General features: G+C 63.7%; 52 protein-coding genes and 2 pseudogenes (2 of these 54 running past the window's edge). 34 read left to right on the top strand and 20 right to left on the bottom strand.

Going from position 1 to position 56377, the window contains the following annotated elements:
* Positions 1–148 carry the 5' portion of a hypothetical protein gene (locus FAZ98_RS18755; protein ID WP_233272736.1) on the bottom strand. It extends 365 nt beyond the left edge of the window, so the window shows 148 of its 513 coding nt (coding positions 1–148); the start codon lies at positions 146–148; the stop codon falls past the left edge of the window.
* 200 nt (positions 149–348) lie between these two features.
* Between FAZ98_RS18755 and FAZ98_RS18750 the strand changes: the two genes are divergently transcribed.
* From FAZ98_RS18750 to FAZ98_RS18725, 6 genes are all read left to right on the top strand, one after another.
* The gene (locus FAZ98_RS18750) at positions 349–1629 is read left to right on the top strand and encodes an MFS transporter (protein ID WP_158952788.1); all 1281 of its coding nucleotides are present in this window, start codon (positions 349–351) and stop codon (positions 1627–1629) included.
* 315 nt (positions 1630–1944) lie between these two features.
* The gene (locus tag FAZ98_RS18745; protein WP_158952787.1) at positions 1945–2415 is read left to right on the top strand and encodes a zinc-finger-containing protein; all 471 of its coding nucleotides are present in this window, start codon (positions 1945–1947) and stop codon (positions 2413–2415) included.
* A 150-nt stretch (positions 2416–2565) separates the two neighbouring features.
* Positions 2566–3024: a hypothetical protein gene (locus tag FAZ98_RS18740; RefSeq protein ID WP_158952786.1), complete on the top strand. Its 459-nt coding sequence runs from the start codon at positions 2566–2568 to the stop codon at positions 3022–3024.
* Positions 3025–3893: 869 nt separating this feature from the next.
* The gene (locus FAZ98_RS18735) at positions 3894–4070 is read left to right on the top strand and encodes a hypothetical protein (protein WP_158952785.1); all 177 of its coding nucleotides are present in this window, start codon (positions 3894–3896) and stop codon (positions 4068–4070) included.
* A gap of 205 nt (positions 4071–4275) precedes the next feature.
* Positions 4276–6024, top strand: a complete 1749-nt coding sequence (locus FAZ98_RS18730) for an ABC transporter permease (protein ID WP_158952784.1) — start codon at positions 4276–4278, stop codon at positions 6022–6024.
* Between the two features lie 16 nt (positions 6025–6040).
* Positions 6041–7375 (top strand): ABC transporter ATP-binding protein, encoded by a 1335-nt coding sequence (locus tag FAZ98_RS18725; protein WP_158952783.1) that lies wholly within the window; start codon positions 6041–6043, stop codon positions 7373–7375.
* A gap of 411 nt (positions 7376–7786) precedes the next feature.
* Here the strand turns inward: FAZ98_RS18725 and FAZ98_RS18720 are convergent, their stop codons facing one another.
* A complete protein-coding gene (locus FAZ98_RS18720; RefSeq protein WP_158952782.1) occupies positions 7787–10696 on the bottom strand; it encodes a mechanosensitive ion channel family protein in 2910 nt (969 codons plus the stop codon).
* A gap of 673 nt (positions 10697–11369) precedes the next feature.
* Between FAZ98_RS18720 and FAZ98_RS18715 the strand changes: the two genes are divergently transcribed.
* Complete coding sequence (locus FAZ98_RS18715; RefSeq protein ID WP_158952781.1) at positions 11370–12653, top strand: MFS transporter; 1284 nt, start codon at positions 11370–11372, stop codon at positions 12651–12653.
* Here the strand turns inward: FAZ98_RS18715 and FAZ98_RS18710 are convergent.
* Positions 12650–13651 carry a 2-dehydropantoate 2-reductase gene (locus FAZ98_RS18710; RefSeq protein ID WP_158952780.1) on the bottom strand — a complete coding sequence of 334 codons (1002 nt, stop codon included), beginning with the start codon at positions 13649–13651 and terminating at the stop codon, positions 12650–12652. The genes FAZ98_RS18715 and FAZ98_RS18710 overlap by 4 nt on opposite strands.
* Before the next feature lie 4 nt (positions 13652–13655).
* Positions 13656–14420, bottom strand: a complete 765-nt coding sequence (locus tag FAZ98_RS18705; protein WP_158952779.1) for a class II aldolase/adducin family protein — start codon at positions 14418–14420, stop codon at positions 13656–13658.
* 182 nt (positions 14421–14602) lie between these two features.
* Between FAZ98_RS18705 and FAZ98_RS18700 the strand changes: the two genes are divergently transcribed.
* Positions 14603–15046, top strand: coding sequence for a MarR family winged helix-turn-helix transcriptional regulator (locus FAZ98_RS18700; RefSeq protein WP_233272735.1), 444 nt, complete (start codon positions 14603–14605; stop codon positions 15044–15046).
* Positions 15047–15082: 36 nt separating this feature from the next.
* Here the strand turns inward: FAZ98_RS18700 and hpaH are convergent, their stop codons facing one another.
* The 5 genes from hpaH to FAZ98_RS18675 are packed head-to-tail and all read right to left on the bottom strand — an operon-like array spanning position 15083 to position 19791.
* Positions 15083–15886 (bottom strand): 2-oxo-hept-4-ene-1,7-dioate hydratase, encoded by an 804-nt coding sequence (gene hpaH / locus FAZ98_RS18695; RefSeq protein WP_158952777.1) that lies wholly within the window; start codon positions 15884–15886, stop codon positions 15083–15085.
* 12 nt (positions 15887–15898) lie between these two features.
* Positions 15899–16762, bottom strand: coding sequence for a 3,4-dihydroxyphenylacetate 2,3-dioxygenase (gene hpaD / locus FAZ98_RS18690; protein ID WP_199272350.1), 864 nt, complete (start codon positions 16760–16762; stop codon positions 15899–15901).
* A gap of 26 nt (positions 16763–16788) precedes the next feature.
* Complete coding sequence (gene hpaE, locus FAZ98_RS18685; RefSeq protein WP_158952776.1) at positions 16789–18246, bottom strand: 5-carboxymethyl-2-hydroxymuconate semialdehyde dehydrogenase; 1458 nt, start codon at positions 18244–18246, stop codon at positions 16789–16791.
* Between the two features lie 34 nt (positions 18247–18280).
* Positions 18281–19036 (bottom strand): fumarylacetoacetate hydrolase family protein, encoded by a 756-nt coding sequence (locus tag FAZ98_RS18680; RefSeq protein ID WP_158952775.1) that lies wholly within the window; start codon positions 19034–19036, stop codon positions 18281–18283.
* A complete protein-coding gene (locus tag FAZ98_RS18675) occupies positions 19033–19791 on the bottom strand; it encodes a fumarylacetoacetate hydrolase family protein (RefSeq protein WP_158952774.1) in 759 nt (252 codons plus the stop codon). The genes FAZ98_RS18680 and FAZ98_RS18675 overlap by 4 nt, the downstream gene beginning before the upstream one ends.
* A 196-nt stretch (positions 19792–19987) precedes the next feature.
* Here FAZ98_RS18675 and hpaR point away from each other — a divergent pair, with 196 nt between their 5' ends.
* Positions 19988–20383: a homoprotocatechuate degradation operon regulator HpaR gene (gene hpaR / locus FAZ98_RS18670; RefSeq protein ID WP_158954043.1), complete on the top strand. Its 396-nt coding sequence runs from the start codon at positions 19988–19990 to the stop codon at positions 20381–20383.
* A 78-nt stretch (positions 20384–20461) separates the two neighbouring features.
* On the opposite strand, the gene FAZ98_RS18665 is transcribed toward hpaR, so the two are convergent.
* A complete protein-coding gene (locus tag FAZ98_RS18665) occupies positions 20462–20773 on the bottom strand; it encodes a thioredoxin family protein (RefSeq protein ID WP_199272349.1) in 312 nt (103 codons plus the stop codon).
* Positions 20774–21405: 632 nt separating this feature from the next.
* Between FAZ98_RS18665 and FAZ98_RS18660 the strand changes: the two genes are divergently transcribed.
* Positions 21406–21681, top strand: coding sequence for a hypothetical protein (locus FAZ98_RS18660; protein ID WP_158952773.1), 276 nt, complete (start codon positions 21406–21408; stop codon positions 21679–21681).
* 5 nt (positions 21682–21686) lie between these two features.
* Here FAZ98_RS18660 and FAZ98_RS18655 read toward each other — a convergent pair whose 3' ends face one another.
* From FAZ98_RS18655 to FAZ98_RS18635, 5 genes are all read right to left on the bottom strand, one after another.
* On the bottom strand, positions 21687–22985 hold the full coding sequence (locus FAZ98_RS18655) for a winged helix-turn-helix domain-containing protein (protein WP_158952772.1): 1299 nt from the start codon (positions 22983–22985) through the stop codon (positions 21687–21689).
* Positions 22978–24723, bottom strand: coding sequence for an FAD-dependent oxidoreductase (locus FAZ98_RS18650; RefSeq protein WP_158952771.1), 1746 nt, complete (start codon positions 24721–24723; stop codon positions 22978–22980). Before FAZ98_RS18650 ends, FAZ98_RS18655 begins: the two co-directional genes overlap by 8 nt.
* 47 nt (positions 24724–24770) lie before the next feature.
* Complete coding sequence (locus FAZ98_RS18645) at positions 24771–25760, bottom strand: DedA family protein/thiosulfate sulfurtransferase GlpE (RefSeq protein ID WP_158952770.1); 990 nt, start codon at positions 25758–25760, stop codon at positions 24771–24773.
* 301 nt (positions 25761–26061) lie between these two features.
* A complete protein-coding gene (locus FAZ98_RS18640) occupies positions 26062–26307 on the bottom strand; it encodes a hypothetical protein (protein ID WP_092005080.1) in 246 nt (81 codons plus the stop codon).
* A gap of 538 nt (positions 26308–26845) precedes the next feature.
* Positions 26846–28474 carry a methyl-accepting chemotaxis protein gene (locus FAZ98_RS18635; RefSeq protein ID WP_158952769.1) on the bottom strand — a complete coding sequence of 543 codons (1629 nt, stop codon included), beginning with the start codon at positions 28472–28474 and terminating at the stop codon, positions 26846–26848.
* Between the two features lie 597 nt (positions 28475–29071).
* On the opposite strand from FAZ98_RS18635, the gene FAZ98_RS18630 reads away from it, so the two are divergent.
* The 6 genes from FAZ98_RS18630 (at position 29072) to FAZ98_RS18605 (ending at position 32939) form a co-directional block, all read left to right on the top strand.
* Positions 29072–30577 carry a tyrosine-type recombinase/integrase gene (locus FAZ98_RS18630; protein WP_158952768.1) on the top strand — a complete coding sequence of 502 codons (1506 nt, stop codon included), beginning with the start codon at positions 29072–29074 and terminating at the stop codon, positions 30575–30577.
* Positions 30578–30980: 403 nt separating this feature from the next.
* Entirely contained in the window at positions 30981–31337 is a 357-nt protein-coding gene (locus FAZ98_RS18625; RefSeq protein WP_158952767.1) for a hypothetical protein, read from the top strand.
* A 212-nt stretch (positions 31338–31549) separates the two neighbouring features.
* The gene (locus FAZ98_RS18620) at positions 31550–31921 is read left to right on the top strand and encodes a hypothetical protein (protein ID WP_158952766.1); all 372 of its coding nucleotides are present in this window, start codon (positions 31550–31552) and stop codon (positions 31919–31921) included.
* Between the two features lie 17 nt (positions 31922–31938).
* On the top strand, positions 31939–32289 hold the full coding sequence (locus tag FAZ98_RS18615; protein ID WP_158952765.1) for a hypothetical protein: 351 nt from the start codon (positions 31939–31941) through the stop codon (positions 32287–32289).
* 48 nt (positions 32290–32337) lie between these two features.
* Complete coding sequence (locus tag FAZ98_RS18610) at positions 32338–32610, top strand: hypothetical protein (protein ID WP_158952764.1); 273 nt, start codon at positions 32338–32340, stop codon at positions 32608–32610.
* A gap of 116 nt (positions 32611–32726) precedes the next feature.
* Positions 32727–32939, top strand: coding sequence for a hypothetical protein (locus FAZ98_RS18605; protein WP_158952763.1), 213 nt, complete (start codon positions 32727–32729; stop codon positions 32937–32939).
* A gap of 738 nt (positions 32940–33677) precedes the next feature.
* Here the strand turns inward: FAZ98_RS18605 and FAZ98_RS36185 are convergent.
* A complete protein-coding gene (locus FAZ98_RS36185; protein ID WP_407672071.1) occupies positions 33678–33896 on the bottom strand; it encodes a ParA family protein in 219 nt (72 codons plus the stop codon).
* Positions 33893–34198 (bottom strand): ParA family protein, encoded by a 306-nt coding sequence (locus FAZ98_RS36180; protein WP_158952761.1) that lies wholly within the window; start codon positions 34196–34198, stop codon positions 33893–33895. The genes FAZ98_RS36185 and FAZ98_RS36180 overlap by 4 nt, the downstream gene beginning before the upstream one ends.
* Positions 34199–34781: 583 nt before the next feature.
* Between FAZ98_RS36180 and tssF the strand changes: the two are divergent.
* The 6 genes and pseudogenes from tssF to FAZ98_RS18570 form a co-directional block, all read left to right on the top strand.
* Positions 34782–35858 (top strand): annotated as a pseudogene (gene tssF / locus FAZ98_RS35645) (type VI secretion system baseplate subunit TssF); the annotation flags it as partial.
* Positions 35859–35927: 69 nt separating this feature from the next.
* A pseudogene (locus FAZ98_RS35640) lies at positions 35928–36407 on the top strand (type VI secretion system tip protein VgrG); the annotation flags it as partial.
* A 247-nt stretch (positions 36408–36654) separates the two neighbouring features.
* Positions 36655–36966, top strand: coding sequence for a hypothetical protein (locus FAZ98_RS18585; protein WP_158952760.1), 312 nt, complete (start codon positions 36655–36657; stop codon positions 36964–36966).
* 514 nt (positions 36967–37480) lie between these two features.
* The gene (locus tag FAZ98_RS18580; RefSeq protein ID WP_158952759.1) at positions 37481–39688 is read left to right on the top strand and encodes a TonB-dependent receptor; all 2208 of its coding nucleotides are present in this window, start codon (positions 37481–37483) and stop codon (positions 39686–39688) included.
* A 129-nt stretch (positions 39689–39817) separates the two neighbouring features.
* Positions 39818–40501, top strand: a complete 684-nt coding sequence (locus FAZ98_RS18575; RefSeq protein ID WP_158952758.1) for a Fe2+-dependent dioxygenase — start codon at positions 39818–39820, stop codon at positions 40499–40501.
* Positions 40498–41208, top strand: coding sequence for a PepSY-associated TM helix domain-containing protein (locus FAZ98_RS18570; protein ID WP_158952757.1), 711 nt, complete (start codon positions 40498–40500; stop codon positions 41206–41208). Before FAZ98_RS18575 ends, FAZ98_RS18570 begins: the two co-directional genes overlap by 4 nt.
* A gap of 63 nt (positions 41209–41271) precedes the next feature.
* Here the strand turns inward: FAZ98_RS18570 and cobF are convergent, their stop codons facing one another.
* Complete coding sequence (gene cobF, locus FAZ98_RS18565; RefSeq protein WP_158952756.1) at positions 41272–42045, bottom strand: precorrin-6A synthase (deacetylating); 774 nt, start codon at positions 42043–42045, stop codon at positions 41272–41274.
* A gap of 171 nt (positions 42046–42216) precedes the next feature.
* On the opposite strand from cobF, the gene FAZ98_RS18560 reads away from it, so the two are divergent.
* A complete protein-coding gene (locus FAZ98_RS18560; RefSeq protein WP_158954039.1) occupies positions 42217–42786 on the top strand; it encodes a LysE family translocator in 570 nt (189 codons plus the stop codon).
* Between the two features lie 43 nt (positions 42787–42829).
* On the opposite strand, the gene FAZ98_RS18555 is transcribed toward FAZ98_RS18560, so the two are convergent.
* The gene (locus tag FAZ98_RS18555; protein WP_199272346.1) at positions 42830–43645 is read right to left on the bottom strand and encodes an AraC family transcriptional regulator; all 816 of its coding nucleotides are present in this window, start codon (positions 43643–43645) and stop codon (positions 42830–42832) included.
* A 98-nt stretch (positions 43646–43743) separates the two neighbouring features.
* Here FAZ98_RS18555 and FAZ98_RS18550 point away from each other — a divergent pair, with 98 nt between their 5' ends.
* From FAZ98_RS18550 to FAZ98_RS18525, 6 genes are all read left to right on the top strand, one after another.
* A complete protein-coding gene (locus tag FAZ98_RS18550; protein WP_158952754.1) occupies positions 43744–44286 on the top strand; it encodes a GNAT family N-acetyltransferase in 543 nt (180 codons plus the stop codon).
* A gap of 168 nt (positions 44287–44454) precedes the next feature.
* Positions 44455–46812: a HAMP domain-containing protein gene (locus FAZ98_RS18545; RefSeq protein ID WP_158952753.1), complete on the top strand. Its 2358-nt coding sequence runs from the start codon at positions 44455–44457 to the stop codon at positions 46810–46812.
* Between the two features lie 18 nt (positions 46813–46830).
* The gene (locus tag FAZ98_RS18540; RefSeq protein ID WP_233272734.1) at positions 46831–47577 is read left to right on the top strand and encodes a methyl-accepting chemotaxis protein; all 747 of its coding nucleotides are present in this window, start codon (positions 46831–46833) and stop codon (positions 47575–47577) included.
* A complete protein-coding gene (locus FAZ98_RS18535; protein WP_158952752.1) occupies positions 47574–48104 on the top strand; it encodes a hypothetical protein in 531 nt (176 codons plus the stop codon). Before FAZ98_RS18540 ends, FAZ98_RS18535 begins: the two co-directional genes overlap by 4 nt.
* A 56-nt stretch (positions 48105–48160) precedes the next feature.
* Positions 48161–49147: a chemotaxis protein CheX gene (locus FAZ98_RS18530; protein WP_158952751.1), complete on the top strand. Its 987-nt coding sequence runs from the start codon at positions 48161–48163 to the stop codon at positions 49145–49147.
* An 81-nt stretch (positions 49148–49228) separates the two neighbouring features.
* Complete coding sequence (locus FAZ98_RS18525; RefSeq protein WP_158952750.1) at positions 49229–49594, top strand: response regulator; 366 nt, start codon at positions 49229–49231, stop codon at positions 49592–49594.
* A 92-nt stretch (positions 49595–49686) separates the two neighbouring features.
* Here the strand turns inward: FAZ98_RS18525 and FAZ98_RS18520 are convergent, their stop codons facing one another.
* Entirely contained in the window at positions 49687–52029 is a 2343-nt protein-coding gene (locus FAZ98_RS18520; protein WP_158952749.1) for an FdhF/YdeP family oxidoreductase, read from the bottom strand.
* Positions 52030–52206: 177 nt separating this feature from the next.
* Here FAZ98_RS18520 and FAZ98_RS18515 point away from each other — a divergent pair, with 177 nt between their 5' ends.
* The 5 genes from FAZ98_RS18515 to FAZ98_RS18495 form a co-directional block, all read left to right on the top strand.
* Positions 52207–53670: an aminotransferase-like domain-containing protein gene (locus FAZ98_RS18515; RefSeq protein WP_158952748.1), complete on the top strand. Its 1464-nt coding sequence runs from the start codon at positions 52207–52209 to the stop codon at positions 53668–53670.
* An 11-nt stretch (positions 53671–53681) separates the two neighbouring features.
* Entirely contained in the window at positions 53682–54068 is a 387-nt protein-coding gene (locus tag FAZ98_RS18510; RefSeq protein ID WP_158952747.1) for a helix-turn-helix domain-containing protein, read from the top strand.
* A 67-nt stretch (positions 54069–54135) separates the two neighbouring features.
* Positions 54136–55089, top strand: a complete 954-nt coding sequence (locus tag FAZ98_RS18505) for a LysR family transcriptional regulator (protein WP_158952746.1) — start codon at positions 54136–54138, stop codon at positions 55087–55089.
* Positions 55090–55190: 101 nt separating this feature from the next.
* On the top strand, positions 55191–55646 hold the full coding sequence (locus tag FAZ98_RS18500; RefSeq protein ID WP_158954035.1) for a MarR family winged helix-turn-helix transcriptional regulator: 456 nt from the start codon (positions 55191–55193) through the stop codon (positions 55644–55646).
* A gap of 72 nt (positions 55647–55718) precedes the next feature.
* On the top strand, positions 55719–56377 hold the 5' portion of the coding sequence (locus FAZ98_RS18495; protein WP_158952745.1) for an HlyD family secretion protein. The gene runs 433 nt beyond the window's last position; the window shows 659 of its 1092 coding nt (coding positions 1–659); its start codon is at positions 55719–55721; its stop codon lies off the right edge, out of view.

Below are 56377 nucleotides of genomic sequence, written 5' to 3'. Positions count from 1 at the left end.
TGAGTTCCGCGCGCTCGTAGCCGCGTTCGTACCCCGAAAGCGGGCGCAGCGTGGTGAGGGAGGCCGCGAAGCCGTCCGCGCCGTTTTGCGACGCCGTCGCGCCCATGAGGCGCCGACCGCTCGCCCGTTCCAGACTGCCTTGATCCATAGCGTTTGACCCGTGAGAACCGGGCCGTCGTTGCGTTATATTCAGTAGGATATAACGAACGGGCGCGATCGGGTGGTCCGTCGACCCATGCGTGTGATCAAAAGCTGACATGCCTGTGACGCGGTGACGCATGCACTAAAATTGTCGACCTCGCGCCTTGCTGCTTCGCGCGCCCGACCTCACGCTCTTTCCGGCTGTTCATGACCACTTCCGCCCCCGACGACGCCAACGCCCCGTCCGACGCCCAGTCCAGTCTCGTGCGCAATCGCGGTTTCCAGCGTTTCTACGGCACGCGCGTGCTTTCCTCGCTGGCGTTCCAGATGCTCGCGGTCGCCATGGGCTGGCATATCTACGCGCTCACGCACAGCGCCTTCGCGCTCGGTCTCGTCGGTCTGGCGCAGTTTCTGCCGATGTTCCTGCTCACCCTCGTGGTTGGCCACGTGGCGGACCGCTACGACCGGCGGCGCATCGCTTCGACTTGCCAGGTCATCGAATGTGCGGCGGCGCTGACGTTCGCGGCGGGCACCGTCGGCGGCTGGTTGAGCGCGCCGCTCATCTATGCGCTGGCGGCCTGCGTGGGTGCGGCGCGCGCGTTCGAATCGCCGGCGGTGTCGTCGCTGCTGCCCGGCGTCGTGCCGCGGCCGCAACTGCCCAACGCCACGGCGTGGTCGACATCGGCGAATCAGACCGCGAACATCGTGGGCCCAGCGCTCGGCGGTCTGCTCTACGGCCTTGGCCCATCGCACGCGTTCATCGCCTGCACGATCGCGTTCGCGCTGGCCGCCGTGCTTTCCGGCACGATCCCGCTGCGCGCCAAGCCGCCGTCACGCGCGCCCGTGACGCTCGAATCGGTGTTCTCGGGCATCGCCTTCATCCGCTCGCAGCCCGTGATTCTCGGCGCGCTCTCGCTCGACCTGTTCGCCGTGCTGTTCGGCGGCGCCACGGCGCTTCTGCCCGTGTTCGCGCGCGACATCCTGCACGCGGGACCGATCGCGCTCGGCTTGCTGCGTTCGGCTTCGGCGGCGGGCGCGCTGGCGGGCTCGATCTGGCTCGCGCACTTCCCGCTGCGCAACCGGCCCGGCATGGCGATGTTCGGCGGCGTGATCGTGTTCGGTTTCGCGACGATCGCGTTCGGCCTGTCGCACAACATCGCCATTTCGCTGGTCGCGCTGGCGGTGCTGGGCGCGTCGGACGTGGTGAGCGTGGTCGTGCGCACGTCGCTCGTGCAGTTGCGCACGCCCGACGAAAAACTCGGCCGCGTGAGCGCCGTGAATTCCATGTTCATCGGCACGTCGAACCAGCTTGGCGAGTTCGAGTCGGGGCTGACCGCCGGATGGTGGGGCGCGCAGCCCGCCGTGCTGGTGGGCGGCGTTGCGACCATCTGCGTGGCGCTGTTGTGGATGCGGTTCTTCCCGGCGCTGCGCGACACACGCACGCTCGAACGCGAGGAAACGCCGCGCGCGACGGCAAGCGCGAATTGATCGGGCGATCGGCGCGCGCAGGATTTCAAGCCCTTTGCCGCGCGCAGCGTTCGTGGCTGTGGCTCGGCCGTGGCTCGAAATTGGCGGCTGCGTCCAGCTACGGCTGATGGGCTGAAAAGCGGGATCGGCGCGATGGGTTCGATCGGCGAGCACAAGCTAAAAATCGCTCGAACGAGATAACACCGGCCTCGGCCGATTCGGGCCAGGTCACGCGGACGCACACGGCGGCTCGCAACGGGCCGCCGCTCGTCGATAATGACGGCTTGTCGTTTTTTCCGTCATGTCACTGATGAACCACGCCCCAAGGAGCGCCGCATGCGCGTAGGTCGCCCCGTCAAGGCGCTGCCGCAGCCGCTGTGCGATTACTGCGGCGCGAAGGCGCTGCTCGCGCGTTTCGGCGACGAGCCTTATCCGTATCGCGACGATCACGGCCCGCTCTGGGTCTGCCCGCCCTGCGAAGCGTGGATCGGCGTGCCCGCGCGCAGCACGCGCAACGTGCCGCTCGGCCGCCTCGCGAACGCCGACCTGCGCGACGCCAAGAGCCGTCTGCACGACGCACTGGAGCCGCTCGTCGCCGCGAAAATGCGCCGCGACAACGTCAACGCCTTCGAGGCGCGCGGCAAGGCGATCCGCTGGCTCGCGGGCGAGCTGGGCTTCGAGCTGCCCAATCCGTCGATCCACCTGCTGACGCTCGAGCAGTGCGACCAGGCGATTCGTCACATCGAGGCCTTCGTTGCCGCGCGGCGCGCCGAGCCCGATTCGCGTCAGCCCACCCGCGACGACTGAAACGCACGATGACGCATGCACGCCGCATGCGTCGCCCGTCTGTCTTTCCGGCTGTAACGGATATTTACATACGAATAAGGTTTTCCGGCTTAACCTTCGGCGCCGCGTGCCGTTATTGCACGGACTAGATTCTTCACGCGCCCGTACCTTATGGCCAAGACGATTCCTTTCCCGCAGCGCGCCCAGGCGCGCAGCCGCCGCACCAAGACCATGTTGCTGCCGATGCCGTGCACGGCCGCGAACGATCTCGCACTGCAGGTGCATCTCGCGCTCTCCGCGCTGCGCCTTGGCGGGAGCCTCGACGACGCACGCGCGCTGCTCCATGCTCACGTGCTCGCGCAATCGATTGCGGACGCCGGTTACGGCACCTTCGAAGCCGCGCAGATCCAGGCCGCGGACGCCGCGCTGCTGCAATGCTTCGAACGCGGCAACACGGGCGGCGGTTGGCAACTCGACCCGAGCGAGTTCGAGGCGCTGGCTCACGTCATCACCGTGTACGACGCGCAGCTGCAAGGCGCGCCGATGTGGGTGCTGGCCGAGGCGAGCGACCGGCTCGAACGCATGAGCGCGGGTGAATTCGGCCAGTCGCGCATGCGCCGGCACGCCTGACATCGGCGTAAAAATCGGCGTGGAATTTGGCGTCGATCAACCTGTGCGGCAAAGCCGGGCACGGCGATTGCAAACATTCCCGCGTGGCTGTCGATAGCGGCGGCGCGAGGTAGGCGGTAACGATTTTCCCGTCGACGAGACGAGCCCGCGGTGCATCTGGCCCGCTTATCGATCGTCGATTGAAAGCGCTTTGTCAGTTGGCCGGGAACGTCCGTCCGCTGGCGTTGTGGCGGCATTGGCACGAGATTTGACGCAGGCTGCGAATCGTGTTGACTTCGGACAGATGGCGTGACTAAAATTCGCCCGTCTTAACAAAAGGGGCTGACGCCTTGGACAGTAGCAGTAGTCGATCTTCGAACAGTTTCGCTGCCTGACCGGCAGGACGTCCGCGCTCCCTTTTCTCTCAGCCGCCGTCTTGCCAGCCAGGCAGATGGTGCGCGTCCCGCAGTAAATCCTCGTGCACTCAAATTAGCGTCGACCGACGCCGCAGCGCCAGTCCGCATCGGGCTACCAGGCGCAGCGCGCGGCCGATATCGCGCTGTGGGCCGCCGTTTTGGCGCGTGCTCGCGGCACGGTCCGATCGTTTCGCAGCGTTCGAGTTTTCTCGCGCGACGACCGGATCGACACTTGCGCGCCCGCGCGCCGTTTCGCTCCCGAACGGCCGAACCGTGCGCCGTGCGTCGCCGTGACGATAAGGAGGAGTTCCGTGTCTGACAGTGACAGTTATCCGTTATGCCGCTTCCTTTCGACCCTGAACGGGGAAAGCGGGCAGACGTGAGCCGTAGCGCGCCACTTCCACACTGAATGCGCGCCGCCGGGTCTGCTGGCTTTCCTCCCAATACGTCCCTTTCGACGTGTGGAGATCCAGCATGAACTTCGGCCTTCTTCTGCCGCGCCTGCCGCAAACGCAATCCAACCTCCATCCCGATGTGATCGGCGCGCGTGACCGCACGACCGCGCGCCCGTTCACGCCAACGCCGCAACGCGACGCCTCGCGGCTCGCCGCGCGCTGGCGCGACGTCCGCACGCGCGTGTTCCGCGTCTGACGCCGTATCGAATCAAACCGATCCCCGCGCGCACGTCTGGCAACCCCGCAGACCGTGCGCGCCGCGCGAGGGCTTCGCGCAACCACTCATCGCCGGTGCTTTACATGAAACAGTCCAACTGCAATTTGCGAACGATCCGACGCGCAGCGCACATTCGCGCCGTTCCGTTCGCCGCCGTTACGTTCACTGCCACGGGAGGCCGCTAATGGATTTCGGCTTCAATCTGAATCGCACGGCCAACGCCTCGGCGTGGCGCGTGCTGCCCAATCGCTGGGACTTCGTCGCCTTCCCGCTCATCATCTGTCTGATCGCGATGGCGGCCGTGGGCTTTCACGAGACGATGGCGCCCATCGCCGTGCTCAAGGCGCAGCCCATCTCGCTCGACCCGGCCAATCTGCCCGACTACGCGATGCGCACCACGCTGCGCATGCTCGCGGCCATGGTCGCGTCGCTCGTGTTCACGCTCGTCTACGGCACGCTCGCGGCCAAGAGCCGCCGCGCGGGCATCGTGCTCGTACCGATTCTCGACATCCTGCAGTCGGTGCCGGTGCTCGGCTACATCTCGTTCACGGTCACGTTCTTCCTCGCGCTGTTCCCGTCGCGCGTGCTGGGCGCCGAGTTGGCCGCGATCTTCGCGATCTTCACGAGCCAGGCGTGGAACATGACGTTCAGCTTTTACCAGTCGCTGCGCACGGTGCCGCGCGATCTGGACGAAGTCTCGCGCGGTTTCCACCTCACGGGCTGGCAGCGTTTCTGGAAGCTCGAAGTGCCGTTCTCGATGCCGGGCCTCATCTGGAACATGATGATGTCGATGTCGGGCGGCTGGTTCTTCGTGGTGGCTTCGGAAGCCATCACCGTGGGTAACAACACGATCACGCTGCCGGGTATCGGCGCGTACCTGGCGCAGGCCATTGCCGAAAAGAACCTGCACGCGATCGGCTGGGTGATTCTGGCCATGGTCGTGGTGATCCTGGCGTACGACCAGTTTCTGTTCCGCCCGCTCGTGGCGTGGGCCGACAAGTTCCGCATGGAGAACACGAGTTCCGGCGACGCGCCCGAGTCCTGGCTGCTCGACCTCGTGCGCCGCACGCACCTCATTCACCGTTTGCTCGTGCCGATGGGCTTCATGCTCGCGACGCTCGCGCGCGTGCCGTTCCGCGTGCGGCTGCCGAAGTCGCTGCCCGTGGTGACGACCGTGAGCAAGCGCTCGCGTCTGGGCGATATCGTGTGGGCGGTGTGCATCGTCGCGCTCACGCTGTTCGTGGTGTGGCGCGTATTCGCCTACGTGCGCACGGGCGTGACGCTCGACGAAGTGGGCCACGTGTTCGTGCTCGGGCTCATCACGCTGCTGCGCGTGATTCTGCTGATCGCCATTGCCTCGGTGATCTGGGTGCCGCTCGGCGTGCTGATCGGCCTGCGCCCGGCGCTCGCCGAAAAGATCCAGCCGCTCGCGCAGTTTCTTGCGGCGTTCCCGGCGAACCTGCTGTTCCCCGTGTTCGTGATCGTGATCGTGCGCTTTCACCTGAACCCGGACATCTGGCTCTCGCCGCTGATCGTGCTCGGCACGCAGTGGTACATCCTGTTCAACGTCATTGCGGGCGCGAGCGCGTACCCGAACGACTACAAGGAAGCGGCCACCAACTTCCGCATTCGCGGCTGGCAATGGTGGCGCCAGGCCATGCTGCCCGGCATCTTCCCGTACTACATCACGGGTGCGATCACGGCCTCGGGCGGCGCGTGGAACGCGAGCATCGTCGCCGAATTCGTGCAGTGGGGCGACACCAAGGTGACCGCGCACGGTCTCGGTTCCTACATCGCGCAGATGACCGCCGCCGGCGATTTCCCGAAGATCATTGTGGGCATCGCGATGATGTCCCTGTTCGTTACGCTGTTCAACCGCGTGCTCTGGCGTCCGCTGTACACCTACGCCGAGTCCCGGCTGCGACTCGATTGAGATGGAGTGACCTGTCATGCTGAATCCGAAAATCGTCTCATCCGACCTGCTGCCCTCGCGTCCCACGCCCGGCCAGGAAGTGCTCGCCGTCAAGAACGTCTCGCGCGGCTTCGCGAAGAAAGAAGACGAGCGTCTCGTGCTCGACGACGTCAACCTCTCGCTGCGCGAGGGCGAGATCGTCGGTTTGCTCGGCCGCTCGGGCTCCGGTAAATCCACCCTGCTGCGCATCATCTCGGGCCTCATCGAGCCGACCGAAGGCGAGGTGAACTGGCTCGGCAAGCCGCTCGAAGGACCGGCCGAAGGCGTCTCGATGGTGTTCCAGACCTTCGCGCTGTTTCCGTGGCTCACGGTGCTGCAAAACGTGGAGGCGGGGCTCGAAGCGCAAGGGGTGGGGGCGCGCGAGCGTCGCGAGCGCGCGCTGGCGGCCATCGACCTGATCGGTCTGGACGGCTTCGAAAACGCCTACCCGCGCGAGCTCTCCGGCGGCATGCGCCAGCGCGTGGGCTTCGCGCGCGCACTGGTTGTCGATCCGGCCTTGTTGCTGATGGACGAGCCGTTCTCGGCGCTCGACGTGCTGACCGCGGAGACGCTGCGTACCGACCTGCTCGATCTGTGGACGCAAGGCCGTCTGCCGATCAAGTCGGTGCTGATCGTCACGCACAACATTGAGGAAGCCGTGTTCATGTGCGACCGCATCCTCGTGCTGTCGTCGAATCCGGGCCGTGTGGTCGCGGAAATCAAGGTGCCGTTCAAGCACCCGCGTAACCGTCTCGATCCGGCGTTCCGCAAGCTCGTGGACGACATCTACGCGAAGATGACGGCGCGCGAAGCGGCCGAAGCCACGCAGCGTCGCCTTGAAGTGAGCAGCCGTTTGCCCGACGTATCGACGAACATCATGGCCGGCCTGATCGAAACGCTGGCGGCCGCGCCGTACCATGGCCGCGCCGACATGCCGGAAATCGCGCGCTCGCTGCATCTCGAAGTGGACGATCTGTTCCCGATCGTCGAAATGCTTCAGCAGCTGGGTTTCGCCGATGTGCGCGAAGGCGACGTGCTGCTCACGCCGCCCGCGCGCGTGTTCGCCGAAATGGGCACGCAGGCGCGCAAGCTGATGTTCGCCGATCATCTGCTGCGCAACGTGCCGCTCGCGGCGCGAATCAAGAAGGTGCTCGACGAGCGGCCGGGCCACCGCGCGCCGCGCGTGCGCTTCGAGCAGGAGCTCGAAGACGTGCTCTCCGACGTGGCCGCGGAGGAAACGCTCGACACGGTGATCGACTGGGCGCGTTACGGCGAAGTGTTTTCGTACAACGACCAGACCGAGATCTTCAGTCTCGAAGACGTGGAGGCGTAAGCGTTAGCGCGGCGTGTCGCGCTATCTCCTGCTGCATTCACTTGCATGAAAAGAGCCGGGCCGATTCGTCGCCCGGCTTTTTTATTGGCGCCGATATCGCCTGCGTGCGCGAAAGGTGAGCCTATTCGGGAGCCTGCCCGCGCGACGACATTGTCGCGATGACACCGCTCGCATCTCATTGATTGGACGGGGTTCTTTTCGAGACGCGCGTGACGCGACAGGTGCCGCGGCACGCTAAAGGTGAGCGTTTTCGGGAGATTGGCTGCGGCGCGGGAAGGTGAAGCCGGTGCGCGTGAATGGCGCACCGGCTCGAGTTGCATGACGCGATATCAATCGCGTTGGCCGCGCCTGGCGGTGGTGCCCAGGCGCGCCTGATCGAGTTCGACGGCGCGCGACTGCGCCAGGCGGGCTTTAGTTGGGCTTGCCGCTCAGTTTGTCGCGATTTTCGTTCGAGCCGCTGCGGCCGTTGCGCGGTTTGGACGCGCCGGTTTGCGCGGACTTCGCGGCGTCGCGATCGCTTTCGTCGTCGGTTTCGTCGTTGTCATCGCGACGGGAGAGGCGCCCGTACTCCGTGCCTTCCACGTCGCTGTCGCCGCCCATGCCGATCACGAAGTTGCGCTGCGGATTCGCGAGCGCAATGCCGCGCTCCGTGAAGCGCACCAGCACGCGGCGGTTGAATTCGCGTTGCACGCCCCAGCGCGACGAGTCCTTGCACTGGATCTGGCCGACGAGCGTGACGCTCGCGCCATCGACGGAATCCACGCCCCAATACGCGAAGTCGCCGAGTATGCCGTTCTTGAACGCGTCTTCCTGGCGCAATTCCGCGCCGATCTGCTTGAGCGTTTCAATGGCGCGCTCGAGATCCTGGCCATGCGCGATCACGACCTTCACCGCCGCGTTGCCGATGCCGCGATTCGTGTTGTTCACCGTGGTCACCGAACTGAACGGTACCGTGTAGAGCGAGCCGTCGCCGCCGCGCAGGCGCACCGTGCGAATCGACAGGAACTCGACCGTGCCCGAGACGCCCGCGACCGTGACCCAGTCGCCGACCTGCATGGCGTTTTCGGTGAGCAGGAAGATGCCGGTGATGAAGTCCTGCACGAGCTTTTGCGAACCGAAACCGAGCGCCACGCCGAAGATACTCGCGCCGGCAACGAGCGGCGCGGTGTTCACGCCGAGTTGCGAAAGCGCCGTGAGCCCGACCACCACGAGGATGGAGACGAGCAGCGTGGTGCGGAACATGGGCAGCAGCGTGCGCAAACGCGCGGCACGCACGAAGTCGCCCGCGTCGGTCCACGCGTTGAGACGCCGCTCGGCCGCGCCGTTCGCGAACTCCCAGATCGCAACCGCCGCGACGATGGCGATGGCGATCGTCAGCAGCGCGGAGCCGAGCAGGTGGCTGATGGGCGTGAGCGCGAGAATGCGCGTGGGGCGCAGGCCCCACACATGGAGCAGCATGTCGATGCTGACGATCCAGATGACGGCGATCACGATGCGGCGCAGCGCCGGATAGTAGCGATACGCGCGTTGCTGCGCGAACGTCATCTTGTCGCTGCCGTCGCGCAGACCGAACACGCGGCTCAACGCGCCGAGCAGGACGATGGCGCACACGCGCGCGCCGAGCAGCACGACGAGCGACAGGCCGCCCGCGCGCAGCAGTTCGGCATAGCCGCCTTGCAGGTCGAGCGCCCACACGAACCACAGCGCGAGCACGACGAACAGGGCGGCGAACGCCCAGATGTCGGCGAACCATTGCATGAACCACGCGAACGAGCCGTGGCGCGTGGCGGCCACGTGCATGGCGTCCGCCACGGGGCGGCGCAGTTGCAGGATCATCAGCGCGAGCGCGAGGTGGCCGATCAGCGTGACCACCTTCACAAGCGCCAGGTGAGCTTCCTCGGTCATGCCGAGCGGCACGGCGGCCGCCACCGCACCGCCCACCGCGCCGATCGCGACGATACGCATGAGCCAGCGCTGCGCATAGGCGGCCCAGTCGTCGGAAAGCGGCACGAGACGCAGCGACGCCGCGTCGGGTGCGAACAGCAGCTTGCCGAAGATCACGAACGCGCCGGAAATCACGAGCGTATCGACGAGATCGCCCACCGCTTGCGTGGGCGCGGCGTCTTCGGGGCCGAACAGCGAGAGCACGCCGGCCGCGCACAAACCGAACGCGACCACGGGAATGGCGTCGAGCAGCAGCACGAGCAGCGCGGCGGGCAGGCGCTGCAACAGACGCCAGTGATGCGCGCCGCGCAACTGGTGATAGGCCTCGCGCGCGAGGGCCGCGGGCGTTTTTGGCGAGAACTCGTGTTCTTCTTCGGCGGCGATGGCCGTGACGGCCGCGCGCGCGGCCGCATTGGCGCGCGCGTTTGCGTTGGGGCCCGCGTTCGGGTCGCCTTCGGCCTTGGCGGCTGGGTCGGCGGGTTCCATGCCGGCGGCTTCGCGCAGGGCGTCGTCCTGGGCTTGCGCCTTCGCTTCGGCTTTCTTCGCGGCTTCGGCCGTGGATTCGCCGCGCGCTTCGGCGGCGAGCGCGACGCTCGTGCCGGTGGCTTCGGGCGTTTGCGGCTGCGGCGCGGGCGCGCTGCCCGCTGGTGGTCCCGAGGGCGCGGTCTTCTCCTGCTTCGCGGCCTGATGCGCGGCGATCGCACGCTGTGGCTTGCCGAGCGCGCGCCACAGACCCATGCCGATGGCGAGCGCGGGCACGAGCGTGAGCAGCGCCACGCGTAGCAGGCCGAGCAGCAACGTATGGCCTTCGGGCGTGCTCAGGTGCTCCTGCCACCAGTCGCGCGCGGACCAGATGCCGAGCAGCGCCGCGAGAGTTTGCCGCAAGTGATGGCCGACCATGCGCGCACCGTGCGCGGCGTGGTCGGCGATCTGCACGACGAGGCCGTTCGAACGCAACGCGCCCGCGAGCGGCGTGGAAGCCGCCGTGGCCGCCGAGGCGCTCGTGGTGGTCGCCGCTGCGGCGGATGCGCTCGCACTCGCGCTTGCGGCCGTTGCGCCGGAAGCGGGCGTGGCGAGCGCGCCAGCGGCGGCGATGGCGCGCAGCGTGTCTTCCACGTGGCCGCGCTGGACCGGGTCGTTGAGCACCTGCAATGCCGACTGCGCCTGGCTGGGCGTGAGCACGACGGGCGCGGCGGGGTTGGCGGAACTGGCCGAACTGGCGGGGTGCGCGGTCGAGCCAGGCTTCATCGCTGAACCGAGCGCGGCGGCGGGCGAGGTGACCGCCGCCGCATTCGACGCGTTGAGCGCGAACGTGGCGCACGCCAAGCCGGCGAGGAGGGCGCGAAAGCGCGAACGGGAGAATAGAGAGAAGGACATCCTTGGCATGGGCTTACGGGTCGTGAACATCATCGACCGATAGTGGCGGCGGAAAAAGTCAGCCGAACGACATAGGCGCGATTGACAAGTTTGGCGCGTCGGACGCGTCGGGCCTTGCAATCGACGGCGATCGCGCCAAAGACGCGACGCGCCGGGCGGCATGTCAGGCACGGAAGGCCGGCAATGCGATCGCTCCCCATGGGGCGGCGATTGCCGCAAACGTCCGAACGTTCGCCGCGCTGCCGCAATTTTCATACCGGCATAGGGCCGGATGGCCGCGTGTGAAAAGGGGCGAAACAAGGGCAACACAAGAGCAAACGGCGGCGAAATTCACGCGCGCGGACGCGATCGGCAGCGGGCTGAAAGCCGGCGTTCGCCAGTGAAACCGCGAACGCAGCGCCCAAGTATGCCGGTTTCGCGCCTGCGATGCGGTCCAAACGCGCAAACGCACGGTTCGGGAAGCAGGCCAAAACCTGTGCGAAACGACGGTGCAAACCCTGCCACGGGTTTTGATCACTGGCGCGGGCAGTGCGTCGGGTGCTAACGTGAATCGCTCGATCCGCACCATCTGCACGACCGGCATTACCCGCGCTTTCCGCAGCAGCCACAAACCCGCTTTCGCACTTCCCGAAACTCAGCCAGGCCCGCAAGAGGCCGACGAGGAGCACCACGCATGAACAGCGTCAGCATGGCGGACGTGCGCAAGCTGAGCCGCACGCAATTGATCGTCGCGGCGACCATCGGCAACGCGCTCGAATTCTTCGATTTCACGGTCTACAGCTTCTTCGCGCTGACGATCGGCAAGCTGTTTTTTCCCACCATGTCGAGCTACGGTCAGTTGCTGGCCTCGGTGGCGACGTTCGGCGTGGGATTCGTGATGCGCCCGCTCGGCGGCGTCGTGATCGGCGCGTATGCCGACCGCGCGGGCCGCAAGCCCGCCATGACGCTCACCATCTTCATGATGGCGCTCGGCTGCCTGCTGATCGGCCTCGCGCCCACCTACGCGCAGATCGGCGTGGCGGCGCCCGTGCTGATCGTCTTCGCGCGGCTGTTGCAGGGCTTTTCGGCGGGCGGCGAAGTGGGCGCGTCCACTACGCTGCTGATCGAGGCGGGCACGCCGCGCAATCGCGGCCTGCTCGGCAGCTGGCAGTTCGCGAGCCAGGGCCTGGGCGTCTCGCTCGGCGCGCTCACGGCAGGACTCCTGACCACTTTCCTTTCCGCCGATACCCTGCTCGCGTGGGGCTGGCGCGTGCCGTTCCTGCTGGGCGTGGCGATCGCGCCGCTGGGCATGTGGATTCGCCGCCGTCTCGACGAACAGGCGCCCGCGCGTACCCGCACGGTGCGCATGCCGATACTCGCGGTGCTGCGCGATTACTGGGCGCGCGCCGCGCTCGGCATTTTGCTCACAATCGGCTCCACGGTCACCGCCTACGTGGTCACGTTCTACATGCCGACCTATGCGATCCACGAGCTCAAGGTGCCCGCGCCCACGGCATTGCTGGCGGGTCTCGTGTCCGGCGTCGTGACCTTCGTGGTGGCGCCGCTCGCGGGGCTGCTGTGCGACCGTTTGAGCCGCCGCACGCTGGTGTTCTGGCCGCGCGTGGGCGTGGTGCTGTTGATCTACCCGGCGTTTCTCTGGCTGGCCAGCGAACCGAACGCCACGCGTCTGCTCGTTACCGTGGGCGGCTTGAGCGTGCTGCTCGGCTTACAGGCCGCGCCCGCGATCACGATGCTGCCCGAGATGTTTCCGCGCCGCGTGCGCGCGACGGGCATGGCGATCGTCTACAGCATCGGCGTGGCGATCTTCGGCGGCTTCGCGCAAGCGATCGCCACGTGGCTCATCAAGGCCACGGGCAATCTGCTGGCGCCTGCGTGGTACGTCATGGCGTGCGTGGCGCTCTCGTGTCTGGCGCTGCCGTTCATTCGCGACCTCACCGGCAAGCCGCTCGAAGATTAAACCCGGCGGCGCGCGGCTTCGAGATTCGTGTCGAGTTGCCGCGCGAGACCGTAGAGCATGCCGAGCGACGGCGCGGCCACCCCCACGCGCTGCGCGAGTTCGAACGGCGCGCCGAGCAGGGCTTCCACTTCGAGCGTGCGGCCCGCTTCCACGTCTTGCAGCATGGAGGTTTTGAACGCGCCGAGCTTGCGCGTGATGGCGTGGCGTTCCTCGATCGTCATCGCGAGCCGGATGCCGAGCTTTTCGCCGATAGCGCGGGCTTCCGCCATGATCGCGCTGACGAGGCCCAGCGTGAGCGGGTCGTCGAGGATCACGTCGGCGGTCGAACGCGTGAGCGCGCTGATCGGGTTCATCGTCATGTTGCCCCAGAGCTTGGCCCAGATATCGGCCTGAATGGGCGCGCCGGCCGTGACGTCGAAGCCCGCTTGCGCGAGCAGGTCGCGCGCTTCCTGCGCACGCGCCGCCATCGAAGCCGAACCTTCGCCGACGATCAAGCCGTTGCCGTTGCCCTTGCGAATCACGCCCGGCCCCGCGATCGCCGACGAAAGATGCACGACGCAGCCGGAGGCCTGCGCAGGCGGCAGCGCTTTCGACACGATACCGCCGGGATCGACGGATTCGAGCGGCTGTGCCGCTGGCGCGCCGTTCACCGCTTGCAGGAACCACCAGGGCACGCCGTTCATCGCCGAAACGATATGCGTGTTGGGCCCGACGAGCGGCGCGAATGACGCCGCCGATTGCACGAGCGCCTGGCCCTTGAGGCAAACGAACACGATGTCCTGGGCGCCGAGCGAGGCGGGGTTGTCCGTGGCGTGCAGCGGCTGCGTGTAGCGCGCGTCGCCTTCGACGATGGTGAGGCCGTCGCGGCGAATCGCTTCGAGATGCGCGCCGCGCGCGACGAGGCTCACGGCGTTGCCCGCGCGCGCGAGCCGCGCGGCGATCAAGCCGCCGATCGCGCCGCCACCTACGACGGCGATGGTCTGCTTCGGTGTGCTCAACGTGTTACTCCTTGTACGAAGGATCGATGCGCTCGACGCGGCGAATCAGCGCGTCGAGCACGTTCTGCCCGGCGCCGTGCGCGGGCGAGAACTGTAGCGAATCGCGCGTGGCGCGTTCGGTGATAGCGGGCGAGATCGGCAGCGTCTGGCCGCGCATGGCGTGCGTGACCACTTGCACTTCGCACGCGCGGTTGAGCGTCCAGAGCAGCGCGAACGCATGCGCGAGCGTCGCGCCGTGCGCGAGCAGACCGTGGTTGCGCAACACGAGCAGGCGCTTGTTGCCCATGGAGCGAAGGAGGCGCGATTTTTCGTCGTCGTGCACGGTAATGCCTTCAAAGTCGTGATACGCGACCATGTCGTGCAGTTGGGCCGAATAGAAGTTCGTGTACGCGAGGCCTTCTTCCATGCACGCTACCGCGAGCCCAGCCGTGGTGTGCGTGTGCATCACGCAATGCGCGTCCTCCACGTTCGCGTGAATCGCGCTGTGAACCACGAAGCCCGCCGGGTTGATCGGATACTCGCTCGGGCTCAGGATATTGCCCTCGAGATCGATCTTGACGAGATTCGAGGCCTTGATTTCGTCATACGTGAGGCCGAACGGATTGATCAGGAAATGCTTGTGCGGGCCGGGCACGCGTAACGTGATGTGATTGAAGATCAGCTCGGTCCAACCCATCATGTGAAACACGCGGTACACGGCCGCGAGCTGCACGCGCGCTTCCCATTCCGCGGGCTCGCACCACGCAGGGCGCGCCATGTTTGCATTCATGATCGTCTCCTCGTATCTCCGCATCGAATGATGCCGATGGTATGCTCAAATAAATGCGTGCGCAAGCATCAAATTTTGCATGAAGCGCCTGAATAAAAAGGCTTCTGTCGATGCTATGCTAACGCCGTAGCCGAATTTTCGCGGTATTGTGAAGCCAGCAGCGAACCAGGATGGGAAGACGAATGACGGGGAAACACAGTATCGAAGCACTGTTCACGTACCGGTTGCACGTGCTCAAGAAGCAAACCGATCGCGCAATGAACGACGCGTTCACGGCTTCGCTTTCGCTTTCGCTGACCGAAGCGCGCCTGCTGCTTACAGTGGGCGCGTTCGGGCCGCTTTCGGTGTCGGACCTCGGGCGCCTCTCGAATCTCGATCGCAGCCAGGCGAGCCGCGCCACCGACGTGCTCGAACGCAAGGGCCTGCTTGCGAAGACCTCGAACGAGGCGGACGCGCGCGGCGTGCTGGTCGCGCTCACCACGCAAGGGCGCAACCTGTACCGGCGCGCGGCCACGATCTCGAAGTCGACCAACGACGCCATTCTCGCCACGCTCAGCGACCACGAGCGCGAAGTGCTCGACACCGTGCTCGCGAAACTGGTCGAGAACGGCAGAGAGAGCGATTGACGTTCACGCTTCAAACGAAGTCATCAGGATTGCGTATCAAACGAAATTGAAGCCGATGCCGCCTAGCGGACCGTAATCGGCATGGAACGTGTCGCCCGCGCGCGCGGCAATGGGCGCGGTGAACGAGCCGCTCAGAATGATGTCGCCGGCTTCGAGCCGTTCGTCGTGACGGGCGATCTTGTTCGCGAGCCACGCCACGCCCGTGGCGGGATGATTGAGCACGGCGGCCGCCAGGCCGCTTTCTTCCACGGCGCCGTTCTTGTAGAGCAGCGCGCCCACCCAGCGCAAATCCACGTCGAGCGGTTTGACGGGCCGGCCGCCCAGCACCACGCCGGCGTTGGCCGCGAAATCGGAAATTGTGTCGAACACCTTGCGCGGCGCCTTGGTCTCGCGGTCGAACTGCTCGATGCGCGCGTCGATGATCTCGATGGCGGGCGTCACATACGCCGTGGCGTCGAGCACGTCGAAGAGCGTCACGTTCGGTCCTTGTAGCGCGCGGTTCAGCACGAATGCGAGTTCCACTTCCACACGCGGCGCGATGAAGCGGTCCGCGCGAATGTCGCTGCCCGCGGCAATGAACATGCTGTCGAGCAGCGGCGCGTAGTCGGGTTCGTCGATCTGCGAGGCGCGTTGCATTGCCCGCGACGTGAGGCCGATCTTGCGCCCCTTGATCACGTGGCCCGCCGCGAGCTTGAGCTTGACCCATTCGCGCTGAATGGCGTAGCCGTCGTCGATCGTCATGGCGGGATGGGCGCGCGAGAAGTGGCGCAGTTGCGTGCGCGTGCGTTCGGCTTCGTCGAGTTGCGCGGCGAGTTCGCGAATCAATTGCGGGTCGAGCATGGCAGGCTCCATTCAGGCGGGCAGCGGCGTGACCGGCAGGATCGCGTTGATCTGCCCGGTACCCGAACTGCCGAAATAAGGCGTGACCACTTCCGCGCGGCCTTCGTAACGGTCCCAGCCGAGCGCGCCCAGCAGCATGGCCGTGTCGTGCATACCGCCTTCGCCCCAGCACTTTTCGTTATACATGGGCAGCATGCCGCAAAAGGTTTTCCAGTCGCCGCGTTCCCACATTGCCACGACATGGCGATCCGTCGCTTCGAGAAACGGGTCCCACACCTTGTGCATGAATTGCTCGGCCGTGCCGTTGTTGGCGAAGTGATGACTCAGCGAGCCGCTCGCGAGAATCGCCACGGTACCGTCGTAGCGCTCCTCGATCGCGCGACGCACCGCAAGGCCGAAGCGCGCACTCGTTTGCAGGTCGTGCCACATGCACCAGCCCGCCACGGATACGGCGCGAAAATGCTGGTCGCCGTTCATGTAGCGCATGGGCACGAGCGTGCCGTATTCGAGGTCGAGCGTGGTTTCGCTGTGCGCGCGCGTTTTCACGCCCAGCTCGTTTGCGACATCGGCGATCAGATGGCCCAGTTGCGGATTGCCGGGATACGCATACGGCATGTTCTTGATGAAGTGCGGCAACTCGTTGCTCGTGTACACGCCTTCGAAATGCGGTGCGCAATTGATGTGATATTCGCTGTTCACGAGCCAATGCACGTCGAACACCACCACCGTATCCACACCGAGTTCGCGGCAACGGCGGCCGATTTCATGATGCCCGTCGATGGCGGCCTGGCGGCAGCCCTTGTGCGGTCCGTCGAGTTCCGAGAGATAGAGCGAAGGCACATGCGTGACCTTGGCGGCGAGCGCGAGTTTGCCCATGGCGATTCCTTGACGCGCGTGCGCGCTTAAACGCCCCAATGCGGAATGTGATGCGAGCCGAGCGACATGCACACGTTCTTCGGCTCGAGAAACACCTCGTAGCTCCACGTGCCGCCTTCGCGCCCCACGCCCGACGCCTTGGTGCCACCGAACGGCTGACGCAGATCGCGCACGTTCTGGCTGTTCACGAAGCACATGCCTGCTTCGACGGCGGCGGCCACGCGCAGTGCGCGCCCCGCATTTTCGGTCCACACGTAACTCGACAAGCCATAGGCGATGTCGTTCGAGAGGCGGATGGCGTCGGCTTCGTCGTCGAAGGGAATCAGGCACGCGACCGGCCCGAAGATCTCTTCCTGCGCGATACGCATGCGATTGTCGACATCGACGAATACGGTCGGCTGCACGAAATTACCCTGTTTCAAGGCCTCCGGCAGCGCGGGTGCATCGAGTCCGCCGCAGGCGAGCGTGGCGCCTTCCTTCGGACCGAGTTCGATATAGCTACGCACTTTCGCGAGATGCGCGGCGCTGATCATCGGGCCGACGAGGGTGCTCTCGTCGAGCGGATCGCCCACGCGAATACGTTTGGCGCGCTCGATGAAGCGTTCCGCGAACTTCGCGTAGATCGAGCGTTGCACGAGAATGCGCGAGCCGGCCGTGCAGCGTTCGCCGTTGTTCGAAAAGATCATGAACACGGCGGCGTCGAGCGCGCGTTCGAAGTCGGCGTCGTCGAAGATCACGAACGGCGACTTGCCGCCGAGTTCCATCGAAAACTTCTTGAGGCCCGCGGCCTGCACGATGCGATTGCCCGTGACCGTCGATCCCGTGAACGAGACCGCGCGCACGTCGGGATGCGCGACGAGCGGCTCGCCGGTTTCCTTGCCGTAACCGTGCACGACGTTCAACACGCCCGCGGGAATGCCGGCTTCGAGCGCGAGTTGGCCGAGCATGGCGGCCGTGAGCGGCGAGAGTTCGCTCATCTTCAGCACGGCCGTGTTGCCGAACGCGAGACACGGCGCGACCTTCCACGTGGCCGTCATGAACGGGACATTCCAGGGCGAAATGAGCGCGCACACGCCCACCGGATGAAACAGCGTGTAGTTCAAATGCGTGGACGTGGGGTAAGTGTGGCCGTCCACGGCCGTGCACATCTCGGCGAAATACGTGAAGTTGTCGGCGGCGCGCGGCACGAGTTGCTTGCCCGTTTGCGAAATCGTCTGGCCCGTGTCGTTGGTCTCCGTCTGCGAAATCTCGGGCACGTTCTTCGCAATCAATTCGCCGAGCCTGCGGATGACCTTGGCGCGCTCCGCCGCGGGTTTCGCGGCCCACGCGGGAAACGCCGCTTTCGCGGCACGCACCGCGAGATCGACGTCTTCCGCGCCGCCGCGCGCGACTTCCGCGAGCACGTTCTGATTCGCGGGGTTCACGGTTTCGAAGTAGTCGCGTCCCGCGCGGGACTGACCGTCGATGAGGTGTTCGATTCGCATGGCTGAGCAATCCTTGAAACAATGCGTGGCCGGCTCAACGCCCGTAGTCGGCGTCGCTGGCGATGGTGTTGACGAGGCGTCCGAGACCGTCGATTTCGCACACGACTTCGTCGCCGGCATTGACGTTGACGACGCCTTCGGGCGTGCCCGTGAGAATGACGTCGCCGGGCGCGAGCGTCATGAAGCCACTCAAATATTCGATGAGTTCCGCGATGCCCGTGACGAGATCGCGCGTATTGCCGCGCTGCGTGAGTTCGCCGTTCACGAAGGTGCGCAGTTCGAGCGCGTTGACGTCGGCGATGTCGGCGGCGTCGACGAACCAGGGGCCGAGCACCGTACCGCCATCGCGATTCTTCACGCGCAGATTCGGGCGGTAGTAATTCTCCAGATAGTCGCGAATGGCGTAGTCGTTGGCGATCGAATAGCCGGCGACGTACTGCATCGCGGTGTCGCGCGTGACGTTTTGCGCGGTACGGCCGATCACGACCGCGAGTTCGCACTCGTAGTGCATGAAGGTGACGTCGGCGGGGCGGCGCGTGGTGCCGCGATGACCGATCACGCTGCCCGGTCCCTTGAGAAACACGAGCGGTTCCTCCTGCTTCGAGAACTGCAATTCTTTGGCGTGTTCCGCGTAATTCAGGCCGAGGGCGAAGATCGTGCCGGGTTCGAACGGCGCGAGCCAGACCACGTCGTGCTCTTCGCACACACGGCCGTCCGCGAGGCGCACCTTGCCGTGGTGTGGCGTGGCTTCGTGAATGGCGCCCGCATAGGCAACTCTGGCGCGCATCATGCCGGGTCTCCCGCCGCGATGAACGCGATGTCGAGTGCAGGCCACGCGCCGATCGTGAGGGTGGCGTGTTCGCCTGCGTGGACGATGGGGGCGTCGTGCGGCACGCCGAGTGTCAGCACGTCGCCGGGCGCGAGCGTCATGAAGTCGGTGACGTCGGCGAGCAGTTGCGCGACACCGCGCACGCAGGTGGCGGTGCTCGCGTGAAACGGCGCGCGGCCTGCGATGTCGACGCGAATCGCGAGATCGTCAGGATCGCTAACGTGATGGCGCGCGGTCACCGCCGGGCCGATCACGCAAAAGTTGTCGCGCGCGCGAAAGCGCACGGAAGGGCGATACACGCTCGCATGCGGGACGCACAGATCCGCGACGAGCGTGTAGCCCGCGACGTAGTCGAACGCGTCGTGCGGCGTGACGCGAGCAGCCGTGCGCCCGAGCACGATGCCGAGCGACGCGCCCACCTGCACGCCTTCACTGCCCGGCACCGGCACGCGGGCGCGGTGCCCGGCCAGCGTGTTGCGCGGCTTCAAATAGAGAATGGGCGCACGCGGCGGCGCCTTGTAAGGCGGCGCGTTCGCGGCTTCGCCGAGTGCTTCGAGCGCCGCGCGGTCGTTGAGCAGCGTGCCGTACACCGCGCCGTGCACGGGCGCGCGGCACGCGGCGCCTTGCGCAAGCAGGGCGTGCACGCTTGCGGCGTCGGCATCGCGCGGCAACGCTTCGTCTTGCAGATGAATCAGATGATCGGCAACGGAAAACATGGGTTGGCTTCGCTCACCGAAAACACTAATATGTGAGTGATAGTGCGCTTGCCGCCATCGGCCGTCAATCGGCGATGCGCGATTTTCGGGTTTCCCCTGGCGCATCCCGGCGATCCCTATTCCTTGTTTTCGAGCCGTCATGTCCGATCACGATCATTCGCAATCGTCCACGCGCGTCGCGCACCGCAACTTGCCGATGCTGTTGTTACGCGCGCGCGAAAAGATGATGGAGCGGTTTCGCCCGCTGATTACGTCGCACGGGCTTACCGAGCAGCAGTGGCGCGTGATTCGCGCGCTCAACGAGAGCGGCCCGCTGGAGCCGCGTCAGATTTCGGACATCTGCACGATTTCGAGCCCGAGCATGGCAGGCGTGCTCGCACGCATGGAAACGCTCGGCCTCGTGACGAAGGCGCGTTTCGCCGACGACCAGCGCCGCGTGCTGGTCTCGCTCACGAAGAAGAGCCACCAACTCGTGAAAGCGATTTCAAAGGAACTGGAAGCGCGCTACCGGACGCTGGAAGAAGAGGTCGGGCCGGACGTGGTGGAGCGCGTGTATCGCGCCATCGACGATCTGCTCGCCGGTCTCGAATGAGGTGAGGGCGAGCAGCCGGGCGCGCAGTAGCGCTTAAGGTGAGGTTTTACGGGAGAACGGAAAACGCAGCAGTGCGCGTTAGCCCAGCGCCGCGAACGCGTCGTTCAATTCGGTGGCGTGGGTGGGGCGCACCACGCGCGCCACTTCGACGCCGTCGCGCAAAAAGATCAGCGTGGGCCACAGCTTGACGCGAAACGAGCGGCCGAGCACACGGCCCGGCCCATCTTCCACCTGAATGCGGCGCACCTGCGGATGTTGCTCGAAAGCCGTGCCAATCAAGGGTTCCGCGCCCTGGCAGTAGCCGCACCAGTCGGTGCCGAACTCGACGACCGCGGCGCCGGAAAGCGCTTCGACGTCTTTGCGCGAGGGCGCGTTGGTGGCGTAGCTCATGGTGATTCCTTGCGTGAGGTTTTGCATACGATACCGCAATGCGTCGCTTCCTTCAGGCGACCGCTTCGCGACCGAATCACGCGAAGGTGAGCGTTTTCGGGAGTGAGCGCTGCGGGGCGCGGGCGCGCACCATTGCGCGTTCGTCAGCATGCCGACACATTGAGCGGCGGCGTGACATCGACAGGACATCTACACGAAAAAGCCCGTAAAACGCGGGAAAAACGGGGTTTTCAGGCTCGCGAGGGTGAGTGCTTCGCCATCGATCGTCGCACTTCACGAGGTGCTGGCAATCACGTTCAGGCGTAACGGTGAGCATTTGCGGGAGCACGCAAGCCGCGGCGATCCGGCGGCACAGAACCTGCGGTGTCAGTCATCGCGCGAACGCCGCGTGGTATCGACGAGCCTTGTTTTCAAGGCCTTTTCTCGCGATACGGCTTGAAAGCCGCGCGTGAAGCGACATCGCGCCGCGTACCCGCGAGCGACGCTGTCAACGCAAAGGTGAGAAGATTCGGGGGCGCGGTTGATGAGTTTTGGCGCGCGAGCGCGTCGATAGACGGCTACGCGCGATCGGTATATAAAAGAGTGATGCAGGATTCTTTCGATTACTTGTCAGCAAGGGGATAGAGTTCATCATGTCGAGCGACGACACGCAAAAGCAGGACGCTCAAAAGACTGGCGCGGGCGCGCCGCAACCCGACTTCGAGCATTTGAACGCGGCGTTCACGCACGTGGACGAAGGCGTGCGGTCCGGCAATATCGCCGCGGGCGCGGCGAAGGGCATTGTCTATAGCCTTGTCGAAACCCTGGGCGCGCTGGTTGGCGATCCCGATCTGCCGCAACACGCGCGTTCGGGCTACGAAGGTCTGCTCGAAGCCGCGCGCGAGTTGCGCTCGAAGCTCGAGCATTGAGTTAGCTACGCTTCGAGCAGGGCGGCCGCCAGGCCGTCCGGCGCGGCGCCAATTTGTAGTTCGGGCGTGCCGTGCCAATCCGCACAACGTTGCAAGGCCCGGCGCAAGTCGGCCACGAGACGGCCGCTCACGCGCACACCCGGCTCCAGATGCAGCGATTTCAATTCGAAGATGCCCTGCGCGCGATGCGCTTTCGCGTCGGCGCGACCCACCAGTTTCCCGCGGCTCAAGATCGGCAGTACGAAGTAGCCGTACTTGCGCTTTGCCGCCGGCACGTAGCACTCGATCGCGTAGTCGAAGTCGAACAGCGTCACCGCGCGCTTGCGGTCCCACACCACCGGATCGAACGGCGAAAGCAGCGTTGTGACCGTCGAGGCGAGCGCGCCGTTCGCGGCATCGGCGATAAGCGGCGCATGGTCGCGATGCACGAAGGCATCGGGTTTCCAGCCTTCCACGCGTACGGGCACGAGTTCGCCCGCGTCGGCGAGCGCGTGCAGGGCGCCTGAGTACGGGCGGCGCGGCAGGCGGTAATAGTCGGCGGCCCAGTCGGCGCGAATCACGCCCAACGCGCGGCACGTGTGCAGCAGCAGCGCGCGTTCGGCGTGTTCGCGCGGCGGCAGGTCGCGCGCGTCGTTCCAGTGCGGCAACACGCGCTCGGTCACGTCGTAGACGCGATGGAAATTCTGCCGCTCGGCCACCATCAGCGCGCCAATGGCGAACAGCACTTCGAGGTGGCGCTTTTCGGGCTTCCAGTTCCACCAGCCGCTGCCTTTCTCGCCTTCGGCCCGCGCGAAATCGGCGGAACGCACGGCCCCTTGCGCGCGTATGTGTTCGAGCAAGGCGCTGATTTCCTCGCGATACTGTTCGTGCCACGCGGCCGCGTATTTCCAGCCCATGCCCGAAGGATCGAGCATGCGATGCCGCAGCAGCCCGTAATCCTCGATCGGCACGAAACACGCCTCGTGCGACCAGTATTCGAAGAGTTTGCCCGCGGCGAGCAGCGCGTCGAGCCAGCGTGGCTCGAACGCGCCAATGCGGCTGAACAGCACGAAATACGGGCTGCGCGCGACCACGTGGATCGTGTCGATCTGCAATTGCGCCATGCGGCGGATCGCGGCGAGCACCTCGTCGGGCGTGGCTTTGCGGCGCGGCGGCACGAGCAGCCCCTGGGCCGCGAGATGCAGCGTGCGCGCCGCGCTCAGCGGCAGGGTGGGCGTGTTCGAATGCGTGTCGATGGCGGCATCGACGGACGCGTTGATGGACGTAGCGCGCTCGACATCGACATCGCCTTCGCCTTCAGGCATTGACGGCCGCCGCCACGCGCACGGGCCGCAGGGCTTCGAGACGTTGATGGATCTGCGCGACCACGGCCGCGCCTTCGCCCACGGCCGCCGCCACGCGCTTGGTCGAGCCCGCGCGCGCGTCGCCGATGGCGTAGACGCCTTCCACCGAGGTGGAGAGGCTGCACGACTCGTTGTCGCCGGTGAGCACGAAGCCGTTCGCGTCGAGCGCGACGCCGCACTCGCGCAGCCAGCCCGTGTTCGGCTCGGCGCCCGTGAAGAGGAACAGGTGGCGCGCGTCGAAGTGATCGACGCCTTGCGGGCACGGCAGCTTCAGTTGCACGGAGGCGAGACCGCTGTCGTCTTCGCCGAGACCGCCGATCTCCGTGCGCGGATGCACGTTCACGTTCGCGAGCGAAGAAATGCGGTCGATCAGGTAACGCGACATCGTCGATTCGAACCCGGTCTTGCGGATCAGCACGTCGATCTGGCGCGCGTGCGTGGAAAGATAGACGATGGCCTGGCCCGCCGAATTGCCGCCGCCCACGAGCACGACGTTCTCGTGCTTGCAGAGCTTGGCTTCGACCGGCGACGCCCAGTAGTACACGCCGCGGCCGGTGTAGCGATCGAGTCCGTCGATGGCGGGCTTGCGATACACGGCGCCGCTCGCGATCACGACGGTATGCGCGCGCACGTCGCCGCTACAGGTTTCGAGCCGGCGAGGCGCCTCGTCGCAATGGAGCGCCTGCACGTTCACGGGAATCGCGACGTGCGCGCCGAACTTCTGCGCCTGCACGAATGCGCGGCCCGCGAGTGCCTGACCCGAGATGCCGGTGGGAAAGCCGAGATAGTTTTCGATGCGCGAACTCGCGCCCGCCTGACCGCCCGGCGCGCGCGAGTCGAGCACGATCACCGAAAGCCCTTCGGACGCCGCATACACGGCCGTGGCGAGACCCGCGGGACCGGCGCCCACCACGGCAACGTCGTAGACGCGTTCGCCGTCGAGTTCGGGCAGGATGCCGAGGCACGTGGCGAGTTCCGGCGAGGAAGGATGGCGCAGCACGGAGCCGTCGGGGCAGATCACGAGCGGCAGGTCCTCGCAGCGCGCGGCGAAGCGTTCGACCACGTTCAGCATGCTTTCGTCGCGTTCGTCGAGCACCGAATACGGATGACCGTTGCGCGAAAGGAAGCCTTGCAGCGAGACCAGCGCGGGATCGTTGTGCTTGCCGACGAGAATCGGGCCGCCCGCGCCCTTTTCGATCAGCGAGACACGGCGCAGGATCAGCGCGCGCACGATGCGTTCACCGAGTTCGGCTTCGGCGACGATGGCCGCGCGCAGGCGTTCGGGCGGAATCAGGATCGCATCCACGGGTTCGAGCGCCATGCCGTCCACGAGCGCCGGGCCGCCGGACAACTGGCCCACTTCGGCGAGGAAATGACCGCGCCCGTGTTCGACGATCAGGCGCTCGCGGCCGAGCCCGTCGTGCTGCGAAACTTTGACGGAACCGGAGAGCAGCACGAACATGCCGGGGCCGGTTTCGCCAGTGCGAAACAGCATTTCGCCCGCCGCCCAGTGGCGGCGCTCGCCGAAGCGGGCGAGGCGCGCGACTTCGGCGTCGGTGAGTTGCGGGAACATCTGGTGCATCCGCGTGGAGAGCGTCGAGAACGGCGCTTCGGCGGGTTGCGGTTGCGTGTCGGAAAGCTGGCTCGCGGCGGGCGCCGCGTCGGTGTCTTCAACCTCGGTTTCGGGAATCGTGCCCATCTGGTGGTTCTCCACGTGCGGGCGGCGGCGGGAGCGAGCCGCCCGGATCAGACAGCTTTAGGCGTGATGTTGACCGGAACTTCGTTGCGCGCCTGCATTTGCAGCGACTCGAGCGTGCGGCCGGCGTCGCGCCACGCGTCGAGTCCGCCGAGCAGCGGCAATACATCGACATAACCGGCCTCGACGAGCTTCTTCGCCATCCAGGCCGCGGAAATTTCATTGGGGCAGGAGCAGTAGATCACGAGCTTCTGATCGAGCGGATACTTCGCGAGGATCTCGCTGAGCTGGCGCTCGTCGGCGAAAATCGCGCCCGGAATGACGTACGGATCGAGCTTGCGCTTTTCCTCCGAGCGAATGTCGAACACCACGGGCGGCGGCTTGGCGCCCATCGCCCGATAGAGATCGTCCACGGTGATACGCGCATTCGCGAGCTTCTTGATGAGCTGGCGGCGGCGCTGCCAGCGGTACGCCGCGTAAAGCAGCAGCAACACGACGATGACGACGGCCACGCCGCGCCCGAGGCGGCTCGCGCCCGCCATCAGCATGTCGATTTGCGGGGCGAACATCACGCCGATCAACAGGCCGGTGCCCGACCAGAGCGCCGCGCCGATGCCGTCGAACCCAATGAACTGGCGATACGGCACGCCCATCGCACCGGCGAGCGGCACCGACACGAGCGACAGACCCGGCACGAACTTCGCCACGGCGAGCACGCGCACGCCCCAGCGGCCGAAAAAGCGTTCGGTCTTTTTCACGCAGGTGTCGCGCGAGAGCGAGAGCTTGCAAAGCGTCTTGAGCGTGTCGCCGCCGTAAAGACGGCCCGCGAGGAACCAGACGCTGTCGCCGATCAGCATGGCGAAGATGGCGAGCGCGAGCACCGGCGCCACCTGCTGGCCGACGAGGCCGGGATGCATGGCCGCCATCGCGCCGAACAACACGAGCGCGGGCATCGCGGGCACGGGCAGCCCAAGCGATCCGGCGAGAACATTCGCGAATACCAGCGCGGGCCCGTAGCGCGCGAGGAGGTCATGTAGCATCGGCTTACTTCCAGCGTTCCAGACGGGGAAAGGGAAACAAAGTGGAAGATTAACGTAACGATTATGGACGCATTTCGAAGGCGTGCAAGGAAGGCCGCACGCGTGCGTCAGCGTACCGGCCTTGCGCGGCAGGTACGTGAAAAAAGCGCCGGATTCGAAGCCCGGCGCCGGGCGTTGCCCGAAGGGCGGCAACGCTTGCGTTCGCACCGCGCATGCGCGCGGCCGGACGCCGAAAGACAGCGCAAACCGCAGCGCGCGAGTGCGCTCCCGCAGTTTGCCATCGACAACGTTTGCCCGCGCTTTAGCGCGTGTGCGACTCTCCCGGCAGCTCCGCGCCTTGCGCGCGAATGGCCGCGATCAACTCCGCGGGCGTGATCTCGTAACGCACTTCGCGGTGGATACCTGGCTTGCGTTCGTCGACTTCGATCAGCAAGAGGCTTTTGCCGTCGGCCGCCGATTCGAGGCGCAGTGAACGCAGTTCGCGCCCGGTCGCGTCGTCATGCTCGGTGAGCAGGGTCATGTTTCCGGAAGACCCGGTCGTGCGCATTGAATAGTCCTCTTGCGTTGGTGGTCGAACCATTGTAAGGGGGCGGCCGCGCGGCGTCTTTTACGAGTGAGCGCAGGCGCACACTGAGCCGGACGGCTGCCGCGCCGCATCCCCGGCAAGCCAGTGTAACGCGACTCGTCACCGCAACGGCCCATTTTTGCGCGCTGTGCAACGTTGCATGCGAAATGCGTTGCGCTCGACGTCGCTGTCATGGTTGTGACGCAAAGCGTCGTCAAGGCGGGCGCGGCACCAAGAAAAAACGGCTCGCCCGGGCAGGCCGGGGAGCCGTCGAAACGCCGTTGTTACTCGGATCGGCGCCCAGGTGCTGGGTGCCGACGCTTTGCATGGTGCCGTTGGCGAAAAGCGCTGTCGAGATGGGAGTTACGCCGATCTTTCAGAGGAATGAGCACGCGAGAGCGTTGGCCTGGTACGCGGGTTTGCTGGCCTATGCCGCCCGAATCACCTCAGGTCGTTCGGGCCGCCCGAGTTGCTCAATGCATGCTCCGGGCATTCAGGCGACTCAACGCGCACAAGCCGCTCAAGCCGCGAATTCGTCGAAATCGTTCGTGCTCGGCGCGTGTGCGGGGCGCGCGCGTTGCGGTGCCTGCGTGCCCGCGACGGTGAAGAGCCGCACGGCTTCGTCGAGCACGTCGGCTTGTTCGGCAAGGCGCTGCGCGGTGGCGGCGGCCTGCTCGACGAGCGCGGCGTTTTGCTGCGTGGCGCTGTCCAGATGCGCGACGGCCTGGTTGACCTGGCGTATGCCTTCGGCCTGCTCGCCGCTCGCGTTCGCGACTTCGACGATGATCGACGAGACGCGGCTCACGGCTTCGTCGATGGAGCGCATTTGCGCGGTCGTGCTGCCGACGAGGCGCGTGCCTTCCGCGATTTCGTGGACGCTCGCATCGACGACCTGCTTGATTTCCTTCGCCGATGCCGCGCAGCGTTGCGCGAGCATGCGCACCTCGCCCGCCACGACGGCGAACGAGCGGCCCGCCTCGCCCGCGCGCGCGGCTTCCACAGCGGCATTGAGCGCGAGGATGTTGGTCTGGAACGCGATGCCGTCGATCACGCCGGTGATGTCGGCGATACGCTGCGAGGCCTGCGTGATGCCCGTCATCGTGCGTTCCATCTGGCCCGCGATCGAACCGCCTTCGGCGGCGGCCGCTTGCGCGTCGCGGGCGAGATCGAGTGCGCGGGCGCTGGCTTCGGCATTGGCCTGGACCGTCGTCGTCAACTGATCCATCGTGGCGGCGGTTTCCTCGAGCGAGGCCGCCTGCAATTCAGTGCGGCGCGAGAGATCGAGATTGCCGCTGGAGATTTCGTGCGCGGCGTCGAGCATGCCGTCGATCTGCGAGCGCACGTCGTAGACGATCGCCGTGAGATTGGCCTGCAGCTGATTGAGCGCCTGGAGCACGTCGCCGAGATCGTCGTTGGCCGCGATCGCGAGCGTGGCCGTGAGGTCGCCCGCCGCCATGCGAGTCGATACCGCCGACATCTGCGCGAGCGGTTCACCGAGATGTCGCGTGGTGAGGCGCCATGCGGCGATCGCGCTCACACCGGCGGCGCCGAACGCGCCCCAGAACGGCAACGGCGGCAAGCCTTGCCACGCGATGCAACCCGCCACCGCGAACACGGCCGCGACCCCGCCATAACCGACGGCGATGCGCGTGGCGACCGGCACGCGCATCAACGCCTGCATCGCCCCGACGAAGCCTGTGCGCACGATCGCGCCGTGCCGCAGTTTCACGCCGCGCAAGTGGCCTTCGCGCATCTTGGCGTACAACGCTTCGGCTTCGCGGACCTCGTCGCGCGAGGGCTTGACGCGCACGCTCAGATACCCGACCACGCGGCCCTGCTCGGAGACGGGCGTGACGTTCGCGCGAACCCAGTAGTGTTCGCCGCTCTTGCGGCGGTTTTTGACGAGCGCGGTCCACGGCCGGCCCGCCTGAATGCTTTCCCACAGGTCCGCGAACGCTTCGGCGGGCATGTCGGGATGACGAATGATGTTGTGCGGCTTGCCGATCAACTCGTCCTTCGAGAAGCCGGATACCGCGACGAACGCGGGATTGCAGTATTGAATGCGGCCCTTGAGGTCGGTCGCGGAGACGAGCATCTGCGAAGCGGGATAGTCGTATTCCTGCTGCGTGACGGGCTGATTGTTGCGCATGAGATTCCTTGCAGACGGGCCTCGCTGGGCCCAACAACACGTCAGGTTCTAACGGCATTTATCCGTATGAACTTTAGGGTTTATGCGGATCGATGCCGCTTGGTCATGCGTTGCGGATGGATGCCGATGCAGCCCGCGATTTCGTATTGCGATCAAGGCATTGGGTGAGATGTTGCGGGAGGTATGCACAGAGTTATGCCCGTTTTGTGTGGATAAGTCGGGCGCGTGCGTGAGAGGCCGCGGGTGCTCGTGAAATGTGCAAGTTGAGCGGTGAGGGCGGCGTTTGTGTTTGGGATCAGCGGGTTAGCGCGGATGTGCAGCGGTTGTGCACAGGGCTGTGAACAAAAACTGTGGACAAGATCGGGCGCGGTGATGCTTGCGGTGACAGTGCGGGGGATTCGTTTGGGTTCAAGGAGTTGCGTAGTGTGTTCAAGGGTTACGCACAGGGGTGTGCACGGAAACGGTGGAAAAGAATTGCTTGCAGCGCACAAGGCCCACAAGCATTTGTTCTGTTTGGTTTCGACAACTTAGTTGTTGACACAGCGGTTCCGCTTCTTCGTAGAATCGGTACGCCGCAGATGTTTTGTGGGGAATATCGTGGGGAAAGATCGTACTCAAACCATCACCGAGGCGCAGTTGCTGGCGCTGACCGTCGCTGACAATGACCGCACTGTGCGTGACGGGTCGGGCCTCTCGGGCAAGGTGCATGCCGGTGTGAAAGGGCGGGTCAGCGTGCATTTCCGGTATCGCTACCGGTTCGATGGCAAGTCACGCGAGATGCCGCTTGGCGCGTGGCCCCGTGACTCGCTTGAATCAATACGACAGCAGTTCGATGAAACGAAGCTGCGTGTTGAGTGTGGCGGTGATCCGGCGGGTCAGAAGAAGGCCGTCATCCATAAGATCAGGCTGGAGCAGGCCGAGATCGTTCGTCAGGAGCAGCAACTGGCAGAGCGAGAGCGCCAGCAGGCAGAGCAAACCCTGACTGTCCAGGCCATGTTCGATGAATGGCATTCCGAAGCAATGGCGGAAAATACAGCGGACCATGCGGAAGCCGTGCGCCGTTTGTTCGAACTGCATCTGCTGCCTCGGGCAGGCGCGCTTCGAGTCAGCGATGTGAAGTCGGAGCATATCCGGCAAACGTTGGTAGCGCTCATTTCGGCAGGGAAGATATCGAGGGCGATCTCGCTGCGTATATACGTAGATGCGATGTTCTCGTGGGCAGGAAAACGCCGACCCTGGGGGTTGCTTTTCGACATCAGCCCGGTCGAGTCTATCAATCTCAAACGGCTGCTACCCGACGGATATCAGGACTGGTCGGATCGCGTGCTCGTTGACGACGAAATTATCGAGCTGCGCAACCGCTTCCAGCTTCTGCGCCATGCCTTCGAATTCCGCGATGGTTCACGCAGGGGACTTGCCACGCCAATACGTCGCGAAGAAGAACTCGCTGTGTGGATCACACTTGCAACCATGGTTCGGATCAACGAAATCTGCTCGGCACGCTGGCGCGAGCATATAAATTTCGCGAAAGCGACCTGGTTTATTCCGCCTGAGCATGCGAAGAACGGTAAAGGCCATACGATTTTCCTGTCCGCGTTCTCCATGAAGCTGTTACGCGAACTGCATACTATGACAGGGCGCACGCCGTTTTTGCTTCCACATCCACACGATTCCGCCAAGCCGTACACCACCGCAATTCTCCAATGCGCCATCGGTGCACGTCAGAGCCTTGGAAAGTGGAAAAAGAAAAGCCGCATGTCGGGGATCACAGCAAGCTCGCTGGCCCTGCACGGTGGGCCGTGGTCGTGGCATGACCTGCGTCGAACGGGTTCGACAATCATGCAAGGCTGTGGCGTTGACGAGCGTGTGGTGGACCGATGCCTTAACCACAGCATTCATTCGCAGGCGCGCAGAAAGGGGCTAGACGCGCGTTTGCTTCGGACATACCAGCAATACAACTTCGAAAAGGAAATGCGACAGGCATGGGATACGCTAGGTGAGTACCTGATGAAGCTCGACGGGATACCTGCACAGATCAATGGTCCAGGTGCGGTTGTGGTGGCAAACGATGATGTTGGGCCTCAGCAGCTCGAAAGCGCTTAATCCGGACGGACGCAGCGAACTGCGTCCGTCTTGAAGTTCGCAATCCGTTATAGATAGCTTTCGTTAAATTGACTGATAATATTTAATGTAGGAAAATATTCATATTAGATGAATGGGTTGCATACACGCCGCTCGGCCTCGCAGCACCCTACTCCGAAAGTCTCACTTCTCTGCTCAACGATTCGCAAACATCTAGCGCGTCATTATTCTTACCAAACTGATTAAATCAGTCCTAACCGGGGCGTGGCGTCGTCACGTCTTTTTTATTGCCAAAAAGATTAGTTATCGTAACTAAAAGAGATAACCATATATCGTCCGGAAATAAGCAGTCGCTAATCCGTTCTCTTCGTGGTGCAGCGGATGTAGAGCGTTCGCTGCTGACGAATACCACCTGAACTACTGCATGCATTACGGACAGAAGGGGTTCGGCGTGTGGCTGCGGGTGTGGTGGGATCGCCGCTTCGGTGAAGTGTTCAACCGCTTCACCCGGCCACACGGCCAGCGCATCACGACGACGCAACTGCGTCAGCTCGTGCGGCTATGGATCACCGTGCGCGCAGCAAGTCACTTGTACATGCATGGGCGTCATCTGGAGACGAGGCCATTTGTCATGACGGGTGAGGACGTCTTGCGCTTTGTCGCCACGCTGGAGCGTGACTTCGATTGCGTACCGATTATCGAAGGCGTGCTGACCGCAGACTACTGGAACCGCTTCTCCATCACTGCCCCAACCCGGCCATGCGCCGGGTTGGGGCAGTGATGGAGAAGATTGAAACCACCGATGCGTTCGTGCTGATGCAGTTCGCTCGCGACACCGCGCATCTGAGGGGCCGCAAGCTCGATGAAGCGGTAAAGGCCGAAATGCTGTGATCGGCACACCCGTGAAGCGGCAGCTTGAATTGAGCGGACACGAATCGCGTGACGCGATTGACCTGATGCGCCGTGCTTTCTACGCATAACAAGGAGCCAGCCATGCCCAGCTATTTCAACATGCACCTGAATGACGGCACGCCGGACGGAAAGCGCGTGCGCACGCAGTGCCGCCGTTTCTCGCACTGCATCGACAACGTGCGCTACTGGTTTGCGCTGCACGGTAATACGGTCAGCCATATCGACTCGGGCCTCAGGGTCTGCGATGCCACGTCTGCGTACACCAACCTGCACTTCGCGGCGCAAGACGAGCTGGCAGTCGCGCGCCGCTCGCTTGACCGTCTGGTGGAAAAGCATGGCGCGGCCCGTGTCGCCAGCGCGTTGCGCGCCGCCGAGCCAAAGCCGTTCCCTGTCATCAAACCGGCCCGTCGCGCAGTAGCCAGCGCCACGCCGGCCACAAATCACACCCTGTGATTTTTCAGGAGCCAGTCATGAACATCATCGCATCAACCATGTCGTACGCGGAGTGCTATCGCATCAACGGATCGCTGCCGCCTGAGCGCATCGAGGATTTGCTCGACGGGAAGCGTGTGCTGGATCAGATCGTCAGCGTGCCGGGTGAACTGGATGAGGCGCGCGGCTGTTTCTCCGGCGAGGACTTTGCGGAAAAGATACTCAAAGGGCTACGCGAGCTGGCGAAACGCGTGCGTGGTGAAAACCGGGAGACATTGAGCGGGTTGATTGAGGAGCTGGCGCAGTTGCAGACCACGATTGCGGGTCAGGCCGAATACGGCATCGAAAAGATCGACAGTGCCCGCGAGATGGTGACGAGCGGGAAATAATAGGGTGTGATTTTTCTTGTTATTAAAAAGGATAGCGAATAATGATGATTGATAAATCATATCGTTCTATCACGCAGGGGGGCGGCGCGGCTTATCGAACTGGATGTGGCGCTGCGAGCCCTTGAAGTTGCTGACTGTGACGAGCAGCGCGACGCGTTGCTGGCCGGTTTCCTGTTGCTGAAGAAGCTGGAACTGGACGTGTGTGCCGTGCTCGCACGCCAGTGGACTGTCGAAACGCTTGTGTGCGACGGAGCATTCGATGACGTGGGCGCGGACTGGTTGTCCGTGGCGTTCGATGGCGAGACGTATTGGGTGAGGTAGGGCGACCAACGGCTAACGGCTATCCGTATCGCCGCGCCGTGCAGCGTCACGGTCGCGGCAAAGACTACGATAGGAGCAAAACCACGTACAAGCTGACGTTATGCGAGCAGGCGAACGTGCTCGCACGCATTACGCTCACGTCATCGCCGGACTTGACACGCAGCGAAGCGATTGCCGCCGCGCGCGAGAACCGCGCCACCGCCATGCAGGTACTGGAGATTCGCAACAGCCTGCAGCGGCGCGCCAAAAACGGTATCGGGATAGCCCGTAGCGAGGCGAGGCGCGCTCTGGAACTGGCGGACGAGAGAAGCGAGGGCGTGCGGTGGTAGAAGACGAAACGCTAAGTACTAGCGCGACAAGAGTTGTTTGGGGCGAACATTGTCGTCGCGTTGATGCAGCATGAAACCACTTTCCCCATAACATTCGGGAACGACACTCCAATTGATATGACGCTCAACGCGAGCGAAATGCTGGCACTATCACCGTCGGTCTAAGAAAAAAAGTTTTGCGTTGCTCGTGAGAGACAAACACTGAACGAGGTAGACCCGCTTCTTCGGTTAGTAGTCGCTCGACTCTCCCTTCCACTCCGTGTTGAGCTTGTCTATATATTGCAGGAGCAATGTCTAAGTCTTGCTGCCTTATCGGGTCATTTATTAATTTTATAAGATGAAAAATATAGTTAATAAATTCGCTGGGAGATAGGAGAGCTAATTTTTTGAGCGAAATAATGAATTTCGTGCTCGCGAAATCCCGATGTGGAAATTAAACGGAAAATTTTATGATAGTCATTATTCATGCTATTCCCAATGTTTTACCTACCTCGTTGACAATAGATGTAATTCTCGGCGTAACGCACCAGCTCTGGCCGTTTCTGTCAGTTGCGGATTCCGTGTAGTCGACGTTTGCTTCCAAGACTTTAGAGACGTGGAGGGTGTTGGCAAGTGTGGCGGGACCAAAATCCGGATCGCTCCGCAGAGAGTTCTCTACTGTTGAATCGTAGCCTGACGTTTTCACTCCATTCAATAGAACAATTAATTTCGGCTTTTTTGCAAGCTGAGGAAGCTCTTCTAAAAAAATCGATTTAGCAATTTTAATCCGAGCATGGAATATCGATCAGGACAAACAGGAACAAGTATATGCGTCGCAGCTTGGATTGCGCAGATCGTCATAAACGAGCTGCTCGGATTGCAGTCAATGCAAATTAGCTCTCGTTCGGTGCGCGCGTTTTCGATGAACTGAAGAATGCGGTTTTTTACCGGTTCGAGTATTTTTGCGTCAGAGATCATCGAATACTTAAAGAGATCAAAATCGCCTGGTACCAAGCGAAGATCGATCTCTGGATTAATATCCTGAAGTGTCTCAGCTTGATAGAGACATCTTCGAGATTTGGCGGCCGTCCGAGTTTGCTGCTAACCTTGAAAATTGATGGAGCAGTACCGTCTTCCATTACGGAAAAGATCGTGCGATTTACCGCCTTATACGCTTCGTAATCTGTTTGAGACACGACCGCTTGAGTTAAATTGAAATGTGGATCGAAATCAACCAAAAGTACTCGTTTGCGCAAATGCGAATAGAGATGCCGAAACACATTTGCCGAGATGTTTGTTTTGCCAACGCCACCCTTTCATATTCAATACAGCGACTACAGGACATAGTGGTTTTTTCGCTTTGGTACTCACCAAAGTTCTCCCCGGTCTAGATACTGCATGGTTGTCTTCTCTTCGTCTTTCTCATGACGTCTTCCCTTTTTGATCAGGGTAGACAGAAGCTTGACAGGGTGTTCGTCGTCGGACTCTCCTTGAGGATCGCCACGAGTTCCAGGGTGGTGAGCGGGGGCGGGCGGGACATGATTAAAATCATGATGCTGTATAAATATACAGTATCATAAAAATCACAGGGTGTGATTTTCGGAGAGATCCGAAGGTAGTTTTCGCTCAGAAGGGGGATGGTTGATAGATGGACGTCCAACTAACCCGTGCCCGGCAGAGTTACCCGGAATGCATGCCTTGCGGGTCATCGCATCGATAGCAGCTTTCATTTTCCTGACCCAGCGCAACGCTTGCAGTAGTCGCAACCAGCAAGTGACTTGCAGCGCGACATAATCGACGGAACGACAGCGGCTAGGTCGGGTTAATAAATTCGTATACCTAAGTAAATTTGAGACGTGAGAGATGGACCCGGATTTTCCCGACTACTACCAGAAAGAGCTGACGTACATTACTGATGCAATCTGTGGCGATTTCGCGAAGGGTTATGTCAAGGTCGCGGCGAGGCTGGGCATTCAGGGCGGCGAGATCAAAGACCCTTATGTAGGGCGGCTGGCGCAGTCATTTGCCTTTGTCACTGCGGGTTCGCAGATGCGCATCGATCGGTTCTCGCATGAAACTGCGCTGCGCCAGCTCGACGGCGTGGACATCAACTATGCTGCGCCGCTACCGTCTCTTGGCGTCGCGCGCTTCTGGCCGGACGAAAAAGGCGCGTATCGCGCGAAAGGTCTGGTTTTACCGCGCGGCACGCGGCTGACCATGGGCGAAGCCGCCGAAGGGCAGGCGGAGTGTGTGTTTCGTACCACGCAACCTGTAACGATGTGGCCGGTCGGGATCACGCGCGTGAAGCCCACCAGCGTCCCTGCCGATATTCCGCAGCTTTACCGCTATCTCCACGAGAGCCAGGACGCCGTGCGCGTAAGGGGAGCATTGCGGCTGCGCTTCACCACACTCAACGGCACGCCGCTTTGCCGCCTCGATGGGCTGGACCGGTTGCCTGTTTACCTCTGCGGCGAAGAACGGATGGCGTCGCAACTCCTCGAACTGATCCACACGAGCGTCATCGGCATTGTGATGGGGGTGCCGGGTGCGTTTGAGGATGGAGAACTTCACGGCATGAACCGACCTGGCGTTCCGCAGATGCACGTGGAATACGAAGGACTGGAGCCCGATGAAGGTTTGCTGAGGCCAGTCCGGCCGAAGTGGCACGGGCACCGGCTGGTTCACGATTTTTTCGCTATGCCGGGTCGCTTCGGATTTTTCACGCTCACGGGCCTCGCAGTGGGGCTGAAGCGCATCAGTGGGGCAGAGTTTGAAATCGTACTGCTGCTCTCGCGAGAAGCGGCGATGCTGGACCAGCAGATCAGTGCGCAGGATTTCGCCCTCTATTGCGCGCCGGTCGTCAACCTGTTTCCCGCAATAACGGAGCGGGCCATGCTCGATCCGGAGAAGCGTGAATTTCCCATTGTGCCGGTCGTGGACGAGTGTGTCGGGTTTGATGTCCATTCGGTTGATGGCGCGCGCGGTCAGATCGATGAGAATTCCCCACAGGTGGTGGCACTGCAGTGTGGCCGTGTGCTGGAGACGGACGTCGCTTTCCCTGACGCAGCCAGGGGGCAGTTGGTCGTTGAGATCACGCATAACGGTGCGCGTGATGCGTCCTACTCCAACAGCTACAAGGCCATTCCCGCCGACCGGCGCTTCCGGCTCGAGCTGCAGCCGGAAACCTGGCCCAAAATCGGCGGGACGCTTTCTGCGCGAATTTGCAGTCCTGACAAATACACGTACGCATACCTGAATTCAGCCGGCTATTACGTCGTTCGCTTCGACGTGGATTTCGCCGACTGGCCCACGGGCGGTGAGAGCGTGCCGCTGCGTCTTGCCAAACCCTTCGCTGGAAAGCTGCAAACCGGTTTCCACTTTGTCGCACTGGACAACGACGAGGCGACGATTTCATTTAGGGATGTTGATCCTGACAAGCCCGAAATTTCGGGATTTCATCACCACAGCCAGGCCCGTGATCTGATCACGATGCTCGACATGCGCCAGTTCCGGACCGATGCAACGTGGACCCTTGGTGTCCTATGAACAGCGAGCATGGGCAGCGGAGGAACTGGGAATGTGCAGTCGGAACGCAACGAAAATTGTAAGGGCCGCTGTTTGCGCGGATAACACACCCTCTTCACACCCCAAGTAACGTACCAATCCCGCCACTTTTTCAGGACAGCCATTTCCCCGCCGATGCGATGATATGCGCCCCTCGCCGCAGGCCATTGCAATGAAACTCCCGATGCTGTTCAAGTCGCTGTTCGAGACCGATTCGACGCCCGCTGCTCCTCCGCTGCCTATCGTCGAAGCCGAGCGCGAACCCGAGCCCGTCATTCCGGCGCCCATCGCCGCGAAGGTGCAGCCGCTACGGGTCGAGCAGCGCGCCGAAGTCCCCCACGATCCGCTGCTCGACAGTATCGACACACTCGGCGACATCGTCCTCGCGCTGGATGCGCAACTTCGCGCGGAGCGCATGACTAACACGGCGCTGCATTCGCGCTTGAACGGCGAGTTGAACGCACTGCGCAACGTACTGCGATAGCCGCCGCCATCACCGCGCGGCAAGGCACGCGCTTGCGCGCGCAACGCGAGTCTGGCGCGAATCCGTATTGGCCGCCGGCTCCGCCCGAATTGCGCCCCAAATCCGTGCATGAAAATAAATAGAACGCATGAGGTTGAATGCAATAGGTATTGCTCACGAACCTTTCGATTTCATTATTTTTTCATACATGAAAATTAATCTGACGAAACGAGAAAACGAAGTTAAGTTATTGATAATTAAATATTTTTGGTTTTTTACTAACTCATAAAATCACTCGTTAAAACCGAAAAGCCACACTTTCCCTGCCCCAAATACACTTCGCATTGAAACATGCGGAAACATATGGAATGATAGCGATTCTCATTCCCCGGCTCGATCCGGGACTTTCGAATAACAACTAGCCAGCCAGGCATCGTTACCCGTGTCTTCGGGACGCCCAGCAAGCCAGAGAACCCGTGCCGCTCGCGCTCAGACAGCGCATCGTTCGCACGGGCTTTGCCTAGACAGGGATCCCATGTTGACCAGGACGCCGCTCGCGAGTGCGCTCGCGCTGGCTTTTGCCGTACCGTACGCAACGACCGCCTTCGCGCAAAGCGCGCCCGCCGTCACCGCCACCACGGGCACGGCCGCGCAAGTCGCGCAAACCGCGCCGGCCACGCCCGCCCCGGCCAACGCCACGCTGCCCACGATTGCCGTCTCCGGCCAGGCCGATAATCAGGACTTCCAGGCAGAGACGTCGACGGTCGGTGCGAAAACGCCCACGGCATTGCGCGACATTCCGCAAACAGTCACGGTCATCAACAAGTCGGTGATGCAGTCGCAAGGCGCCACGTCCTTTCAGGACGCGCTGCGCAACGCGCCCGGCATCACGATCGGCGGCGCGGAAGGCGGCCAGATCGGCAACAACATCAACCTGCGCGGCTTCACGGCGCAAAACGACATCTATCTCGACGGCTTCCGTGACCGCAACCAGTACTATCGCGACACGTTCGATCTCGAGTCGATCGAAGTGCTGTACGGTCCTTCGTCGATGCTGTTCGGCCGCGGTTCGACGGGTGGCGTCATCAATCAGGTGACGAAGCAGGCGGGCCTCAAGCCGATCACCGAAGTGTCGACGACGATCGGCACCGACGACCGCTATCGCACCACGCTCGACGTCGATCGTCCGCTCGGCGATCATGCGGCGTTCCGCCTGAATGCGTTCGGCCAGTCGATGGGCTCGTCGCGCGACGAGATGAAGAACAAGGATTACGGCTTCGCGCCCGAGTTGCGCTTCGGTATCGGCACGCCGACGGAAGTGACGATTTCCGCGCTGATCCAGCATAACTACGACATGCCCGACTACGGCGTGCAGTCAATCAACGGTCATCCGTTCGCGCAGTCGAAGAGCACCTATTACGGCCTCACCGACGACCGTACGATTCAGGACGTGCAAACGGTGCAGGCACGCGTCGATCACAAGTTCAACGATCAGTTCAAGATCAGCAACCAGACGCAGTTCTCGCACTCGCTTACCGACGCGCGCGAAACGGCGGCGGGCGCGGTGCTCACGGGGCCGCTCTCGTCGAGTACGGCGCTCTCGAACGGCAATTACACGAATCTGCCGCTGCAGAGCCTGTACGTGAAGCTCGCGAGCCACGATCGCGTGATCGAAAACCATTCGATCTACAACGACACGATGGCGCAGTACAAATTCAACACGGGCTTCGTGAAGCACGAAGTGATCGCGGGCGTCGAACTCGGTCACGACAGCTACACGAATCAGGCCTATACGCGTAACAATCTGCCGATCGTTTCGCTGCTCAATCCTGTGTATATCCCCACACCGTCGAACGTTACGCAGACGGTGGGCAATCACGCGGAGTCGGGCGCGACCACGTTCGCCGCGTACTTCAACGAAACGATGTCGCTCGGCGAGCACTGGAAACTCATTGGCGGTCTGCGCTGGGATCGCTTCCAGGCGCATATCGGCAATACGATCAGCGCGCCGCTTTATGCCGATCAAACCAACTCGTTCACGAGCGTGCGCGCCGGCGCGATTTATCAGCCGACCGACTGGCAGTCGTATTACTTCTCGTACGGCACGTCGTTCGATCCGTCGCTCGAAGCGTTGACGGTCACGAACAACACGCAGAATCTCGCGCCCGAACATACGAAGTCGTATGAGGTGGGCAGCAAGTGGGACTTGCTGGGCGGCAATCTTTCAGTAACTTCCGCCTTCTTCCAGCAGGAAATGGATAATGCGCGCACGCAAACGTCAACGGGCGAATACACGCTCGAAGGCGATATTCGCGTGCGCGGTTTCCAGGCGGGCGCAACGGGTCACATCACGAACAAGTGGCAGGTGTTCGCGGGCTACACGTACATGGACGGACTGGTGCTGAAGGCGCTCGACGGCACACAGGGCCACACGCCGGCCAACACGCCGCGCAATACGTTCACGCTGTGGACCACATATGCGTTCACGCCGCATTGGGAAGTGGGCGGCGGCCCGACCTATATGTCGTCGCGTTATGCGGCGAATACGAATTACGTGGAAGTGGGCGGTTATACGCGTTGGGATGCCATGGCGGAGTACCACGAGAAGAAGTGGGACGTGCGCCTGAATCTGCTGAACCTCACCAACAAGTTTTATTATGACGCCCTTATCCAGTCGGACGGAGGGCGTTCGGTGCCGGGCATTGGCCGCACTTTCCTCGCGACGGCCGACTACCGGTTCTGATTACTGCGCGTTACGGCGCGCACGGTTGTCACGCGAAGCCCGCATCATTGCGGGCTTTTTGCACGTTCGCACGATGCGTTGCGCGCGCGTTGCGTGACCTCAGCGAAGCAAGCCACGAAGGAAACGACGATGCTGGTTCACGTCCCCAACGTACTGACCCCCGAGCAGGTGCGCGCGCTGCGCGCGAAGCTCGACGCCGCCGGCGAAGCCTGGGTGGATGGTCGCGCCACGGCCGGCTGGTCCGGCGCGCCTGTCAAGCGCAATCAGCAGATCGCGGAGCACACGCCCATGGCGCGCGAACTGGGCGACGCGGTACTCGCCGCCATCGAGCGCAATCCGCTCTTCATCAGCGCGGCGCTGCCGAACCAGGTGTATCCGCCGCTTTTCAATCGCTATGAAGGCGGCATGACGTTCGGCAGTCATGTCGATGGCGCGGTGCGCGTGCTGCCCAATGGTGTGAAGTTGCGCACCGACGTCTCGTGCACGCTGTTCCTCTCGTCACCGGACGAATACGACGGCGGCGAACTCGTGGTGGAAGACACGTATGGCGTGCAGGAAGTGAAATTAGCTGCGGGCGACATGATCGTGTATCCGGCCACGAGCCTGCATCAGGTCAGGCCCGTGACGCGCGGCGCGCGCATCGCGAGCTTCTTCTGGGTGCAGAGCCTCGTGCGCGACGACACGAAACGCGCGCTGCTCTTCGACATGGATACCGCCATTCAGCGGCTCAACGCGAGCGACGCCGACGCGCAAGCGCGTCGCAGCCTTGTGGGCTGCTATCACAATCTTTTGCGACTCTGGAGTGAAACATGAGCATTACCGATACCGCCGAGATCGACGCGCCCGCCGCGCCGCTCACGCATCTCGACGCCGCGCAGCGCGAGGAACGCGCGAAGCGTTCGCGTCGCGCGACCTTCATCAAATGGTTGCGCAAGGTGCATGGCTGGGTCGGTCTGTGGGGCGCGGCGCTCGGTCTGCTGTTCGGCACCACGGGCTTCGTGCTCAACCATCGCATGGAACCGCTGCGCATTTCGCCCGGCGCGCCGCAAGTGTCGAGCATGCAGATCGACGTGCCCGATCCCGCGCCGGAAACGCCGCGCGAAATGGCCAAATGGCTGCGTTCGCAAGCCGACCTGAAACTGCCCGCGCGCATGGGCCGTGTGCAGAAGGAACCCGAGCACAAGGTGGCCTGGGGCGATCGCACGGTGGTGCAGCCCGAGCATTGGCAGATGATGTTCATCTCGCCGGACCAGAACGTGACGGTCGAATACTGGGTGGGCAACGACAAACTCACGCTCAAGCGCAACGAGAACTCGTTGGTCGCGACGATCACGAATCTGCACAAGGGCGTGGGCATGAGCGTTGGCTGGGTGCTGTTCATCGACAGCTTCGCGGGCGCGCTCATCCTGCTCTCGCTCACGGGCGTGCTGCTGTGGACGGAACTCAACAAGCGCAAGACGATAGGCGCGGTGCTGCTGCTCGGCTCGATCGTCGTGGCGGTGTGCGTGGGACTCGCGTAAGCGTTCGCGTATAGCGATGTCGACAAAAAGGCGCTGGGAACAGCGCCTTTTTTCTATTTCTTCTTACTCTTTCACACCGCGCTTGCGCAGCAAGTAGGTGTCCATGATCCAGCCGTTCGCTTCGCGAGCTTGCGCGCGCACGCGAACGATCTCGTCTTTCACGGCATCGAGCGGTCCCGACATCAGGATCTCGTCGGGCGTGCCCACATAGGCGCCCCAGTAAATGTCGAGGTCCGCGCCTTCGAGTTGCGTGTAAGCGTTTTGCGCGTCGAGCATCACGACGGCGCTGTCCACGTCATGCGGAAAGCCGCCTTCCGCGAGCCGCCTTCCCGTGGTGATGTTCACCGGACGCCCGATGAAATTGAGCGGCACGCGATGTTTGGCCGCGAGCGCCTGCACGCTGCTGATACCGGGAATCACTTCGAAGTCGAACGCGAGCCGCCCTTCGGCCAGGATCGCGTCGAGAATGCGGATCGTGCTGTCGTAAAGCGAGGGATCGCCCCATACGAGAAACGCGCCGCATTGGCCCGCGCCGAGTTCGTCTTCGATCAGACGCTCGAATACCGCTTGCTTGTCGCGATTCAGTTCATCCACCGCCGCCTTGTAATCGATGCCTTCGTCGCGCCGCCGCTCGGGACTCGTGGCTTCGACCATGCGGTAATCGTGATCCTTGATGAAGCGCGCGCAAATCTCCTTGCGCAGCGCGACGAGCTTGTCTTTGGCCGCGCCTTTGTCCATCACGAAGAACACGTCGGCGGCATTGAGTGCGTTGATGGCTTGCACGGTCAGATAATCGGGGTCGCCCGCGCCAATGCCAATGACAAGAATGCGTTTCACGTTGAAATTCCAGTAAACATGTTGCCTGGCCGCGATGATAACGCGAGTGCGGCCATGGGTAATTTTCTTCAATACGCTCGCGCGCGGCGCGCTTACGCTCCACGGTATTTGATTTCGCCGCAGGGCGTAACGAGGAATGCCGTGAATCAAGCCGTAACTAACGCGTTGTCGATGGCCGCTTTCGCACTGGCCACGTCCATCACACCCGGGCCCGTGAATGTCGTCGCGCTGAGCGCGGGCGCGCGCTATGGATTGCGCGCGAGCCTGCGTCACGTCACGGGCGCTACCGTGGGTTTTGCGTTGCTGTTGCTGCTGATCGGGCTCGGCATGCATGCGCTGCTATTGCGCTGGCCGTTTCTCGCGCGCGCGATCGAATGGGCGGGCGTGGCATTTCTGCTGTACGTGGCGTATCGGCTCGCCATCGACAGTGGCCGCTTTGACACCAACGATTCCGCGCGCGGCCCTTCGTTGATGGTCGGTGCCGCGATGCAATGGCTCAATCCCAAAGCGTGGCTCGCTTCGGTGGCGGGCGTGGGCGCTTACGCGGCGAGCGGCGAGCCTGCGCTCGTCTGGCAATTCGCCGCGATCTATTTCGTGGTGTGCTATCTGTCGATCGCGTGCTGGGCGTGGGCGGGCGCCTCGCTGCGTCACGCATTGCGCAAGGCCGCGCGCGTGCGCTTCGTGAATCGCGTGATGGCCGTGCTGCTCGCGGCGAGCGCGATCGGGTTGTTACTGCATTGACTGCGCGATAAACGTACTAAACGCGCGCGCATTCAAGCCGGCATCACCCGCGATACTGCCCCGGCGTGGCCGCCACGAACTGACGAAACGCGCGCTGCAAATGCGCCTGATCGGCGAAACCGGCTTCGGCGGCAACATCGGCTATGGCATGACCGCGCCGCAATTGCGCACGGCTGAATTCGATGCGCCGGTTTACGACATACGCGTGCGGCGTCATACCGTATTGCTCGCGAAACGCACGAATCAAATAAGACGGCGACAACCCGGCGGCCGCGCAAATCTCTTCGAGTTTGAGCGCGCGCGTGTAGTTGTCGTCGATGAATTCGGCGGCGCGCGCGAGACGCCCATTCGGTTCGCGTGCATTCAGCGGCGCCGGATTGAGCGACTGCTGAAGCCGCGTGAAATACGTGGTGAGCGCGCTTTCCTTGCGCAGCGTACTTTCGTGCGGGTCGACGAGCAACGCATAAAGGGCATTGAGTCCGTCGAACAATGCAGGCTCATGCGTGAGCGTTTGCACGAACGGACGAAAACCTTCTTGTGCGCCAAAGCCCAGTTCGTGCTGCAATTTCGCGAGCCATGCCACGTCGACATAAAACATGCGGTACGACCACGGCGCGTCCGCTTCCGGATTGCACGCGTGCGCGACTTCGGGATTGATGACGACAACCGCGCCCGCGCCGATATGCGCGAGCGTTGCGCCGTTCGAATACGTGCTGCGGCCGCCCGTGACCGCGCCAATGGAAAACGTGCGATGCGCGTGACGGCCGTAACGCACCTTGCGGCCATCGGCGATCGCGCGCACTTCGACGAACGGCAGCGCGGCATCGCGCCAGAAGAAGGGATCGGTGCTCGACGTCATGACATGGCTCAAGCGAATCGGACATTCCATCTTAGCGCAACGCATTGCTGCGCGAGCGCGTGTTAGCCTTGAAGGTCCTCGTCGATGCGAACCTCGCCATGAACGAACCGAAGCCCACGCCATTCACGATTCGCCCGCTGATCGAGCAGGACGCCGCGGCTTTTCACGCCATGCGTCTGCATGCGGCGCAAAACTATCCGGCGGGCATCGTGCCCACGTACGAAGAAGAGGCGGCGTACACGCACGAGCAGAACGTCGCGCGCGTGCGCACGAGCGAGACGCAAATTGTATTTGGCGCGTTCGATGGCGAAACGCTCGTGGGCATCGCGGGCCTCATGCGTAACGCGCGGCAAAAGGAAGCGCACAAGGCGTTCATCTGGGGCGTGTTCGTCGATCCGGCGTATCGGCGCACGGGCCTTGGCCGGCAATTGCTGGTGCGCGCGATTGCCGAAGCGCGCGAGCGCGGCGTGATGCAGGTGAATCTCGTAGTGAGTTCGCAAAACCCGCGCGCGCAGGCGCTCTATCGTTCGCTGGGTTTCGTACGCTATGGCGTCGAGCCGCGCGGCCTGTGTATCGCAGGCGAATATGTCGACGACGAACTGATGGTGTGCTTTCTCGACGATCCCGCCGTGCCCGACTGAGTCACGCGAGCGAAACGGGCATGGAAATAGGGCCAATGTGACGGAATAACAACATTCATCATTTCGTCATACCTAACCGTCAATATCCACCGTGAATAAATTGGCCGCTATTGCCATGAGTCGCGCAGTCATAGCGCGGCCGGCAAACGAAGGCCCGGGGATTTCGACATGACCATCCGTCATCGCATTACGCTTCTCATCGTCCTGATGTTCGTTGCGCTGACCGCCATTGGCGGTTACGCGGTTTATCAGGCTCGCCGCAGTGCTTCCGACGTACGCCAGGTGACTCAAGGCGTCGTGCCGAGCGCGCTCGCTTCTTCCGATCTCGTGTCGCTCGTCAAAGACGTGCAGCTCGCGACCATGACGCTCGTTTACGCACCCGACGCCACCGTGGCGTCGCTCGCGCAGAACGACCTCAAGGCCAAGGAAGCCGCGTTGCGCGCCGCGCTCGAAGTGCAGCGCAAGGCCGCCGCGAGCCACGCGCAGGACGGTCTCGTTTCGCAGGCGCAAGAAAGCCTCGCGAACTACTTCTCGGCGATCGACGACACCGCGAAGATGAAGGAGAGCGGCAAGAACGAACTCGCGCAAGCCTACCTCTTCGCAAACGTTGCCGAGTATCGCGACGAACTCGAAGGCATCGTCACGACGATGCGCGTGGAAAAGAACCGCCAGAAAGACGACGCGATCAACACGCTCAACGGCACGCTCGACACCACCACGAGCGCCATTGCCGGCGTGACGGGCGGCGCCGTGCTGCTGCTCACGATCATCGGTCTGCTGCTGTATCGCCAGATCACGCGCCCGCTCTCGCGCATGCAGGAAGAGATGAGCGAGATCGCGTCGAATCAGGACTTCACGCGCCGCGTGCCGGTTGGCCGCATGGACGAGATCGGTCATTCGATCGTTGCGTTCAACGGCATGATCGAGAAGATCCAGCACAGCTCCGCACAGCTCAAGCGCAAGACCGCCGACATTCAGGCGATGTTGCAGAACATGCAGCAAGGTATTCTCACCGTCGTCGAAGGCGCGACGATCCACAGCGAGTACTCGGCGTACCTCGAAGCGATCTTCGAGACCAACGACATTGCCGGCCGCTCGCTCATGGACCTCGTGTTCTCGCACACGGAACTCGACGCCGACACGCTTTCGCAGATCGACGCCGCCGTGTACGCCTGTCTCGGCGAAGACGACGTGAACTTCGCGTTCAACCAGCACTTGCTCGTGAACGAAGTCACGCGCACGCTGCCGGACGGCCGCGCCAAGGTGCTGGACCTGAGCTGGTCCGCGATCACCGACGAAAACGACGTGGTCGTGCGCCTGATGCTGTGCGTGCGCGACGTGACGGAACTGCGCGAACTCGCGGCCGAAGCGGGCGAGCAGAAGCGCCGCCTGGAAATGATCGGCGAAATTCTCGCGGTCAACGAAGAGAAGTTCCACCACTTCGTGGACAGCGCAACGGACTTCATCCACGAAAACGAACGCATCATTCGTCAGCACGATTGCGCGGACGCCAACGCGATCGCCGAGCTGTTCCGCAACATGCACACGATCAAGGGCAACGCGCGCACGTACAGCCTGCAGCACGTCACGGGCGTGGCGCACGAAGTCGAGCAGCGTTACGACGCGCTGCGCCGCGACGACCCCGATCACGTGTGGGACCAGCAGGCGCTGATCGACGATCTGGCGCGTGTAAAGGCCGCCGTCGAGCATTACGCGAGCATCAACTCGGTGAGCCTCGGTCGCGGTCCGCGCACGGAAGCCGACGAAGCGAACATCAGCATTGCCCGCGACGCGATTGAAGCGACGCTGCGTATCGTGGAGCACACCGACGACAACGACCTGCACGCACTGCGTACGATGCGCGCCGAACTGCGCCGCACGCTGCGCGGCATCGGCACCGAGCGGGTGGAAGATGCGCTCGCGGGCGTGACGGAATCGCTGCCGTCGCTCGCGGAAGAACTCGGCAAGATCGCGCCGGTCGTGAGCATCGAAGACCACGGTTATCGCCTGCGTAGCGAAACCTCGGGCACCGTGCGCGACGTGTTCATGCATCTGTTGCGCAACTCGCTCGACCACGGCATCGAAATGCCGGCGCAGCGCCGTGCACAAGGCAAGGGCGAAGCGGGTCATATCCAGATCGACATGAACGTGCTGGACGGCGCGCTGCACCTGACGCTCGGCGACGACGGCCGCGGCCTCGCGCTCGCCCGCATTCGCGGCATTGCCGTGGAGCGCGGCTGGATCGGCGCGGACGAAGCGGTGAGCGACGACGTGATCGCCGGCTTCATCTTCCGCTCGGGCTTCTCGACGGCGGCGCAAGTGACCGAAGTGTCGGGCCGCGGCGTGGGCATGGATGCGGTGCGCGCGTTCCTCGAACGCGAAGGCGGCGCGATCGACCTGCGTTTCACCGACGAGCGCACCGGGGCCGAATATCGCCACTTCCAGACCATCGTGCGTCTGCCGCAGGCATGGGCGGTGCAGGTCGGCGACGTGGCTGAAGACAAGCAAGAAGCGCTGGTCGCCTAAGCGCAGTCGGGGGTTGCCGTGGTTTTACCGTACTTGATGGGAGGCGTGGCCGGCGCCGTGCTGGCCGCGATCGTCGCGTTCGTGCTGAGCCGCCGCGCGCAGGGCGCGTCGCGCGACACGTTGCTCGCGCAACAATCGGCGCACGCCGAAGCGCTCGCGGACGCCGAGGCGCTGGCGGCCGGGCAGCACGAAGCGGCGGCGCAGCAGCAGGCCGCGTTCGACGCGCAGATCGACTCTTTGCGCGCCGAACTCGCGCAGCGCCGCTCCGTGGCCGACGCGCTCGAGGCGGCGCTCGCGAGCGAACGCCAGCGCGGCGACGACGCCATGAGCCGCGTTGCGCATATCGCGAGCGAGGCGGGCCGCCTCAAGCTGATGTCGTCCACGTTCGAGCGCTGGCACGAGCAGATGATCTCGCTGATGGCGCAGAACCAGGACATGCACCGCAAGAATCAGGAGCTGTCCGCCATCGTGAGCCACGTGCTGATCGTCTCGCTCAACGCGTCGATCGAAGCGGCGCGCGCGGGCGCGGCCGGGCGCGGCTTCTCGATCGTGGCGGGTGAAGTGCGCACGCTGGCAACGCGCTCGCAGGAACTCTCGAAGAGCTATCGCGACAGCCTCAACCGCAACGATTTGATCACCGCCTCGACGTTCCAGGACATCCAGGCGGGCGGCAAGATGATCGCGGCCTCGCTCGCGAGCGTGGAAGCCGCCTCGACGCAACTGTACGCGCAACTCGAAACGTCGCGCGCCGGAGCGCCGGCATGATCGGCGACCACGCGAAAGACAGCTTTCAGCGGATCTTTACGGCCGCTGCACGCACGCGTCTGGTCGCGCAGGAAGGGCAGTCGTGTGAAGTCGTACCGCGCGCGAGCGACGAACCGCAGGGCGAGAACCTGGTCATCCTGACTATTTCGTCGATGCAGTTTCGCCTGATCGTCGCGTTGCATTTCGAGGACGACGAACGCACGCGGCGCTATTACGTCGGCGACGCCTCGCGCGCGCTCACCGAATGCTTCATGGAGTACGGCAATCTCTGTTGCGGCGCGATGAATCAGCAACTGGTCGAGCATTTTCCCGACCTCGGCATGTCCACGCCGTATGCGCTCGGCAGCGCGTGTTTGCCGTATCTGCGCGAATTGCAGCCCGACTATGTGCAGTCGTTCTCGCTCACGCTCGACTACGACGTGAAGCTCGGCGCGACGCTCTGTGTCTGCACGCAAACGCCGCTCGATTTCGTGGTCTCCGCAACGATGGAAACGCAGGACATGGGCGGCGAGCTGGAACTCTTCTAAGCAGTTCGCCAGCACTCTCAGCAACACATTCAGCAGCACATCAGCAGAAAGGAACCATGAACGCGAACAAGACGGTCAGCAAGCTGTTGCTGCTCGAAAGCGACGAGGCGCGCGCGCAAGCCATCGCGCGCCTGTGCGAACAACATCATTGCGTGTGCGTGCCGGTGCGCCGCGACGCGCTTGCCGCCGAACTCAAGACGCACTACGACCTGGGCGGCGTGCTGCTCGGCGAGGACTTCGGCGGCTCGCACGAAGCGGCGGCGGCCGTGGCCGTGGCGCTCCAGGCGGAACGCCCCGAACTGCCGATCGTGCTGCGTCTTTCGGCCGGCACGAACAGCGACGACCTGCCGGAGACGCTGCGCGACGCTTCGCGCGCGAGCTGGTGCGACGCCGACGATGCCTCGCTCCTGACGGCGCTCGACGCGCAGGTGTTTTCGCACGATTATCCGGACCCGCTCGTCGACGGCATCACCGACATGACGTTCGGGCGTCTGCGCGGCCTGTTCCCCGATCTCGACGTGAACTGGGACGCGCCGAGCGTGGTGCGCGACCGCATCATCTTCGGCGAAGTGCTCACGCTGATCCCGATCGAAACGATGTGGTGCCGCGGCTGGCTGCTGATGCAGACCGAAGAGGCGCCGCTCATCGAACTGTTGCCGGCACGGCCGGGCCGCGACGAAAGCAGCGACTTCCGCGATGTCAACGGCGTGCTCGGCGAACTCACGAATCTCGTGTGGGGCGCGTTCCGCAATCGCTATCTCGGCAACGCGAACGGCACGAGCGAAGCGGGCACGACGCGCGCGCAGGTGCAGGTGCCGCTGCTCATCAACCATCGCCGGCACTATCTGTCGTTCGGCTCGGACAATCCGCAGCTGTGCATCAAGTACCGGCTCACGTGCCCGAACACGGGCCGCGAAGTCGTGATCGATCAGCGCTTCGTGTTCAGCCTCGGCTGGTCGCGCGAAGGCTTCGACGAAACGGCCGCGCAAGCCGCCGCCGCCGCGGTGGAAGAGCAGGAAAGCGGCGAACTCGAACTATTTTGACCCGTTGGTTCGACCCGACGGTTTTGACCCAAACGTTTTGACCCAAAGTGCGCCGTAACGGGCGTGAAGGAGAAGCACAACATGGCAAAGATTCTGGTGGTGGACGATTCGAGCACGGTTCGCGACGAAGTGGCCGGCTTTCTGCGCAAGAACGGCCTCGAAGTCGATACGGCCGTGGACGGCAAGGACGGCCTCGCGAAGCTGAAGGCGAACCCCGGCGTGAAGCTCGTGGTGAGCGACGTGAACATGCCGAACATGGACGGCCTCACGATGGTCGAAAAGATCCGCAGCGAACTCTCGAACACGGCCGTGAACGTGGTCATGCTGACGACGGAAAGCAGCCCGGCGATGAAGGAACGCGGCAAGGCAGCGGGCGTGCGCGGCTGGATCGTGAAGCCCTTCAAGGGCGAAGCAGTGCTCGAAACGTTCCGCAAGCTCGCGAGCTAAAGCGGTCGCGATGCCCGCATGAAAAAAGCCTCGGCGTGGTGAACGCCGAGGCTTTTTTTATCGCGCTCGAACCGGGTGAGCGCGACCGAACCTTATGCCGCGATGGCGTGGGCTTCCGTGTCTGCGCCCAGCGTGGCCGATTTCGCCGGGCTCAGCAGCACGGGAATCGACTTCGACGTGGGCGTGCCCGCACCGTCGGCGACGGACGAAAGCGGCACGAGCGGATTCGTTTCCGGGTAGTACGCGCCAAGGCAGCCACGCGGAATGTCGTACTCCACGAGCATGAAGTCTTCCACGTGGCGCACCACGCCGTCGTCCCACACGCTCGTGATGTCCACGTGCTGGCCCGGCTCGAAGCCGAGCATCGTCAGGTCTTCGCGGTTCGCGAACAGCACGCGGCGCAGGCCGTACACGCCGCGATAGCGGTCGTCGAGACCGTAGATCGTGGTGTTGTACTGATCGTGCGAACGCGTGGTCATGAGCGTCATGAGCTTCTGGCCGTGTTCGGCGCGCGCGCGGTGGATCGGCGTGTCGAGCGCGATGCCGTGCACGACGAATTGCGCCTTGCCGCTGGGCGTTTTCCACACGCGGTCGCGCGAGGCCACGCCCAGATGAAAGCCGCCCGGCTTCTTCAGGCGCTCGTTGTAGTTCTGGAAACCGTCGAACACCTGCTCGATGCCGTCGCGAATCTTCGCGTAGTCGGAAGCCAGATCGAGCCAGTCGACCTTGTCGCTGCCGAGTGTGGCGTGCGCCATGCGCGCGACGATAGCGATTTCCGAAAGCAGATTGGCCGATGCCGGGCGATTCATGCCGTACGAGATGTGCACCATGCTCATCGAGTCTTCCACGGTCACGCCTTGCGCCACGCCGTTCTGCGTGTCGATTTCGGTGCGGCCGAGCGTGGGCAGAATCAGCGCGTCCTGGCCGTGAATCAGGTGGCTGCGGTTGAGCTTGGTGGTCACGTGCACGGTGAGCGCGCACGAGCGCATCGCGTCGAAGGTGCGCGGCGTGTCGGGCGTGGCGATCGCGAAGTTGCCGCCCAGACCGATGAACACCTTCACGTGGCCTTCGAGCATCGCGTGAATGGTCTCGACCACGTCGTAGCCGTGTTCGCGCGGCGGCTCGAAATCGTAGGCCTTCGCGAGACGGTCGAGAAACGCCTGGGTGGGCTTTTCCTCGATGCCGACCGTGCGGTCGCCCTGCACGTTCGAATGGCCGCGCACCGGGCACAGGCCCGCGCCGCGACGGCCGATATTGCCGCGCATCATCATCAGATTCGAGAGCAGCTGGATCGTGGCCACCGAATTCTTGTGCTGCGTGATGCCCATGCCCCACGTCGAAATGACGGCCTTGCCCTTCACGTAGATGTCGGCGAGCTTGAGGATTTCGTCGACGGCCAGGCCCGCTTCGGCCACGATCGTCGACCACGATTCGGCGCGCAGGTCGGCGGCGAAGGCGTCGAAATTCACCGTGTGTTCGGCGATGAAGCCAACGTCGAGAATGCGTTCCGTGCCTTGCGCGAGCGCTTCGTCGTCGAGCTCGATCACGCGCTTGGCCACGCCCTTGATGAGCGCGAAGTCGCCGCCCACGCGCGGGCGGATGAACACCGAGCTGATCTGCACGCCCTTCGGCGAAAGCATGTCGAGCGTGTGCTGCGGGCTCGCGAAACGTTCGAGGCCGCGCTCCTTGAGCGGATTGATCGAGACGATGGTCGCGCCGCGCTTCGCGCATTCGCGCAGCTCGCCCAGCATGCGCGGGTGATTCGTCGCCGGATTCTGGCCGAAGATCAAGAGCGTGTCGGCGTGTTCGAAGTCGTCGAGCGTGACCGTGCCCTTGCCGATGCCGACCGTGCCCGGCAAGCCGCGGCTGGTGGCTTCGTGGCACATGTTCGAGCAGTCGGGGAAGTTGTTGGTGCCGTACATGCGCACGAACAGCTGGTACAGGAACGCGGCTTCGTTGCTCGCGCGGCCCGAGGTGTAGAACGCGGCGCGGTTCGGATCGTCGAGCGCCTTGAGGTGCTTCGCGATCAGTTCGAACGCGGCGTTCCAGTCGATCGGCACGTAACGGTCCTGCGCGGCGTCGTAGACCATGGGGTCGGTGAGACGGCCGTGCTGTTCCAGTTCGTAGTCCGATTGCGCCATCAGTTCGCTGACCGTGTGCGCCGCGAAGAAGTCCGGCGTCACGCGCTTGCTGGTTGCTTCCGCCGCCACGGCCTTGACGCCGTTTTCGCAGAATTCGAACGTCGAGGCGTGCTCGCGGTCGGGCCACGCGCAGCCGGGGCAGTCGAAGCCATTGGGCTGGTTCTGCTTGAGCAGCATGCGGTAGTCGCCGCCCGTCACCTTTTCCTTGATGAGGTTGATGGCGACCTGCTTGAGCGCGCCCCAGCCTGCGGCGGGGTGGTGATACGGCTCGATGCGACCTTGCGGCTTCTTCATGGTGCGATTCAGTGCGTTAGGCGAGGGCGGTCTGCCCGATGACCCAAGGCTACTGTGTTCCTGCTGCGCCGGAGATCACAGAAAAACCGAAAAGCAAGGAGTACAGTTGCGGCGATTTGTCTTAGACTGCGGGTTTTGGCCTGCCGCTTTTCGCCGCGCACCGTGACCGTCTCGCCCGTGACCCGCTACGAACAACTCGCCGACGATATCGAGGCCGCCGTGCAGCGCGGCGTGTTCGGTCCCGGCGAGCGCGTTCTTTCGGTGCGGCGGGCGAGCCAGCAGCACGGCGTGAGCATCAAGACCGTGTTGCACGCGTATGCGCTGCTGGAAAGCCGCGGCGTGATCGAATCGCGGCCGCAGTCGGGCTATTTCGTGAAGGCGCGCAGCGTGGCGGCCGCGCCACCGGGCCGCCAAACCGCCGCCGATGCGCGCGCGGCCGGTGCGCTCAAGCCGCGCCGCGCGGGCGTGTCGAAGGCGCCCGCGCCGGCTTCCGTCGACGTGAGCCGGCTGGTGCTTTCCACGCTGCGCAGCATTGGCGCGCAGGACGCGGTGCCGCTCGGCTCGCCGTATCCCGACCCGGCGCTGTTCCCCTGGCGGCGCATCAATCAGTACGCGAACGCCATTGCGCGGCGCCACGCGAGCTGGAATCTCATCGACGATCTGCCGCCCGGCAATCCCGAACTGATTCGCCAGATCGCGCGGCGTTACGCCGAAAACGGCGTGAGCGTCGATCCCGAGGAAATCGTCGTGACCGTGGGCGCGACCGAGGCCATCAACCTGAGCCTGCAGGCGGTGGCGAAGCCGGGCGACACGGTGGCGGTGGAGTCGCCCACGTACTACGCGATGCTGCACGCGATCGAGCGTCTCGGCATGCGGGCGATCGAAGTGCCCACGCATGCGGGCACCGGCATCGACCTCGACGCGCTCGAACGCGTGCTCGCGCAGCAGAAGGTGGCCGCGTGCATGGTGATGCCGAACTTCCAGAATCCGCTCGGCTTTCGCATGCCCGACCTGAACAAGGCGCGGCTCGTGGCGCTTGCCGAGGCGCACGACTTGCCGGTGATCGAAAACGACGTGTACCAGGAGCTGTATTTCGGCGAGACGCGGCCGTCCTCGCTCAAGCAGTTCGACACGCGCGGGCTCGTGCTGCATTGCGCGTCGTTTTCCAAGAGTTTGTCGGCGTCGTATCGGATTGGCTGGGCGTTGCCGGGGCGGTATCGCGCGCAGGTCGAGAAGCTCAAGTTCCTCAACACGCTCACCACGCCTTCGGTGCCGCAAGTCGCGCTCGCCGACTACCTGCGGCACGACGGTTATGATCGGCATTTGCGGCGCGTGCGGCGCTTCTACCGGCAGCAAGCGCGGCTCATGCGCGCCATGGTCGAGCGCTTCTTTCCGGCGGGCACGCGCAGCTCGGAACCGCAAGGCGGCTACGTGCTGTGGGTGGAATTGCCGCCGCGCGTGGATTCGATGCGGCTCTATCAGGCGGCGCTCGCGCAGGGCATCACCATCGGGCCGGGTTATATGTTCTCGATGCGCAATGAGTATCACCATTACATCCGCCTCAATTACAGCTACCCATGGACCGCGCAGACCGAAGCGGCGCTCAGGACGCTCGGCGAGCTGGTCGCGAAAATGGCGTGAGGAGACAGACGATGAACGACGAAGCGAACGACGGCCCAGACGATCGGGAAGATCAGGGCGACGAGAGCGATCAGGGTGTCGATCCGGTGCTGGTGGCCGTGCTCGAACAGCTTTGGCGCGCCGAACGCGAAGCCCGCACCGGCGACGAACGCGCGCGCCGCGCGTGGTCGCTCGCCAAGCTCTCGAAGCAATCCGGCGTACCGATGAGCGGATTACGCAGACAATTGACGGCGCTCGTGGACAGCGGTCTCGTGGTCACGACGTTCGCCGAGGACGGCAGCGGCTCGGCCAGTCTTTCCGAAGACGGTAGGACGTTTTGCGCGGAAGTGTTTGGCGAAGGCGACGAAGGCGGTGAGGGCGGCACCCGTGGCGGCGAGGGCAGCCCGCGCGAAAACTAGGCGCGCCAGGCAAGCCGGCTCGCAAACCCGTAAGCTACGCGAGCCAACCCGACTTCTCGCCAAGGCCATGGACTATATCGACAGCTTGCGGATCTTCCGCTCCGTCGTCGAGGCGCGCAGCTTCACGCGCGCCGCCGACATGCACAGCCTCACCACGCCCGTCGTGTCGCGCGCCATCGCGCGGCTCGAAAAGCGCCTGAACAGCCGCCTGTTTCATCGCAGCACGCGCGCGGTCTCGCTCACCGAAGCGGCCGAGCGTTTCTACGAAGGCTGTTGCCGCGTGCTCGACGATCTCGACGCGCTCGAAGCCGACGCCACCGTGCAAACGCGCGAGGCGAACGGCGTGTTGCGCCTCGTCGCGCACACCACGGCCACCGTGAACCGGCTCGTGCCGCTCATCGCGAGCTTCAAGCGCGCGCATCCCAAGGTCAATCTCGACGTCATGCTCACCGAGCGTCCCGTCGATCTGATCGCGGACGGTTACGATCTCGGCCTCGTGCTGCCGTTCATGCTCAACAACGATTCGACCGTCACGCGCCTGCTCGAGCGCATTCCGCTCACGCTCGTGACCACGCCCGCGTATCTCGCCGCGCGCGGCACGCCGCACCATCCTGCCGATCTCGCCGAGCACGCGTTCGTGCCCATGCCGCCGTCCATCCGCAAGCCCAACCTGGCGTTTCGCGTGGGCGACGAAGAAGTGATCGTGCCCATGCGCCACGACATCGCTTCGAACAATCCCGAGTTCAACCGGGCGATGGTGCTGGAGGGCTTCGGTATCGGCATTCTGCCCACGGCGCTGGTGCATCAGGACCTGAAAAGCGGCGCGCTCGTCACGCTGCTCGACGACTTTCCGATCGTCGACATGTACATCGAGATTCGCCTCGCCTACACCACGCGCACGCTATTGCCCGCGAAAGTGCGCGCGTTCATCGACCACGCCACCTCGTTTTTCGACGATGTCACTCACGACGCGGCCAATGACGCGAGCCACGGCGCGCCCCTCGCAGCGAAGGCGAAATGAAAGTTTCGCTGCGCCCGAGCGGCCATTGTTGTCGGCGCGACCATAATCTGATGTCGGGTCTGACCATTGTCTTGCGCGATTGCGCGCTCTAATCTGTGCATATGCACAATGACGCGTCAACCCTGCTCGACTCAACCGTCGATCAATCGCCCGAACACGACGACTGTTTCGCCGTGCGCCAGGCGGCGCGTCATCTGTCGCAGCTTTACGAGCGTCATCTGAGCGCGGTCGGCCTCACGCCCACGCAGTTCAGCATTCTCGGCGAACTGGGGCGCATGTCCAGCCTGACGATGGCGGAACTCGCGCGGTCGATGGTGATGGAACGCACCACGCTCGTGCGCGCGCTGCGGCCGCTGTTGCGCGCGGCGCTGGTGACCGACACGCCGCACGACCGCGAGCGGCGCCGCCGTCTCGCGCTCACGCCGGCGGGCCGCGCGCGGCTCCACGCCGCGCACGTGCATTGGCGCGCCGCGCAGGACGAGTTCGAGCATCGCTTCGGCGCGCAGCGCGCGGCGTGGCTGCGGCGCGAGTTGTTTCGCATCACGCGCGCGGTTTAGCTTCAAGGGTTGCGTCGCGTGTTTTCGCGGCGTTTTTTCATCTTCAGCAGTGTATATGCACAGGTAAACGACATGTCGAGTCCTTCCACTCCCGTTACGGGCGAGCCGGCCAAGGCGCAAGCCCGCACGCGCACGTCGCGCATGCGTCTCGCGCTTGGCGCGGTCGTGCTGGTGCTGGCGGCCGCCGCCGGCTACTGGTATCTGGTGCTGCGCTTCATCGAAAGCACCGACGACGCCTATGTGGGCGGCAACGTCACCGTGATGGCGCCGCGCGTGAGCGGCTTCGTCTCCGACATTCTCGTGCAGGACAACCAGCGCGTGCACGCGGGCCAGGTGCTGCTGCGTCTCGACGCGCGCGACTACGACGCGAAGCTCGCACAGGCGAATGCCGAAGTCGCGAGCGCGCGGGCCGCCGTGGACGAACTCGAGGCGCGTCAGTCGCTGCAACAGGCGGTCATCAATCAGAGCCAGGCCGAAGTGCGCGCGTCGAACGCGGAACTCACGCGCAGCGGCGAAGACCAGACGCGGTATCGCGCGCTCGTGAAAGACGACGCGGTGTCGAATCAACTGGTCGAACGCGCCGACGCCGACTACGCGAAAGCGCAGGCTTCGGTGGCGAAGAGCGGCGCCTCGGTGCTGGCGGCGCAGCGTCAGCTCGCGGTGCTGGCCGCGCAGATCGGCGACGCCCAGGCGCGTGTGCAAACGGCGCAGGCGAACCAGCGTCTCGCGCA

This window comes from Paraburkholderia acidisoli, from assembly GCF_009789675.1.
GTDB classification, from domain to species: domain Bacteria; phylum Pseudomonadota; class Gammaproteobacteria; order Burkholderiales; family Burkholderiaceae; genus Paraburkholderia; species Paraburkholderia acidisoli.
Note: the sequence above shows the minus strand (reverse complement) of the source record. Positions and strands in the feature narration are given on the sequence as shown.

What these genes read in the sequence shown, in the direction of transcription:
- hpaD (WP_199272350.1), bottom strand. Translation starts at nt 16,762, where the DNA reads ATGGGCAAACTCGCGCTCGCCGCCAAGGTCACGCATGTGCCTTCGCTC.
- FAZ98_RS18505 (WP_158952746.1), top strand. Translation starts at nt 54,136, where the DNA reads ATGGACTATATCGACAGCTTGCGGATCTTCCGCTCCGTCGTCGAGGCG.
- FAZ98_RS18680 (WP_158952775.1), bottom strand. Translation starts at nt 19,036, where the DNA reads ATGATGCGCGCCAGAGTTGCCTATGCGGGCGCCATTCACGAAGCCACG.
- hpaE (WP_158952776.1), bottom strand. Translation starts at nt 18,246, where the DNA reads ATGCGAATCGAACACCTCATCGACGGTCAGTCCCGCGCGGGACGCGAC.
- FAZ98_RS18705 (WP_158952779.1), bottom strand. Translation starts at nt 14,420, where the DNA reads ATGAATGCAAACATGGCGCGCCCTGCGTGGTGCGAGCCCGCGGAATGG.
- FAZ98_RS18655 (WP_158952772.1), bottom strand. Translation starts at nt 22,985, where the DNA reads ATGCCTGAAGGCGAAGGCGATGTCGATGTCGAGCGCGCTACGTCCATC.
- FAZ98_RS18510 (WP_158952747.1), top strand. Translation starts at nt 53,682, where the DNA reads ATGAACGACGAAGCGAACGACGGCCCAGACGATCGGGAAGATCAGGGC.
- FAZ98_RS18645 (WP_158952770.1), bottom strand. Translation starts at nt 25,760, where the DNA reads ATGCTACATGACCTCCTCGCGCGCTACGGGCCCGCGCTGGTATTCGCG.
- FAZ98_RS18500 (WP_158954035.1), top strand. Translation starts at nt 55,191, where the DNA reads ATGCACAATGACGCGTCAACCCTGCTCGACTCAACCGTCGATCAATCG.
- FAZ98_RS18635 (WP_158952769.1), bottom strand. Translation starts at nt 28,474, where the DNA reads ATGCGCAACAATCAGCCCGTCACGCAGCAGGAATACGACTATCCCGCT.
- FAZ98_RS18650 (WP_158952771.1), bottom strand. Translation starts at nt 24,723, where the DNA reads ATGGGCACGATTCCCGAAACCGAGGTTGAAGACACCGACGCGGCGCCC.
- FAZ98_RS18750 (WP_158952788.1), top strand. Translation starts at nt 349, where the DNA reads ATGACCACTTCCGCCCCCGACGACGCCAACGCCCCGTCCGACGCCCAG.
- FAZ98_RS18660 (WP_158952773.1), top strand. Translation starts at nt 21,406, where the DNA reads ATGTCGAGCGACGACACGCAAAAGCAGGACGCTCAAAAGACTGGCGCG.
- FAZ98_RS18700 (WP_233272735.1), top strand. Translation starts at nt 14,603, where the DNA reads ATGACGGGGAAACACAGTATCGAAGCACTGTTCACGTACCGGTTGCAC.
- FAZ98_RS18550 (WP_158952754.1), top strand. Translation starts at nt 43,744, where the DNA reads ATGAACGAACCGAAGCCCACGCCATTCACGATTCGCCCGCTGATCGAG.
- FAZ98_RS18745 (WP_158952787.1), top strand. Translation starts at nt 1,945, where the DNA reads ATGCGCGTAGGTCGCCCCGTCAAGGCGCTGCCGCAGCCGCTGTGCGAT.
- FAZ98_RS18725 (WP_158952783.1), top strand. Translation starts at nt 6,041, where the DNA reads ATGCTGAATCCGAAAATCGTCTCATCCGACCTGCTGCCCTCGCGTCCC.
- FAZ98_RS18580 (WP_158952759.1), top strand. Translation starts at nt 37,481, where the DNA reads ATGTTGACCAGGACGCCGCTCGCGAGTGCGCTCGCGCTGGCTTTTGCC.
- hpaR (WP_158954043.1), top strand. Translation starts at nt 19,988, where the DNA reads ATGCTGTTGTTACGCGCGCGCGAAAAGATGATGGAGCGGTTTCGCCCG.
- FAZ98_RS18575 (WP_158952758.1), top strand. Translation starts at nt 39,818, where the DNA reads ATGCTGGTTCACGTCCCCAACGTACTGACCCCCGAGCAGGTGCGCGCG.
- hpaH (WP_158952777.1), bottom strand. Translation starts at nt 15,886, where the DNA reads ATGCTCGACCCGCAATTGATTCGCGAACTCGCCGCGCAACTCGACGAA.
- FAZ98_RS18665 (WP_199272349.1), bottom strand. Translation starts at nt 20,773, where the DNA reads ATGAGCTACGCCACCAACGCGCCCTCGCGCAAAGACGTCGAAGCGCTT.
- FAZ98_RS18530 (WP_158952751.1), top strand. Translation starts at nt 48,161, where the DNA reads ATGAACGCGAACAAGACGGTCAGCAAGCTGTTGCTGCTCGAAAGCGAC.
- FAZ98_RS18520 (WP_158952749.1), bottom strand. Translation starts at nt 52,029, where the DNA reads ATGAAGAAGCCGCAAGGTCGCATCGAGCCGTATCACCACCCCGCCGCA.
- FAZ98_RS18570 (WP_158952757.1), top strand. Translation starts at nt 40,498, where the DNA reads ATGAGCATTACCGATACCGCCGAGATCGACGCGCCCGCCGCGCCGCTC.
- FAZ98_RS18585 (WP_158952760.1), top strand. Translation starts at nt 36,655, where the DNA reads ATGAAACTCCCGATGCTGTTCAAGTCGCTGTTCGAGACCGATTCGACG.
- FAZ98_RS18615 (WP_158952765.1), top strand. Translation starts at nt 31,939, where the DNA reads ATGAACATCATCGCATCAACCATGTCGTACGCGGAGTGCTATCGCATC.
- FAZ98_RS18735 (WP_158952785.1), top strand. Translation starts at nt 3,894, where the DNA reads ATGAACTTCGGCCTTCTTCTGCCGCGCCTGCCGCAAACGCAATCCAAC.
- FAZ98_RS18555 (WP_199272346.1), bottom strand. Translation starts at nt 43,645, where the DNA reads ATGACGTCGAGCACCGATCCCTTCTTCTGGCGCGATGCCGCGCTGCCG.
- FAZ98_RS18740 (WP_158952786.1), top strand. Translation starts at nt 2,566, where the DNA reads ATGGCCAAGACGATTCCTTTCCCGCAGCGCGCCCAGGCGCGCAGCCGC.
- FAZ98_RS18640 (WP_092005080.1), bottom strand. Translation starts at nt 26,307, where the DNA reads ATGCGCACGACCGGGTCTTCCGGAAACATGACCCTGCTCACCGAGCAT.
- FAZ98_RS18620 (WP_158952766.1), top strand. Translation starts at nt 31,550, where the DNA reads ATGCCCAGCTATTTCAACATGCACCTGAATGACGGCACGCCGGACGGA.
- FAZ98_RS18535 (WP_158952752.1), top strand. Translation starts at nt 47,574, where the DNA reads ATGATCGGCGACCACGCGAAAGACAGCTTTCAGCGGATCTTTACGGCC.
- FAZ98_RS18715 (WP_158952781.1), top strand. Translation starts at nt 11,370, where the DNA reads ATGAACAGCGTCAGCATGGCGGACGTGCGCAAGCTGAGCCGCACGCAA.
- FAZ98_RS18560 (WP_158954039.1), top strand. Translation starts at nt 42,217, where the DNA reads ATGGCCGCTTTCGCACTGGCCACGTCCATCACACCCGGGCCCGTGAAT.
- FAZ98_RS18675 (WP_158952774.1), bottom strand. Translation starts at nt 19,791, where the DNA reads ATGTTTTCCGTTGCCGATCATCTGATTCATCTGCAAGACGAAGCGTTG.
- FAZ98_RS18545 (WP_158952753.1), top strand. Translation starts at nt 44,455, where the DNA reads ATGACCATCCGTCATCGCATTACGCTTCTCATCGTCCTGATGTTCGTT.
- FAZ98_RS36185 (WP_407672071.1), bottom strand. Translation starts at nt 33,896, where the DNA reads ATGATCTCTGACGCAAAAATACTCGAACCGGTAAAAAACCGCATTCTT.
- FAZ98_RS18525 (WP_158952750.1), top strand. Translation starts at nt 49,229, where the DNA reads ATGGCAAAGATTCTGGTGGTGGACGATTCGAGCACGGTTCGCGACGAA.
- FAZ98_RS18625 (WP_158952767.1), top strand. Translation starts at nt 30,981, where the DNA reads ATGCATTACGGACAGAAGGGGTTCGGCGTGTGGCTGCGGGTGTGGTGG.
- FAZ98_RS18730 (WP_158952784.1), top strand. Translation starts at nt 4,276, where the DNA reads ATGGATTTCGGCTTCAATCTGAATCGCACGGCCAACGCCTCGGCGTGG.
- FAZ98_RS18720 (WP_158952782.1), bottom strand. Translation starts at nt 10,696, where the DNA reads ATGTCCTTCTCTCTATTCTCCCGTTCGCGCTTTCGCGCCCTCCTCGCC.